At 55.8% G+C, this 57,671-nt stretch carries 53 protein-coding genes (1 of these 53 running past the window's edge); 22 read left to right on the forward strand and 31 right to left on the reverse strand.

All coding sequences use genetic code 11. The features are described from left to right. Window positions 1-503: 503 nt before the first annotated feature. The 4 genes from ACN0VL_RS10075 to ACN0VL_RS10090 all read left to right on the forward strand — a co-directional run bounded on the left by ACN0VL_RS10075 (window position 504) and on the right by ACN0VL_RS10090 (window position 5,635). Complete coding sequence (locus ACN0VL_RS10075; RefSeq protein ID WP_417616961.1) at window positions 504-1,430, forward strand: bestrophin family protein; 927 nt, start codon at window positions 504-506, stop codon at window positions 1,428-1,430. A gap of 181 nt (window positions 1,431-1,611) precedes the next feature. Next, window positions 1,612-3,171, forward strand: a complete 1,560-nt coding sequence (gshA, locus tag ACN0VL_RS10080) for a glutamate--cysteine ligase (protein WP_417616963.1) — start codon at window positions 1,612-1,614, stop codon at window positions 3,169-3,171. 229 nt (window positions 3,172-3,400) lie between these two features. Continuing rightward, window positions 3,401-4,486 (forward strand): endonuclease/exonuclease/phosphatase family protein, encoded by a 1,086-nt coding sequence (locus ACN0VL_RS10085; RefSeq protein ID WP_417616965.1) that lies wholly within the window; start codon window positions 3,401-3,403, stop codon window positions 4,484-4,486. Between the two features lie 390 nt (window positions 4,487-4,876). Next, on the forward strand, window positions 4,877-5,635 hold the full coding sequence (locus ACN0VL_RS10090; protein WP_417616967.1) for an alpha/beta fold hydrolase: 759 nt from the start codon (window positions 4,877-4,879) through the stop codon (window positions 5,633-5,635). Between the two features lie 7 nt (window positions 5,636-5,642). Here the strand turns inward: ACN0VL_RS10090 and ACN0VL_RS10095 are convergent, their stop codons facing one another. From ACN0VL_RS10095 to ACN0VL_RS10150, 12 genes are all read right to left on the reverse strand, one after another. Continuing rightward, window positions 5,643-6,944, reverse strand: coding sequence for a Ni/Fe hydrogenase subunit alpha (locus ACN0VL_RS10095; protein WP_417616968.1), 1,302 nt, complete (start codon window positions 6,942-6,944; stop codon window positions 5,643-5,645). Next, a complete protein-coding gene (locus ACN0VL_RS10100; protein WP_417616970.1) occupies window positions 6,941-7,741 on the reverse strand; it encodes a sulfhydrogenase subunit delta in 801 nt (266 codons plus the stop codon). The genes ACN0VL_RS10095 and ACN0VL_RS10100 overlap by 4 nt, the downstream gene beginning before the upstream one ends. Continuing rightward, window positions 7,741-8,559, reverse strand: coding sequence for an FAD/NAD(P)-binding protein (locus ACN0VL_RS10105; RefSeq protein ID WP_417616972.1), 819 nt, complete (start codon window positions 8,557-8,559; stop codon window positions 7,741-7,743). The genes ACN0VL_RS10100 and ACN0VL_RS10105 overlap by 1 nt, the downstream gene beginning before the upstream one ends. Continuing rightward, window positions 8,552-9,679 (reverse strand): 4Fe-4S dicluster domain-containing protein, encoded by a 1,128-nt coding sequence (locus ACN0VL_RS10110; protein WP_417616974.1) that lies wholly within the window; start codon window positions 9,677-9,679, stop codon window positions 8,552-8,554. The genes ACN0VL_RS10105 and ACN0VL_RS10110 overlap by 8 nt, the downstream gene beginning before the upstream one ends. Continuing rightward, entirely contained in the window at window positions 9,672-10,412 is a 741-nt protein-coding gene (gene hypB / locus ACN0VL_RS10115; protein ID WP_417616975.1) for a hydrogenase nickel incorporation protein HypB, read from the reverse strand. The genes ACN0VL_RS10110 and hypB overlap by 8 nt, the downstream gene beginning before the upstream one ends. Beyond that, window positions 10,412-10,738, reverse strand: coding sequence for a hydrogenase maturation nickel metallochaperone HypA (locus ACN0VL_RS10120; RefSeq protein WP_417616976.1), 327 nt, complete (start codon window positions 10,736-10,738; stop codon window positions 10,412-10,414). The genes hypB and ACN0VL_RS10120 overlap by 1 nt, the downstream gene beginning before the upstream one ends. 2 nt (window positions 10,739-10,740) lie before the next feature. Beyond that, window positions 10,741-11,775: a hydrogenase expression/formation protein HypE gene (hypE, locus tag ACN0VL_RS10125; RefSeq protein ID WP_417616978.1), complete on the reverse strand. Its 1,035-nt coding sequence runs from the start codon at window positions 11,773-11,775 to the stop codon at window positions 10,741-10,743. Further along, window positions 11,765-12,922 carry a hydrogenase formation protein HypD gene (hypD, locus tag ACN0VL_RS10130; protein WP_417616980.1) on the reverse strand — a complete coding sequence of 386 codons (1,158 nt, stop codon included), beginning with the start codon at window positions 12,920-12,922 and terminating at the stop codon, window positions 11,765-11,767. Before hypD ends, hypE begins: the two co-directional genes overlap by 11 nt. Beyond that, window positions 12,919-13,167 carry a HypC/HybG/HupF family hydrogenase formation chaperone gene (locus tag ACN0VL_RS10135; RefSeq protein WP_417616981.1) on the reverse strand — a complete coding sequence of 83 codons (249 nt, stop codon included), beginning with the start codon at window positions 13,165-13,167 and terminating at the stop codon, window positions 12,919-12,921. The genes hypD and ACN0VL_RS10135 overlap by 4 nt, the downstream gene beginning before the upstream one ends. Window positions 13,168-13,250: 83 nt before the next feature. Further along, on the reverse strand, window positions 13,251-16,148 hold the full coding sequence (gene hypF, locus ACN0VL_RS10140) for a carbamoyltransferase HypF (RefSeq protein ID WP_417616983.1): 2,898 nt from the start codon (window positions 16,146-16,148) through the stop codon (window positions 13,251-13,253). Window positions 16,149-16,398: 250 nt separating this feature from the next. Continuing rightward, window positions 16,399-17,037 carry a 3'-5' exonuclease gene (locus ACN0VL_RS10145; RefSeq protein ID WP_417616984.1) on the reverse strand — a complete coding sequence of 213 codons (639 nt, stop codon included), beginning with the start codon at window positions 17,035-17,037 and terminating at the stop codon, window positions 16,399-16,401. 89 nt (window positions 17,038-17,126) lie between these two features. Continuing rightward, on the reverse strand, window positions 17,127-17,996 hold the full coding sequence (locus ACN0VL_RS10150) for a LysR family transcriptional regulator (RefSeq protein WP_417616986.1): 870 nt from the start codon (window positions 17,994-17,996) through the stop codon (window positions 17,127-17,129). A 101-nt stretch (window positions 17,997-18,097) separates the two neighbouring features. Here ACN0VL_RS10150 and ACN0VL_RS10155 point away from each other — a divergent pair, with 101 nt between their 5' ends. Beyond that, window positions 18,098-18,598 (forward strand): lactoylglutathione lyase family protein, encoded by a 501-nt coding sequence (locus ACN0VL_RS10155; protein WP_417616988.1) that lies wholly within the window; start codon window positions 18,098-18,100, stop codon window positions 18,596-18,598. A 67-nt stretch (window positions 18,599-18,665) separates the two neighbouring features. Here ACN0VL_RS10155 and ACN0VL_RS10160 read toward each other — a convergent pair whose 3' ends face one another. From ACN0VL_RS10160 to ACN0VL_RS10210, 11 genes are all read right to left on the reverse strand, one after another. Then, window positions 18,666-19,406 carry a phosphatase PAP2 family protein gene (locus ACN0VL_RS10160; RefSeq protein ID WP_417616990.1) on the reverse strand — a complete coding sequence of 247 codons (741 nt, stop codon included), beginning with the start codon at window positions 19,404-19,406 and terminating at the stop codon, window positions 18,666-18,668. 21 nt (window positions 19,407-19,427) lie between these two features. Continuing rightward, window positions 19,428-19,859, reverse strand: a complete 432-nt coding sequence (locus tag ACN0VL_RS10165; RefSeq protein ID WP_417616992.1) for an ion channel — start codon at window positions 19,857-19,859, stop codon at window positions 19,428-19,430. Between the two features lie 424 nt (window positions 19,860-20,283). Continuing rightward, window positions 20,284-20,862, reverse strand: a complete 579-nt coding sequence (locus ACN0VL_RS10170) for a DapH/DapD/GlmU-related protein (protein WP_417616993.1) — start codon at window positions 20,860-20,862, stop codon at window positions 20,284-20,286. Window positions 20,863-21,062: 200 nt separating this feature from the next. After that, window positions 21,063-21,311, reverse strand: coding sequence for a DUF3297 family protein (locus tag ACN0VL_RS10175; protein WP_417617065.1), 249 nt, complete (start codon window positions 21,309-21,311; stop codon window positions 21,063-21,065). Window positions 21,312-21,630: 319 nt separating this feature from the next. After that, window positions 21,631-22,365, reverse strand: coding sequence for a hypothetical protein (locus tag ACN0VL_RS10180; RefSeq protein ID WP_417616995.1), 735 nt, complete (start codon window positions 22,363-22,365; stop codon window positions 21,631-21,633). Window positions 22,366-22,414: 49 nt separating this feature from the next. Then, on the reverse strand, window positions 22,415-23,047 hold the full coding sequence (gene catB, locus ACN0VL_RS10185) for a type B chloramphenicol O-acetyltransferase (RefSeq protein WP_417617067.1): 633 nt from the start codon (window positions 23,045-23,047) through the stop codon (window positions 22,415-22,417). Between the two features lie 67 nt (window positions 23,048-23,114). Then, complete coding sequence (locus tag ACN0VL_RS10190; RefSeq protein ID WP_417616997.1) at window positions 23,115-23,921, reverse strand: hypothetical protein; 807 nt, start codon at window positions 23,919-23,921, stop codon at window positions 23,115-23,117. A 116-nt stretch (window positions 23,922-24,037) separates the two neighbouring features. Continuing rightward, window positions 24,038-24,418: a hypothetical protein gene (locus ACN0VL_RS10195; protein ID WP_417616999.1), complete on the reverse strand. Its 381-nt coding sequence runs from the start codon at window positions 24,416-24,418 to the stop codon at window positions 24,038-24,040. Between the two features lie 660 nt (window positions 24,419-25,078). Next, a complete protein-coding gene (locus tag ACN0VL_RS10200; RefSeq protein WP_417617001.1) occupies window positions 25,079-25,576 on the reverse strand; it encodes a RidA family protein in 498 nt (165 codons plus the stop codon). A gap of 56 nt (window positions 25,577-25,632) precedes the next feature. Beyond that, entirely contained in the window at window positions 25,633-26,034 is a 402-nt protein-coding gene (locus ACN0VL_RS10205) for a c-type cytochrome (protein WP_417617003.1), read from the reverse strand. Between the two features lie 11 nt (window positions 26,035-26,045). Then, window positions 26,046-27,653 carry a flavin monoamine oxidase family protein gene (locus ACN0VL_RS10210; RefSeq protein ID WP_417617005.1) on the reverse strand — a complete coding sequence of 536 codons (1,608 nt, stop codon included), beginning with the start codon at window positions 27,651-27,653 and terminating at the stop codon, window positions 26,046-26,048. A gap of 423 nt (window positions 27,654-28,076) precedes the next feature. Here ACN0VL_RS10210 and ybiO point away from each other — a divergent pair, with 423 nt between their 5' ends. Continuing rightward, window positions 28,077-30,392, forward strand: coding sequence for a mechanosensitive channel protein (gene ybiO / locus ACN0VL_RS10215; protein ID WP_417617007.1), 2,316 nt, complete (start codon window positions 28,077-28,079; stop codon window positions 30,390-30,392). A gap of 100 nt (window positions 30,393-30,492) precedes the next feature. Here the strand turns inward: ybiO and ACN0VL_RS10220 are convergent, their stop codons facing one another. The 5 genes from ACN0VL_RS10220 to ACN0VL_RS10240 form a co-directional block, all read right to left on the reverse strand. Continuing rightward, the gene (locus ACN0VL_RS10220; protein WP_417617009.1) at window positions 30,493-31,362 is read right to left on the reverse strand and encodes a delta-class carbonic anhydrase; all 870 of its coding nucleotides are present in this window, start codon (window positions 31,360-31,362) and stop codon (window positions 30,493-30,495) included. Window positions 31,363-31,951: 589 nt separating this feature from the next. Next, window positions 31,952-36,388 carry a chromosome partition protein MukB gene (gene mukB / locus ACN0VL_RS10225; RefSeq protein ID WP_417617068.1) on the reverse strand — a complete coding sequence of 1,479 codons (4,437 nt, stop codon included), beginning with the start codon at window positions 36,386-36,388 and terminating at the stop codon, window positions 31,952-31,954. A gap of 50 nt (window positions 36,389-36,438) precedes the next feature. Continuing rightward, window positions 36,439-37,158, reverse strand: coding sequence for a chromosome partition protein MukE (gene mukE, locus ACN0VL_RS10230; protein WP_417617011.1), 720 nt, complete (start codon window positions 37,156-37,158; stop codon window positions 36,439-36,441). Then, complete coding sequence (gene mukF, locus ACN0VL_RS10235; protein WP_417617013.1) at window positions 37,139-38,464, reverse strand: chromosome partition protein MukF; 1,326 nt, start codon at window positions 38,462-38,464, stop codon at window positions 37,139-37,141. Before mukF ends, mukE begins: the two co-directional genes overlap by 20 nt. 391 nt (window positions 38,465-38,855) lie before the next feature. Beyond that, window positions 38,856-39,644 (reverse strand): methyltransferase domain-containing protein, encoded by a 789-nt coding sequence (locus ACN0VL_RS10240; RefSeq protein ID WP_417617015.1) that lies wholly within the window; start codon window positions 39,642-39,644, stop codon window positions 38,856-38,858. Between the two features lie 58 nt (window positions 39,645-39,702). Between ACN0VL_RS10240 and ACN0VL_RS10245 the strand changes: the two genes are divergently transcribed. The 12 genes from ACN0VL_RS10245 (at window position 39,703) to gloA (ending at window position 50,819) form a co-directional block, all read left to right on the forward strand. Continuing rightward, window positions 39,703-40,500 carry an ElyC/SanA/YdcF family protein gene (locus ACN0VL_RS10245; protein ID WP_417617017.1) on the forward strand — a complete coding sequence of 266 codons (798 nt, stop codon included), beginning with the start codon at window positions 39,703-39,705 and terminating at the stop codon, window positions 40,498-40,500. Between the two features lie 230 nt (window positions 40,501-40,730). Continuing rightward, window positions 40,731-41,495 carry a triose-phosphate isomerase gene (gene tpiA, locus ACN0VL_RS10250; protein ID WP_417617019.1) on the forward strand — a complete coding sequence of 255 codons (765 nt, stop codon included), beginning with the start codon at window positions 40,731-40,733 and terminating at the stop codon, window positions 41,493-41,495. 143 nt (window positions 41,496-41,638) lie between these two features. Then, window positions 41,639-42,601, forward strand: coding sequence for a 6-phosphofructokinase (gene pfkA / locus ACN0VL_RS10255; protein ID WP_417617021.1), 963 nt, complete (start codon window positions 41,639-41,641; stop codon window positions 42,599-42,601). Between the two features lie 137 nt (window positions 42,602-42,738). Continuing rightward, window positions 42,739-43,467 (forward strand): TSUP family transporter, encoded by a 729-nt coding sequence (locus ACN0VL_RS10260; RefSeq protein ID WP_417617023.1) that lies wholly within the window; start codon window positions 42,739-42,741, stop codon window positions 43,465-43,467. Between the two features lie 91 nt (window positions 43,468-43,558). After that, on the forward strand, window positions 43,559-44,140 hold the full coding sequence (gene rsxA / locus ACN0VL_RS10265) for an electron transport complex subunit RsxA (RefSeq protein WP_417617025.1): 582 nt from the start codon (window positions 43,559-43,561) through the stop codon (window positions 44,138-44,140). Further along, on the forward strand, window positions 44,140-44,694 hold the full coding sequence (gene rsxB, locus ACN0VL_RS10270; protein ID WP_417617027.1) for an electron transport complex subunit RsxB: 555 nt from the start codon (window positions 44,140-44,142) through the stop codon (window positions 44,692-44,694). Before rsxA ends, rsxB begins: the two co-directional genes overlap by 1 nt. 1 nt (window position 44,695) lies before the next feature. Then, a complete protein-coding gene (gene rsxC, locus ACN0VL_RS10275; RefSeq protein ID WP_417617029.1) occupies window positions 44,696-47,041 on the forward strand; it encodes an electron transport complex subunit RsxC in 2,346 nt (781 codons plus the stop codon). Beyond that, window positions 47,041-48,090, forward strand: a complete 1,050-nt coding sequence (gene rsxD / locus ACN0VL_RS10280; RefSeq protein WP_417617031.1) for an electron transport complex subunit RsxD — start codon at window positions 47,041-47,043, stop codon at window positions 48,088-48,090. The genes rsxC and rsxD overlap by 1 nt, the downstream gene beginning before the upstream one ends. Then, window positions 48,090-48,722 carry an electron transport complex subunit RsxG gene (gene rsxG, locus ACN0VL_RS10285; RefSeq protein WP_417617033.1) on the forward strand — a complete coding sequence of 211 codons (633 nt, stop codon included), beginning with the start codon at window positions 48,090-48,092 and terminating at the stop codon, window positions 48,720-48,722. The genes rsxD and rsxG overlap by 1 nt, the downstream gene beginning before the upstream one ends. Further along, entirely contained in the window at window positions 48,722-49,417 is a 696-nt protein-coding gene (locus ACN0VL_RS10290; protein WP_417617035.1) for an electron transport complex subunit E, read from the forward strand. Before rsxG ends, ACN0VL_RS10290 begins: the two co-directional genes overlap by 1 nt. Next, the gene (nth, locus tag ACN0VL_RS10295; protein WP_417617037.1) at window positions 49,414-50,049 is read left to right on the forward strand and encodes an endonuclease III; all 636 of its coding nucleotides are present in this window, start codon (window positions 49,414-49,416) and stop codon (window positions 50,047-50,049) included. Before ACN0VL_RS10290 ends, nth begins: the two co-directional genes overlap by 4 nt. 362 nt (window positions 50,050-50,411) lie before the next feature. Next, complete coding sequence (gene gloA, locus ACN0VL_RS10300) at window positions 50,412-50,819, forward strand: lactoylglutathione lyase (protein ID WP_417617039.1); 408 nt, start codon at window positions 50,412-50,414, stop codon at window positions 50,817-50,819. A gap of 350 nt (window positions 50,820-51,169) precedes the next feature. Here the strand turns inward: gloA and cysB are convergent, their stop codons facing one another. Continuing rightward, window positions 51,170-52,144, reverse strand: a complete 975-nt coding sequence (gene cysB / locus ACN0VL_RS10305) for an HTH-type transcriptional regulator CysB (RefSeq protein WP_417617041.1) — start codon at window positions 52,142-52,144, stop codon at window positions 51,170-51,172. A 224-nt stretch (window positions 52,145-52,368) separates the two neighbouring features. On the opposite strand from cysB, the gene ACN0VL_RS10310 reads away from it, so the two are divergent. After that, window positions 52,369-53,142, forward strand: a complete 774-nt coding sequence (locus ACN0VL_RS10310; protein WP_417617043.1) for a DNA repair ATPase — start codon at window positions 52,369-52,371, stop codon at window positions 53,140-53,142. 5 nt (window positions 53,143-53,147) lie between these two features. Continuing rightward, window positions 53,148-53,696 (forward strand): VOC family protein, encoded by a 549-nt coding sequence (locus ACN0VL_RS10315; RefSeq protein ID WP_417617045.1) that lies wholly within the window; start codon window positions 53,148-53,150, stop codon window positions 53,694-53,696. 11 nt (window positions 53,697-53,707) lie between these two features. Here ACN0VL_RS10315 and ACN0VL_RS10320 read toward each other — a convergent pair whose 3' ends face one another. Beyond that, window positions 53,708-54,916, reverse strand: a complete 1,209-nt coding sequence (locus ACN0VL_RS10320) for an MFS transporter (protein ID WP_417617047.1) — start codon at window positions 54,914-54,916, stop codon at window positions 53,708-53,710. Window positions 54,917-55,005: 89 nt separating this feature from the next. On the opposite strand from ACN0VL_RS10320, the gene ACN0VL_RS10325 reads away from it, so the two are divergent. Then, window positions 55,006-55,890 carry a LysR family transcriptional regulator gene (locus ACN0VL_RS10325; protein ID WP_417617049.1) on the forward strand — a complete coding sequence of 295 codons (885 nt, stop codon included), beginning with the start codon at window positions 55,006-55,008 and terminating at the stop codon, window positions 55,888-55,890. 236 nt (window positions 55,891-56,126) lie between these two features. On the opposite strand, the gene mtnK is transcribed toward ACN0VL_RS10325, so the two are convergent. Next, window positions 56,127-57,311, reverse strand: a complete 1,185-nt coding sequence (gene mtnK, locus ACN0VL_RS10330; RefSeq protein WP_417617051.1) for an S-methyl-5-thioribose kinase — start codon at window positions 57,309-57,311, stop codon at window positions 56,127-56,129. 205 nt (window positions 57,312-57,516) lie between these two features. Between mtnK and ACN0VL_RS10335 the strand changes: the two genes are divergently transcribed. Continuing rightward, a protein-coding gene (locus ACN0VL_RS10335; protein ID WP_417617053.1) for a sigma-70 family RNA polymerase sigma factor crosses the window boundary here: on the forward strand, window positions 57,517-57,671 show its 5' portion. The gene runs 439 nt beyond the window's last position; 155 of the gene's 594 nt are visible here — the first part of the coding sequence; its start codon is at window positions 57,517-57,519; its stop codon lies beyond the right edge, outside the window.

Raw genomic sequence — 57,671 nt, forward strand, 5'->3', positions numbered from 1 at the left:
TCGCGTCAAGGCAAGAGTGTTGCCAGCAATCAATCCTTCAGCGCAAGACAGCAGGGTTTTGATACGAGCCTGGTGGAAAGATGTGAGCGCAGTGTGGAAGAAATTATGGCAAACTGTGCGGACGGCAGGCATGGAAGATCCTCTTTGTTTTTTTGGCGATTAACAAAAGAGATAATCTACCATGCCTGCCTATTTTTTTGGGGATCCCTCAGCGCCTTCGCGGGAATGACGGCAGATCCACACCGGTTATGCGGCATTACTTATAGAGCGTTTTTGTAGGGTGCCGCTTTAGCTGGCACTCCCGTCTCAGCGGGATTTTAAAATACATCCTGCTAACGCAGGACCTGCAGCTAAAGCGCAGGACTACAGGGTGTATTTTGTAGGGCCAGCCCGGCATAACTGCATAAAGGTGTGTATTGTTAACCACTACCACCGGCTACACTTGAATCACTTTCTGCACTTATCATCGCATTCACCATTACCACCACTCACTCGGAGGCGGCATGATCGTTCGACAAAAAACGCATGCGTTCAGGCTGTTCTTTACCCTGCGTGGCTCCGTCATCCCGCAGATTTATCCCCAGATTTTACTGATCACCCTGCTCAGTATTGTCATCGCCGCCATTCAGCACCGCTACCCCGGCTTTTTTGCCTCTTACAGTACGGCGCCCTTTACCCTACTCGGGGTCGCCCTGTCGCTGTTCCTCGGCTTTCGCAACAACGCCAGTTACGAGCGCTGGTGGGAAGCTCGTGAACAGTGGGGCCAGTTGATGATTGATGCCCGCAGCCTGGCCCGTCAGGTGATCTCCTTTATGGATCAGGAAACCGAGACAGGACGGCATACCCAAAGGCGCATGATCCACCTGACCATTGCCTTTACCCACGCCTTGCGCCATCGGCTGCGTGACACCTCGCCCTGGCAGGACGTCGATCGTTTTGTGGAGCCTGAGCATCATGCCAGCCTGCGCCAGGCGCAAAACCTGCCCGAGTGCCTGCTGCGGCTGATGGGCAAGAAGATCGGTTACAGTCGGCGCGAGCGGTTATTGTCGGAGTTTTTGGTGCAGAGCATGGACGAGCGGCTCACCTCCATGACCGGCGTGCTGGCCGCCTGCGAGCGCATTCAAAATACGCCGTTGCCGTTTGCCTATACCCTGCTGGTGCACCGCACCACCTATCTGTATTGCTTTATGTTGCCCTTTGGCCTGGTTTCTTCCTTGGGCTGGGTCACCCCTTTGGTGTGTGCCGTGATCGCCTACACCTTTTTTGGTCTGGATGCCCTCAGTGAAGAGCTGGAAGAGCCCTTCGGGCTGGCCGCCAACGATCTGCCACTCAACGCCCTGTCGCGCACCATCGAAATCAACCTGCTGGAAGCGCTAGAAGAAACCGAGCTTCCACCCGCCATCACCCCCATAGACGGCTACCTGCAATAAACGGCTATCACTCGCCTATTGTTACTGACAGTCAAAAGTAATTTGCACTGTGGGGTCATTATCTCTGAGCTCAGAGGAAATATAATGCCAACCAACGATACCGGGGTTGCAAAACGGGTTCGTAAAAAGAGTCAGGTCGACTGGCCTGATTGATTGACTTGATACAGAGGTTCTTTTGTTGATGATGCCATCCCTTACTCCGCGCCTGTCACAGCTGGCCGACGCCGGTCTGATCCAGCCGCTGACCCATATTCGTCGCGGCATCGAAAAAGAAGCCTTGCGGGTCACCCCCAAAGGTCAGCTGGTACAAGATCTTCATCCGCAGACCCTGGGATCGGCGCTGACACACCCCCATATCACCACCGACTATTCCGAAGCGCTGCTGGAGTTTATTACCCCTGCCGGCGAGCACATTGACGAGACCCTTGGCTTTTTGGAGCAGCTGCACCGTTACACCGCCACCCAGCTGGCGGATGAGCGCCTGTGGCCCGCCAGCATGCCCTGTGCCCTGCAGGGTAACAACAGTGTGCCCATCGCCGAATACGGCACTTCCCGTGCGGGTCGGATGAAGCACACCTATCGTCGCGGGCTGGATGTACGCTATGGCCGCATTATGCAGAGCATTGCCGGCATCCACTTCAACTTCTCTTTATCCGACAGCTTCTGGGAGGGCTACCGGCAACTGCTGGGCAGCCAGGACTCGCTGACCGATTTTCGCTCGGCTCAGTATTTTGCGCTGATCCGCAACTTCCGCCGCTACGGCTGGTTGCTGCTCTATCTGTTTGGCGCCTCGCCGGCGCTCAGCCGCTCTTTTATGGACGGCCGTCCGCACCGGCTGGCCAGCCTGGGTAGCGACACCTTCTATCTGCCCCACGCCACCTCGTTGCGCATGAGCGGGCTCGGTTACCAGAGCGACGCCCAGACCAGCCTGCACATCAGCACCAACAGCCTGACGGAATACAGCCGGGATCTAACCCGGGCCCTGAATACCCCTCATGCACCTTATACCCGCATCGGGGTCGAGGTGAACGGCGATACCCGCCAGCTGAACGACAATATCCTGCAGATAGAAAACGAGTATTACAGCGATATCCGCCCCAAGCGGGTGACCCAGGCCGGAGAAACGCCGCTGCAGGCCATGAACGCCCGAGGGGTGGAATACATAGAAGTGCGCAATCTGGACATCAATCCCCTGCTGCCGCTGGGCATAGATGACACCCAGGTGCGTTTTCTGGATACCTTTTTGCTGTTCTGCCTGCTGCAGGACAGCCCGGAAATTGGCGAGCAGGAACAACTGCGCCTGGCCCGCAACCACACTCGCGTGACCGAGCAGGGTCGTCGGCCCGATCTGCTGTTGGAAACCGCCAGCGGCGAACTCGGCCGCACCGCCTGGGGCGAGCAACTCTTTGCCGAGCTGGAGGCCATCGCCCAGCTGCTGGACCAGGCCGGTAGTGGCTACCTTGATGCGGTACAGCACTACAAACCGCTACTGCAACAGCCCGGACTTACGCCCTCGGCCCGCATTCTGCAGCAACTCACCGCCACCGGGCAAGATTACACACAGTGGATGCAAGACAGGGCCACCGAGCTCACGCAGCAATGGCAACAGACTCCGCTCAGCCCAGAGCAGAATCACTACTTCAGCCAACTGGCCCACTCCTCACTGGCGGCACAACACCGTTTGGAAGAAGCAGAGGCAAAAGAAGCAGCTGAAGAAAGCCAGACCTTAATCGCGGTGTAAGCTTGTCAGAATGGGAGTCACTAGCGGCTAAGTAATCCCGTATAACAGCTGTGGTTCTGTCGTCATTCCCACGAAGGAACGTCACCCTCGCTTAGGAACGTCACCCCCGCGTTACATCCTCGTCCCCCCCGCGAAGGCGGGGGCAGCACACCCGGGTGACTTGTGTTATCAGGTCGACAATGCCATTTTACTCTTTACCAGCCAAACAGATTAAAGGGTGCCTTACGCAATGGAATTGACACTGTTTACGATCGCCACAGTCATAAGTGCCACTATCACCCTGCTGCCAGTGTGGCGCCATGAGGCCTGGTGGGTAAGAGGACTCGACTTTCCCCGCGTACAATTCATGACTTTTATCGGCCTCGTCCTGCTGCTCGCCCTGTGGCGACTCGATTTGTCACTGCCAAGCAGCCTGGGGTTACTGGCTATCAACCTCGCCTGCCTGTTTTATCATGGCTGGTGGATTTTTCCCTATACCCGCCTGCACCCGGTAGAAGTCAAATCGACCTCTGCCGACCAGGCACCAAATCCCATCAAGATTTTGTCGTCCAATGTGCTGGCACCCAACAAGCATGCTGATTGCCTCATCGATCTGGTGCGTCAGCATAACCCCGACCTGCTGGTCACTCTTGAGTCCAATCATTGGTGGGAGCAACAGCTGGCCGTGCTGGAAACCGACTACCCGCACACCATAAAGTGTCCGCTCGATAACCTGTATGGCATGCATGTGTATTCTCGCCTGCCGCTGGAAGAAAGCACCATAGAGTATCTGGTGCAAGACGACGTGCCCTCCATGCATTGCCTGGTTCGGCTGGCCTGCGGGACCCAGGTCAGAGTGCACTTCATACATCCGGCGCCCCCCAGCCCCACCGAGAATGACGAGTCCATCGAGCGCGATGCCGAGCTGCTGGCGGTGGCCAGAAGTGTGGCCGACGCGCGCATGCCGGTGATTGTGGCAGGCGATCTTAACGACGTGGCCTGGTCGACGACCACCCGCTTGTTTAGAAAATTAAGCGGTTTGCTCGACCCCCGCATCGGCCGCGGCATGTTTAACACCTTTCATGCCCAATACTGGTTTGTTCGCTGGCCGCTGGACCATCTCTTTCACAGTCATCATTTTCGCGTGGTCCAGCTGCAGCGATTAAAGCTAAAGGGATCCGATCACTTTGCGTTACTGACCTGCCTCAGTTTTAACCCGAATAAACATAACGGCCACAACGAGCTGCAAGTCGACGCCGACGACAAGCAACTGGCCAATAAAAAAATGGCCAAAAAGCACGTCAGTAAAAGCGACGTTCCCGAACCAGGCAAATAACCGCTGACGACCCATGCTGTACGCCCTAAGCGTTACGCTGTACGTAAAAACCCGACAAAACACCGCACCCTGTAGTCCGGCGCTTTAGCTGCCGGTCCTGCGTTAGCAGGATTTATTATTTATAATCCAGCCAAGGCAGGACGGTAGTGCCAGCTAAAAGGTCGAATAAATTCGACCCTACAAAACACACCTTGTTTGTCGGGTACTTGGTGCCGGGTGTTATCTTTAACTCATCACCCTTTACAGCCTTTGCTGGTTTTCTTCCGTGGGTTCCGTGCTTCTCGCTGCAAAGAGTCGTGGCAAAAATAGGTTTTAGGTCTTTCTGTAGCTTAAAGCTTACCGCCACCCAAAGGGATAAGCTGTAATGACACACCAACATCAGGAGCAAGATTGAGCACACACTGGCTTTTGCTACGGGGGCTGATGCGCGAGCAACGTCACTGGGAAGAGTTTCCTGCACACCTGCAGTCCACTTTTCCCGATCAGGGTGTCACGCTGGCGGACTTGCCTGGTTTTGGCCATGAATATCATCGGCAAAGCCCGACTCGTATTGCAGATATCACCGACGAATTAAGAGAGCGTTGCCAGGCCGAGCGAGACAAGGGGCCGCTAAAACTGCTGGCATTATCCTTGGGCGGCATGGTGGCGATAGACTGGGCCAGCCGCTACCCCGATGAGCTGAGCGCCGTGGTATTGATCAACAGCAGCCTGGTGGGCATCAGTCCCTTTTATCACCGGCTGCAACCGCGGGTGTACTGGCCACTGCTGAAATGGTGCCTGTGGCAGCGGGACCCCCTGCGGCAAGAAGCCGCCATACTGCAGCTGACCAGCCGAGTCTTTGCCGATGACCTGGAAATCATGACCCGCTGGGCCGCCTATGCACGAGAATGCCCCCCTACACGCAGCAATACCTTGCGCCAGTTGCTCGCCGCCCTTCGCTATCGCCCACCTGATGCTCACCCTCGGGTGCCCATGCTGGTATTGAACAGCCTGGGGGACCAGTTGGTTAGCCCCAGGTGCAGTCAGGCCATTGCCAAGCACTGGCAACTCCCCCTGCGCCGCCACCCCGATGCCGGCCACGACCTGCCCCTGGATGCCCCGGATTGGGTCTGTGAACAGATACGGGTCTGGCTGTCGGGTGAAGTCTGAACCAAGGCTAACCACGCTGCATCTTGAACTGCAGAAAATGGGTGGAGCAGGAAATACAGGGGTCGTAGTTGCGGATCAGTCGTTCGCAAAACAACTTGAGTTCCAGATCGCTGTGGCTCAGGCCAAAACGGGTAACCGAGATTTTCAGATCCTGCTCGATGCGGGCCTGGTTCTGGCTGGTAGGCGGGATTATGCTGCAGGACAGCAGCTTGCCCTGTTCATCCAGCCGATAATGATGATAAATCATGCCTCGTGGCGCCTCGGTGCAAAAGCAACACTCCCCCGCCCTGGGGGTAACCGGCAAGTTGGCCTCGCCAGTCGGGCAATCCTGAGCCAGCAGCCGGCTTGCCTCGAACAGCGCCCAATAGATCTCCAATGCCCGAGCCTGAATGCTGGTAAACATGTTGCGATTGGGGAAGTTGAAACCGCATTCCCGAGCCAGCGCCTGCACCTCGACGGGCAGCTGCGCGAAGCTGTTGTTCATCCGTGCCAGCGGACCCACCAGATAGTCCTTGCCGTCCAGCAGTGAATACAGGGCCGTGGAATGGGGTTCCTGATGCTCGGCAAAATGGTCGGCATAATCCTCATAACCCAGGCTCAGGCCGGTGTTGCTGGTGAGTCGGCCGCCATTGATGGCATAGGTGTCCGGCTCGGTCAGGCTGACCCAGGTAAAGTCATGGCTGTAGTCGGGCAGCGTCAGCCCTGCCGTCCAGCGCACCAGTTGTTCGGCGGCAGGTAGCGCTTTTTCTACCAATTGCCGAGCCTGATCCCAGCGTGCCATATCGGGCAGGCGACCAAAGCCCCCCACCTGCAACCCCACCGGATGCACGGAGCGGCCTCCCAACAAGGTCATCAGCGCATTGCCGGCTTCTTGCAGTTGCATACCCCGCCGCAATACTTCGGGATGCTGCTGGGCCATGGCCAGAGCGTGATCGAACCCGAGAAAGTCCGGCGCCGCCAGAAAGTGAATATGCAGGGCATGACTTTGCACCCACTCCCCCAGATTCATCAGCTTTCTGAGCTGCACCAGGGGCGTGGGCAGTACTATGCCGAACAGCTGTTCCATCGCCTGAATGGAGGTGAGCTGGTAGGCCATGGGACAAATGCCGCAGATACGGGCGTTGAGATCCGGCACCTCCTGATAGTCACGCCCTTCCAGAAACTTTTCGAACAGCCGAGGCGGCTCGAAAATAGCCAGATGCAATTTTTCGATGCGGTCGCCCCGGGCACTCAGCTCCAGCGAGCCCTCACCTTCCAGCCGGGTAACGAAGGGCACCTTGAGGGCAATGCGACGCTTGTTTTTTTTCAATCATCCAGCTCCCGCACGTCAATTCGCTGCCAACGCCGGCTTTGCTCGCGAAACGGCGCGCTGTGGCTGTGAATGGCGGCAAAACGCCGGGCAATGTCGTCGGGCATCAGACCCAGACCGGCGAAACGATTGGCCAGGCTGTCGCAGTTAGGCTGCTCGGAGGGGCCAAAGCAACCATAGCAGGCCCGACCAAAGGCCGGACAGAGGGCACCGCAGCCGGTACGCACCACGGGCCCCAGACAGGGGGCGCCCCGGGTCACCATCACGCAAACCTGCAGCCGGCGCTTGCACTCCATACACAGCTTTTCGGCCTCGGGACGGGGCTGTACGCCCAGTCGCAGCTGGCGCAGAAAATGGCGCATCTGCTCAACCGTGATGGGGCAACCCCAGAGTTCGAAGTCCACCTTGATGTGTTCGGCTACCCCGGTGGAGGTTGTCAGGGTGGCGATAAAATCCGGTCGGGCATAAATGGCCGCTTGCCAGGCCGGACCATCCGCCATGTTGCGCAGGGCCTGAATGCCACCACTGGTGGCGCAGGCACCTATGGTGACCACCAGCTTGCTGTTTTGCCGCAGGGTCTGAGCCCGCTTAAGATCTTCCGGGGTAGAGATGCTGCCTTCGACAAAGGCCACATCGACGGCTTGTTCCGGCCCTTCGATGCCGGCCTCGATAAAATGCAGAAACTCCACTTCTTCCAGCATATCCAGCAGCGCCGGCCCCTGATTGAGGAAGGCCAGCTGACAGCCCGAGCAGGAAGTCAGCTTGTGTACCGCCAGAGTCAGTTTGGGTGCGGCCATCAGACTCCCTCCTGCCCCAGCCAGGGCTTGACCTGCGGATAATGGAATACGGGGCCGTCTTTGCAGACAAAATACGGGCCCAGCTGGCAATGACCACACAAGCCCTGGCCGCACTGAAAGTTGCGCTCCAGGCTCATATAAACGGCCTCATCCCCCACCTGCTGCCGCGCCAGCTGCTTGAGGGCCGCCAGCATCATGATCTCGGGGCCGCACATCAAGACCGCGCAATTACCCGGATCGAACTCGGCCAACTCCAGCAATTCGGTGACCAGCCCCAGGCGCCAGCGGTGCCGGTGGCGGTTTTCTTCGCTGGCGGCCAGCAGCACCTGACACTTGCCCTGGGTTTGCCAACGCCGGTACTGGGCCTGCCAGAGCAAGTCTGCATGGTGCTTGAACCCCTGCAGGATCACGATGCGACCATATTGCTCCCGGTTGGCAACCGCGTGGTGAATGGCCGCCACCACGGGAGCGCAACCCAGCCCGGCGGTGATGAACACCAGATCCCGCCCCTGCAGCCTGGTCAATGGCCAGCCCTGACCAAAGGGGCCACGCAGGCCCAGCTGCTGACCGACTTCCAGTTCTACCAAAGGGCGAGTGACTCGGCCCACGGCGCGAATGGTGTGTTGTAACAGCCCCTGCCGCCATCCCATGATGGAGATGGCCACCTCACCGGCACCAAACAGATAGAGCATGTTGAACTGCCCAAAATCAAAGTCGAACGGCACCCGGGTTTCCAGTGCCAGGCTCAGGGTATACACCCCGGGCAATTCCATCTCTTTCTCCGCCAGGGTCGCGGTCATGGGCAGAAAATCAGTCATGCTTCCCCTCCGGCGGCTTGTCTTCCTGCAGTGTGTCCTCCAGCAAAGCCTGGGCCTCTTCCACCAAGTCGATGGCCACCGGACACCAGGCAATACAGCGACCGCAGCCTACACAGCCGCTGCGGCCAAACTGCTGCTGCCAGGTGGCCAGCTTGTGTACCAGCCATTGCCGGTAGCGATGGCGAATTTCGGGCCGAACTACCTTGCCGGTAATGTAGCTGTGCTGCTCGCTGAAGCAGGAATCCCACAGCCGCACCTGCTCGGCTTGCTGGTTCTGAATATCGCCCTCGGTTTCTTGCTTGGAGCAAAAACAGGTGGGGCACACCAGGGTACAGTTGCCGCAGGCCAGACAACGATCGGCCACTTGCTGCCAGCGCGGATGCTCGAGCCGGTCGACCAGTTGCACCAGCTCGGCCTCGCTCGGCATCACCCGCTGCTGCTGGCGGGCCCCCGCCAACAGGGTGTTGGCCTCGGTCACTTGCCGGCCGCTGGCTTTTGTGAGAGGCAACTGCGCCGCTATGGCCACACCGCGTTCGCTGCCGGTCTGCAACAGATAGCCATTTTCCAGTTCGTCGAGCAGCAGATCGAATCCAAAACGTGCCTCGGGGCCGTCACCGGTCGACACACAAAAACAGGTGTGGGCGCTGCGGCCGCAATTGACCGCCACAATCAGCAACTGCTCACGCTGGGCCCGATAAAAGGGATCGGCATAAGGCCCCTCAAGAAAGTGCCGGTCCTGTATTTTCAGTGCCGCCAGATCACAGCTTCGCAGCCCGATAAAGGCGAGTCGTCTGGCCTCGGGCTCCACGGCGTGAAAGCGCAATCCCTGTTCGGTATTCTCGGCTCGCCACAGGCTTTGCCTGGGTTGAAACAGCCAGGGTTTAAGGCCCTGAGGGCCGGTATTCCAGGCAAAGGCGCGCCGGCCAGCCGTGTGCTGCAAGCGGTAAGAACCGGCGTCGGCCTGTTCCTGCCAACCCCAGGGCAACTGGTCGACACTGTTCAAGGGAGCAAACAGAATGGCATCGTCTTTGACTTGAGGGCCGATCACCTCATAACCGGCCTGCACCAGCGCCTGATGCAGCCGGTGCAGATCCCGGTGGGGTAAAAAGCGTCTAGTCATGATGAGCTCGGGTCAGCATCCAGTCCTGCCAGGCGTTAAGTCCCTCGCCGGTGCTGGCCGACAGTGTCAGGATCTCGACCCGCGGATTCAACCGCCGCAACGAGGTTTTTATCTGGTTTAGATCGACATTTAGATAAGGCTGCAGATCGATTTTGTTGATAATGACCAGCTCGCAGCCGGCAAATAAATGGGGATACTTCTCCGGTTTGTCTTCGCCGTCGGTCACCGCCATCATGGCCACCCTGTGCTGCTCGCCCAGATCGAACAGCGCCGGGCACACCAGGTTGCCCACGTTCTCGACCAGCACCAGAGAGTTCGGTAGCGGCGCCAATTGCTCCAGCCCTGCCTGTATCATCTGGGCATCCAGGTGGCAGCCGGTGCCGGTGTTGATCTGCACCGCCCGGCCGCCGCAGGCCTGAATGCGACGGGCATCATTCTGGGTTTGCTGATCCCCTTCCAGCACCGTCATCGGCGGCCAGTTGGCGCCAGCCCCTTTGAAGGTGGCTTCCAGCAATTGGGTTTTGCCGGCGCCTGGGGTCCCCATCAGGTTGATGCAGGTAATGCGATTGGCGGCCAGCCAGTCTCTATTTTGCCGCGCCAGTTCATCGTTGCCGGCCAGCAAGGCTTGCTGTAATTGCAGGCTGTCACCGTTCTGGTGCAGATGACTATGGGTCTCGCTGCCCGGCTCCGACAGTCGGGCTTTTTCGCTGGCACATCCACAGTGTCCACACATCAGCCAAATCCTATTTCCGTTAGCAGCAGTTGCCGCCCCGAAGTTAGAGTATAGTCGTAGCTGCCACAGGGGCAGGCGTCACCTGGCCCGCGCGGGGAAAAAGGCTGGCCACAGCTGCGGCATTCGGCCTGAGCCGCCACCACATTGATGTTAAGTATCGCATCGCTTAGCTCGGCCTCGTCTTTCACCATGTTGAAACAAAAATGCAGCCGCTCGCTGTCAACGCAGCTCATGGTACCCACCTCGATGCAGATACGCCTTATCTCCTGCTGCTGATAGGGCTTGAGCTGAGTCAGCAAAGCTCGCACCACGGACAGCTCATGCATACTCAGCAGATCCGTGGCAGCTGCAGGCCATGGGGTACCTCCAGCAGCCGCTCGCCCCCGTAGGGGGTCATCAGACTCAACCGCCCCGGTGACGATGGGGCCAAGACTTCGCCGATGATGCGAGCATGCCGCCCCAGGGGATGATCACGCCACAGCGCCAGCGCCTGCTCGGCCTGTTCGGGGCAGATCACCATGGCAGCCATCCCCTCGTTGGCCAGAAACAGCGGCTCCAGCCCCAGCAGCTCGCACAGCGCCTGGGTTTGAGGCCGAATGGGCAGCTCGCTTTCAACCAGTTGAATACTCACTTGCGAGGCCCCAGCGATTTCGCTTAGCACACCTCCCAGCCCCCCTCGGGTGGCATCGCGCAAGCAGCGCACCCCGGCGCAGTGCGCCAGCACCGGCTGGATCAGCCCCTGCAGGGCGGCACAATCGCTGGCCAACTCCCCCACTAGCCCCAGATCTTCTCGCGCCAGCATAACGGCAGCACCGTGATCGCCCACATGGCCGTTAACCAGGATTTTGTCGCCGGGCAGGGCCGAGCCAATGGCCAGGTTGAGGCCCGCCGGGATCACGCCCACGCCTGTGGTATTGATAAACAACTTGTCGGCCATGCCCCGCTCCACCACCTTGGTATCGCCGGTGACTATGCTCACGCCGGCTAGACGGGCCGCCTCGGCCATGGAGCCGACCAGACGCTCGAGCAACGCCAGCGGTAGGCCTTCTTCAATAATAAAAGCAGCAGTCAAATACAGGGGAATAGCGCCGCCCACGGCCAGATCGTTGAGGGTGCCGCACACCGCCAGCTTGCCGATATCGCCACCGGGAAACTCCAGCGGGCTGACCACAAAGCTGTCTGTGGTCAGGGCCAGCCGATCTCCCCGAGCCAGAAAGTCTGCCAGCGGCAACCGGGCCTGATCTTCCTTTTGCAGCAAGGGGCCGTCGCCGAAGGCGGTCAGAAACAGTTCGTCAATCAGGCTATGCATGGCCCCACCCCCGGCACCATGGGCCAGGGAAATGGTTGTGTGCTCATTGGTCACCGCTCGCCTCCTTATCTTGCTCTTGTTCGGGCTGGTACTGTTCGGGCCGGTATTGATAGTAGGCGGCGCAGGCCCCCTCACTGGAGACCATAAGGGCACCCACCGGATGCGCGGGCGTGCATTGGCGGCGAAACAGCGGGCATTGATGGGGTTTGATGCGCCCGACAAGCACGGCATTACAGTAGGCGGGATCGGAGTCGGCTTTGGTTTGAGTTGTGGATGTCAGGCGTTCGGCTGCATCCAGATGTCGATATCGCTCTCGTACCCGTACCCCCGAGCCTGCCACCAGGCCAAGTCCCCGCCAGTGGCTGTTGACCCCTTGTTCGAAGGCGTCGTCCATCACCTTGAGGGCGGCCGGATTGCCGTCCGGTGCCACCACCCGTGCATAGGCGTTTTCGATAGTGCAGCGCCCTTCAGCCAACTGCAGGATCAGTTGATACAGGGCCTGCAAAAAGTCCACTGGCTCGAAACCGGCGATCACCAACGGCTTGTGATAGTGGCTGGCGATGGGCTCATAGACCCGGCTGCCGATCACCATGCTGACGTGCCCCGGCCCTACAAAGCCATCAAGCTGAACGTCGCCGGCCTCCAGCAGGCCGACCAACGTCGGCATCAGCCGGATGTGATGACACAGAAAGCTCAGGTTACCGATGCCGGCTCGGTCGGCGGCCAGCAAAGAATAAGCGGTGCTGGGCATGGTGGTATCGAAGCCGATGGCAAAAAACACCACCTGCTTATCCGGGTTGGCCTGGGCCAGCGCGAGGGCGTCGAAGGGGGAATACAGTACCTTTACCTCGGCTCCTTCGGCCTTGGCCTGCAGCAGACTCCCCTGGCTGCCGGGCACCCGCAGCGGATCGCCGAAGCTTGCCAGAATAACGTCTTGCTGCCGCGCCAGGCTGACGGCCTGATCGACCGCCTCAACCGGTAGCACGCAGACTGGGCAGCCAGGGCCGTGGATAAACTCGATGGAAGCAGGCAGCAACTGGTGCAGCCCAAAGCGAAAAATGGCATGGGTATGGCCGCCGCACACTTCCATGATCTGCAAGGGACGGCCAAGGCGTGCGGCCAGTGGATCTGCCGCGGCGGTAATGGCTGCCAGCAGGGTTTTTACTCGCCCGGCATCACGAAAATCATGGGTCAGGCTCATGACGCACCCTCTTCCATTTGCGCCAGCAGAGCCAGGGCGCGGTCGGCTTCACTCTGATCGATCACCGCCATGGCAAACCCCACATGAAGCAACACCCACTCCCCCACCAGCGTCGAAGGCTCTCGCCCCTCCAGGGCCAGCAGGCCGATATTGATCTGCCGGCTCACCCCGGCGGTGTCCGCCAGTGCCAGTCCGGCGTTTGCATCTACAATGGCAACCACCCTGGCCGGTATTCCCAAACACATCAGCTTTGCTCCCTGGCTGTTGGTGGTCCAATAAATTAGATCTACAAAACAGGCAGGCTCCGCGCCATTTTTGTAGGGTCGCCTTATTTAGATAAAAAGTATTCGACCAACGGCGTTACACCTTGGCCTAGGTGCAATTGGGCCAGGGCTATGGCGGCCTGACCCAGAGCGATGCCGCCGTCGTTGCTGGGGGCCTGGCTTTGGGTCAGTACGGTCAACCCCATGGCGTTCAGCTCGTCTATCAGGGGTGCCAGCAGCAGGCGGTTTTGCATCACGCCGCCGCTGAGTGCCACTGTACTAAAGGTCACACCCTCTTGCCGGCGCAGCCGCCGCACCGTGTGGCACAGCCCCCTCACTAAACTTAGATGAAAATTGGCTGCCAGCACCGCTTTATCTTCACCGGCCTGCAGGGCCGCTATCATCACCGGCCACAGCGGCGCCGGATCCAGCTGCCAGCACGCCCCCTCCTGGCTTAACCCCAGCTCATAACAGGCGTTTGCCGGTGTGCCTTGCGCCAGGGCTTCCAGCTTCATGGCGGCCTCGCCTTCAAAACTGAGCTCGGACGGTGCCACGCCCAGCAGCGCCGCCACCGCATCAAACAGCCGCCCTGCCGACGAGGTGAGCGGAAAACCCGCCGCCATTTTCAACAAGGCTTGAGCCTTGCCCTCCATCAGCCAGGCCAGCTCCGGACTCTCGACGGCCAACGTCGAGCTCTCGGCTTCCAGTATTGACCAGGGGGGCAAGAGCTGTGCCTGGGCCAATTGCGCCAGCAGGTTGCGCCAGGGCTGACGATTAGCCTGATCTCCCCCCAGCAGCGGGAAAGGCCGCAGCCGCGTCAACCGCCGATAACGTGCATAATCGGCCAGCAGCAACTCACCGCCCCACAGACTGCCGTCATCACCATACCCCAGGCCATCAAGCACGATGCCGAGCACAGGCACATCGGGTGGTTGCCCGTTTTCGACCAGGCAAGACACCAGATGGGCATGATGATGCTGCACCCGAACCAGCGGCAGCCCGCGCGCTTGCGCCAAACGGGCCCCTAAACGGGTAGATGCATAATCGGGATGCAGATCCACGGCAATGGCTTGCAAAGGCGGCCCCCCGGCCTCGGGCAGCGGGTCGACCTGCTGTCGCAAGGCATCGAGGCAGCTCGGCGCAGATAAATCGCCGTTATGGGCCGATAAAATGGCCTGGCCATCTGCAGTCAGGCAAAAGCTATTCTTTAGATCCGCCCCCAGCGCCAGCACGGCGCCACCAAACTCGGTCGGCAGCGCAAACGGTGCGGGCACATAGCCCCGAGCGCGGCGGATCAGCCGTGGCCGCCCCGCAAGCCAAGCCAGCACCGAATCGTCACAACGGTGCAGTATGGGTCTGTTATGCAGCAAAAAGCCGTCGGCCAGGCCGGCCAACGCCGAGCTGGCTTGCTGGTTATCCATACAAATGGGCTCGCCACTGGCATTACCCGAGGTCATCACCAAGGGGACGCCAACCTCGTTCAGCAATAACCAGTGCAGCGGCGAGCTGGCCAGCATAACGCCAATGCTGGCCATGCCAGGTGCCAGTACTTCGGGCAGGATCCCTTGCACCGGCTGGCGCAGTCGTGCCTTTGGTAACAGCACTATGGGTGCCGCCGAGCAGCTCAGCTGCTCCCGCTCGTCGTTATTCAGCGTGAAACAGGCTTCAACCTGGGCCAAGTCTCGCATCATGACGGCAAAGGGCTTGCCGGGCCTGTGTTTACGCCGGCGCAATTGCGCAATGGCCGCCACAGAGCCAGCATGGCAGGCCAGTTGAAAGCCACCAATACCCTTAAGCGCCAACACTAAATTTTGCTCCAGCCAACCGCAACATTGAGCCAGCAAGGCCGCCGTAGTGCCCTGCAGCACTTCGCCATTCGCGTCTTGCAGCCAGATATGTGGACCGCATTCGGCACAGGCAACCGGCTCGGCGTGAAAGCGCCGATTGGCGGGGTGGCGATATTCTTCGCGGCAGGCAGCACAAAGCGGAAACTCGGCCATGGCGGTGTTGGCGCGGTCGTAAGGCAAGGCGCGAATTATGGAGTAACGGGGGCCGCAGTCGGTGCAGTTGATAAAGGGATAGCCGTAGCGCCGGTTATTTGGGTCCGCCAGCTCAATCAGACACTGGGCGCAAACGGCCAGATCGGGCGGACACCGCGCTCCCTTTCCCTGAGCCTGGGTGTCCGTTACCGTAAAATCGGAAGGAGCAGCTGCAAAAGTAAAGGGCTGGGTCGTTATGTCCTCTATGCAAGCATGGACGGGGCAGTCCGCTCGCAACCGTTGGCAGAAATTCGCCACGGCGGCAGCATCGGCGGCCAGCCGGATCTCGACTCCGGCGCCGATATTGCAAACATCGCCACACAACCCAAGCTCCATCGCCAATCGATAGACAAAAGGACGAAACCCCACCCCCTGCACGCAGCCGGTTACCCGCAACAAATGGCCCGCTACGCCTTGCGGCGCGCTACTCGTTAACAGAGTGGGAGTGTCAGGCATCAGCAGCCTGGTCACATAGCGATGCAGACGCCGACACAGCGCGGGCAAAGCCTGTGCCACCTCGTCGCTCATGCTGGGGCAACAGGGGGGAAACTGGCGACCGCCAACCACAAATATATCGATAATGGGTGCCGGCGACACCAGCAACGGCACCAGCGCCAGCAGTCCCTTGATGCCACCGCCATGCTCCAGACCGTCGCTGCCCGCCAGTGAATCCGCCGTTACATTGCACAACTGGCGGATCTCGCCCTCTTGGCCAAGGCTCAACAAGGCATCCACCAGTATGATGCGCCGACAACGCTGAAACAGCGGCAGCAGGCTTACGCCTCCCGTGCCGCCGTCCACCAACTCGACCCCAAGGGGCCAACTCAGCGTCTGCGACAACGCCAGCGCCTGAATGCCGGCGGCATCATCCCCGTGCAGCGGATTACCCAGATAGACAATTCGTACGTCGGCGTCTGCTTGCATCCCTGCTCCCAGTAACTCAACCTCAAGGCCTCAACCTTTCAAATATGGTTTACATCTGGCAGTTACACCGTATCATCCGGCAAAAAACCTGATAAATCAGCGGTAAGGCCAACGACACTCAGCACAACACCGAGAGCCTGACGTTCATCAGGATGACGACAAAGCCATCACCAATCGTAGGCCGACCTATTCTAAGTAACAGTATTCGACCAATTTATTGATTAACACTTTTGTATGTTGGCATAATATATTAGATGTGATTCAACAACTGGGGTGCCATGTGCTTTAACGCCTGATACACCCGCAGGCTGGCATAGGCATCGTTGGCGGCATAGCTCCGTTGGGCCGGAGATAACGACTCTGCCGCCCAGTTAGACAAAGTAACCTTTCTCGATTTTTGCAGATACTCGCCCATCACTATGGCCACGGCGGCCTGCAGCCCCACCTGTTGCTTGTACCCCAGCCGTTTCACCGCTCCTGCCAACTCCATGGTCGCGTTGAGCTCAATGCCAAACTTGCGCAGCACGGGCCCCCGATCCGACTTGAGCCCAAAGCCTACCTTGATGATGTGCTCCGACTGCAAAATATCGCTCAACAACCGATGCGCCGCGCCCTGGCTCCCCTGCTGGCCCGCCCGAAACAGAAAGGCGTGACTCGGGGTAGCCAATTGCACCAGATGTGGGCCTGTGCTGGACTCCCCCACCATAAAAGTCGGCTTGCTCTCGGTATCAAAACCCAGGTGGGTGCAGTTGCCAAGCTGCTCTTGGGCAAAGTTGACCTCATCGGCACTCTCCACCTGGTGGATCTGCGCCTGCAACAGGCCGCTAAAGGCAGGGAGCTGACGCATGGCGTCTTTGGTAGGTCTTTCCAGGTACTGACGAGCGTCCATATCGGCCTCATGCTATTGCTTGAATTTATCTCATTCGAGACAGTTAATATCCGCTGCAGCCTCATCGGCTACTAGCTTGGCGCTTGCCTTTAAAGCCACTTTTCCACTTCGGCGAGCACCGTTTTTACCCGGTTGGGTACCGGTTTGCGCCGCTGCATACCCAGGTAAAGGGTTTCGCTAACCGGGTGAGCAAGACGATGAGTGTGAATCAGCTCGGGTTTGGCAAACGCCGCTACCGCATGGGCCGGCAACACGGTAAACCCCAGCCCCATGCTCACCGGCTCCAGGATCAGGCTGATTTGATTGGAAAACCCTTTCTGTTCAAACATCTTGCTATGGGTAAATTCAGGATAGTTGGCCCCCAGCAACAAACCGGCATGATGGGCACCATCGGGATGATCAATAAAGCCCAGCGCCATTAACTGCGCCCAGTCAGGCTCGGGTAGCGCGGCAGGCGTCACCAGTAAGAGGGGCTCTCGGGCAACCGGACGACAGCTTACCTCAGCCAGTCTGGATGCCTGAGTCATAAAGCCAATATCTACCTCGTAAGCGGCAATGGCGGCCTCGATAGTGGTGTTGGGCGCAAATCGATAATCCATCACCAGCTTGGGGTGTTGGCGTTGCAGCGCCAGCAAATGCGGATATAACTTGAGCCCCACACTGCCCGGTGACATGACTCTAACCGCCCCTTCAAAGGCAGGATCTGCCCCAATGCTCAGCTCCAGGCTCGACAAAGACTCGATAATCGAGCTTGCCTCGCGATACAGCCGCTCGCCGGCATCCGTCAGCATAAACTGCTTGCCCTGTCTGATCAGCAAGTCTCGCCCCAGCTGCTGCTCCAGCTTTCGTACGTGCTGGCTAACACCAGACTGCGTCATGTGCAGCTGTTCTGCCGTACGGGTGAAGTGACCCACTTCAACCAGGGTACAAAAACTGCGCAGCCAGTGGGTATTTATCATTACGTTTAGTACTCATTGTCATGACAAACGATAATTTTAGGTAATCAAGCAGCCTTTGTACACTGTCACCACGTCACCACGTCACCACAGGAGAGCAGACAATGAACAAGGTTTATCCCAGAAATTTTTCGCACATCGGTATTTCGGTGCCCGATCTCGACAAGGCAGTGGAATTTTACACTCAGGTAATGGGCTGGTACCTGATCATGGAGCCCACCGATATTCTTGAAGACGATAGCGCCATTGGCGAAATGTGTACCGAGGTATTCGGTGCCAACTGGGGCAGTTTTCGTATCGCCCATCTGTCCACCGGCGATCGGGTGGGCGTAGAGCTGTTTCAGTTCAAGGATCAGGTCAACCCGGAGAACAACTTTGAATACTGGAAAACCGGCATCTTCCACTTTTGCGTGCAGGATCCCAACGTAGAAGAACTGGTCGAACGCATAGTGGCCGCCGGCGGTAAAAAACGGATGGAAAAACCCCGTTATTACTACCCGGGCGAAAAGCCCTACCGCATGATGTATATGGAAGACCCCTTCGGTAATATTTTGGAAATATACAGCCACAGTTACGAATTGATTTACAGCGCAGGGGCTTACTAAAGCCTCCGAGCACGCTATGTGCCTGGGGGTGGCCTTGCTCCTTTGCAGAGCAGTTGATGGCCAAGGATCAGCTTTGGCGGTGGCGTAGCTCGAAAACAACCTTGATGACCAGCGGCAGCATAGCGCCGATGCATGCTGCCGCTAACACGTCGGTCGGCCAGTGTACGCCGAGCACCATGCGCGAACCTGCGATAAGCATGATCCAGAGCAGCGCCACCGACAGCGCAACCCCGCGCGCAGCAGGCACGATTCGGCTAATGCATAACACGACAGCGGTAGCGAAGGCCGTGACCACCAGAGTATGCCCACTCGGAAAGCTGGAACCCCAATACCATTCGGTTTGCCACAGTGTCGGTCGGGATCGGCCAACCACCGTCTTGAGCACGTAAACCACGGCAGCAGCGCTGGTTACCGACGCGATAACCAGTGACGCTTCAATCCGGCGCTTCGCCAGCAGCAAGACAATGCCCGTGATGATCGTCAGCGGAACCATTACCGTGGCCGATCCACTCAGCGAGACTGCCTCGAAGAAGCCAGTCAGCCGAGGCGAAACGTGACCGTGGATAAACACCAATATCGTCTCGTCGAACGGACCTGACTCTCCGCCCAGCACATCTTCGGTCACCTTAAGCACGGTTACCCCGAGCACCAGCACACACAGCACAACCAATCGTCGTTTTTCCAGCGGCTCGGACCAGTTCGGCTGCTTACGACGCACATATGCCCCCAGCGCCAAATAGAGACAGGCGACGATAAGCGTCAGTTTTGCCGTGTCTTCAACCAGTTCAAAAATTACCTCAACAACCATACTGTACTCGCATTAAGGTCGTTATTTTTCTGTCATCCGCCAATGCCGCTGCATTTCAAAGTACAAGAAAGAAGCGGTCCAGGTTATCAGCACCAGCCCGGTCAACGACTCTATGCCGGTTAAATATCGCAAGTCTCCACTGGGCTCAATATCGCCAAAACCCAGGGTGGTGAATACGGTGAATGAGAAATAGCCACAATCCAGCAGGCTCCCGTTAAAATTGCCGCTCAACTGTCCCCAGCCATCGGTGAGATGCATAAAGTAGTAGGCAATGGCAAAAATCCAGATTTCGCAGGCGTGCGCAATCAAGGCACCGCACACGCCAAACACAATGCGATAACGATGACTGATGGTCATGTTGGGGATATACAGGGTAATTCGGTACAGGAACTCGTAATGCAGCACCACGGATAGCGCCACAACCATGGTATTGATGACAAAAACAGCCAGCATCCCGGCTCCCCCACTCTTCGCTTCAACAACCTAGAGTGTAATACCTTGAGCACCTTGGCCGAGTGGTGGGCGAGATTATTTTCGTGTTTGAAATGGCCTGGACCTTAGGGTCTGTTGACCTTTATCGTCCCCGTCCCCGCCTTCGCGAGGATGACGTTCCTCAAGCGAGGATAACCTTCCTACGCGAGAAAGACGGCAGCACCACGGCGGTTAAATACCTGATAACTGATGTGGATTTTGGCGCTAATTTGTATATCTCGTCACCCTCGCGAAGGCAGGGTCCAGTGTCTTTGCAGGCGAACCGCAGGCTGACAGTTCTGTACCACAAGTCCTGGATTCCCGTCCCCGTCCCCACCTTCGCGAGGATGACGTTCCTATGCGAGGATGACGTTCCTTCGCGGGAATGACGGCAGATCCACAGCGGTTATGCAGGATGACTGATTTTTTTTATGAATGTGGCGGGAACGCCAGCAACCACAGTGTTTGGTGGTACGTCTTTATTGACGACTGCGCCTGCTGCCACCACGGCGTTCTCGCCTACCGTCACCCCCGGCAGTATGGTCACTCCCGCACCCAACCAGGCATTCTTCTTAATCACAATTGAGGCAAGATCGAGATCTTTTCGTTTCGAGGGGTCTAACGGGTGGTTTTCCGTAATCAGGCTGACTTTGGGCCCTATTTGAACATTATCTTCAATGGTGATCCCGCCCATATCCAGGAAGGAACAATCATGATTGATAAAGACTTCTCGGCCAAGCTTTATGTGCTGACCAAAGTTGGTATAAAAAGGCACAAATATAATGGTGCTGGCATCTATTTTATTTTTGATAATTTCACTCAGCCGCCCTTTTATCTGATTGATATCGGTCGACACATTGAGTGCTGCAGATAACTTGATGGTTCTGGCTATTTGAGACCACACCTTTTTCATCTCGGGATCGTCATTGGCAATGACTCCCCCAGAAAGCATTCTTTCGAAAATACCGATTTTATTTTCGCTCATGGCTTATCAAACCAACTCTTTTTATACTGCTCATTAAAGGTTTCGCCTGCGGAACTTTACCGACTAATGACCAAGGCCCATCTGAATATCTGACAATGAATATTTATCTATCAGACTTGATAGAGCATCAATAAAAACATAGGGCCTAAATTTATTTAGGCCCTATGGGTAGATGATAGTCAGTGGCGTTGCAAAACGACTTAACTATAAAAGGCTTCAACAGTACCCTTGAGCGTCATCAGCAACGGCTGGCCGCGACGGTCCAACGCTTTGGGCGAGGCAACTTTTACCCAACCTTCACTGATGCAGTATTCCTCAACATCGAAGCGCTCTTTGCCATTGAGCCGAATACCGATATTGTGCTCGAAAATCTCTGCCACATGGTGCGGGCTACGAGGGTTGCCCGAAAGGCGATCCGGTAAAGCGGGTAGTGATTTGCTGTCGTTCATGATAGACCTGACGTAACCAAAAAGTGCGCCATTGTAGACAAAACAGGCCCAAGGCTCAAGAACTGCAGTGCCGACGACAAGGCTCATGTGAAGCCGCACACTGCAATCGCCTAGTGCAGTTTTTTCGATGAGCACAAATCGAAGCTGGTCGCGTGATATTAAATAGATATTTATTTTTTATCAGCTTTCATATAACGCCGCGTTAAGGGGTGAACAACGCGCCCCCGCTACTTAATCTATTGTTCCATAAACACCAATACTGATTCGAACCGAATATACCAAGCGTTGAATGTCTATATTAAACGCCTTGTTAGAAATATTATTCCAACTCTAGCCACTCAATAGTTACTTCCATCAACTCCATTATTCGAAATTCCAGATCCAAGTGATAGTAATGCATTGGACTTTCTTTACTTCTCATTCTTACCAAGTGCATTTCTTCATCCGTTGCTTTTGGTTGTTCACCGTAATTATCAGATAGTAGACGAACTTTATCTGTTAACACAAGCCACTTTTCTGCATGCTCTGGAGAGATACTTGATGCTATTTGGAGTAGGTTTCTAAAATCATTTTCTCGGGTATGAGCAGTGTCTAATGTGAACTTCAACTTCAAGGCATCTGTTTTGGCTTTCTTCAATTCTGATACTTGATGCCTTAACCATTCCTGATCTAAACATTCGGTGTTTACATATGGTAACGCCGTTTCATGACCATAAACCCTGGTACGTTTGTAACTGTCTAGAATTGATGCTACACATGAGTTCAACAGTTTAAGGTTATCTTCCCTTAACTTTTTCCTTGGGAAATAACTATTTAATAGATAGAAAACATACGCTGCGAGATAGCCGATCAATATATTTTCGAAGACAGAGATATAGGTTATCGAGGTGAGAAATGACCCGAGCATAGTACCTTCTAACTCAGAGATTAGAGGTAAACGCGCACCAGAAATTATTAGTATGGCAATAGAGAAGCAACATAAAACCAAAAGCACTCTCTCATTTTTATCTTTAATGATTTCCAATTCCCCACAGTGTATTGCTAACGCCCACATTTGCGGCTTATTTGGAGCGCTGCGAAAAAAATCCAACAACATGCGTTTGTTATGTACGTATTTGATCGAGCCAGTACTTATAAAGATCTTCAATCTCTGCCGAACATAATAAGTGCATACTCTCTTTCAGTTCAATATCCGACCAGTTCCACCATTCCATTTCCAGTAGCATTTGAACTTTCTCGCTAGAGAAGCGGTACCTGATATGTGTTGCTGGATTTGAACCTACAACTTCGTATGGTGCTACATTTTTCGTTACAACAGCTCGGCTAGCAATTATTGCCCCGTGGCCTATTGTCACCCCTGACATAATCATTGCCTCTGATCCAATCCAAACGTCATTTCCTATGACTGTGTCACCTGCACGCTGAAAGCCATTTTTTGCATCGGCAAAGTGTTCATTGTCTTGATAGAAAAATGGAAAGGTACTTATCCAATCATTTCGATGACCTTGATTACCCGCCATCATGAAGACAGCCCCCGAACCAATTGAGCAGAAATTGCCTATGATTAGTTTGTCAACATCATCTCTATCTGCCGCTAAATAGCGTGCACAATCATCAAAACTATGCCCATGGTAGTAACCCGAGTAATAACTATGCCGTCCGACCACAATATTAGGATTGGTAACCTGCTCCTGCAACGAGATGCCAGAAAAAGGAGATTCAAAATAATTCATAATTGTAATTGTATCCTCAAGCTACATAACGCCGTGCTCTGCGGAAAATTTGTCCTGCAGCAGCGCCTTGTTAGCCATTTACCTCTTCCGCCTTTTCCTTAAATACTGTTTCAATCGCTTCTTTGGCTCTAGGATCAATGATATAGGTGTAGCTTCTTTGGGGTTGCGCAAAGATTATGCTGTTTGAGTAATTTGAGAATACTCGTTCATTGTCATAATATTGGCTGCCACCTCGGTGCGAATTGTATCTCTTTGTATTTATTGATTCTTTAGCGAGAAACTCTTGAAAATGCTTTGCATCTTCAGGCTGAATGCCTTCAAAAAATCTAACTAGCGCATTAAATTTAAGCTCATCAAATCTACGCCATAGCTCGTTTTCTAAAATATCCTTTGCAACTGCAGTTAAAGACGCAGACTCATACCGCTCGCCAACTGCTGGAGTATAAATAATGTTAAAGCTTTTAAGGGTGAACAGCGAAGCCCCTTTTTTCACCTGAACATGATTCTGTCTTTTTAATTCTTGTATTATGTAAAGCTGAAATATATCTAATGTTTCAAATGCGCTTCGAATTTTCTCTCGGCTTTTTAAACTATTGGATTCTGCATTCTTGGCTTCTTCCGCAGCTTTAGCCAACTTTTCTTTTTCTTCCTGCCGTTTCTGAAAGTAAGAATATATGAGTCCTATTACCCCGTAGACCAAACGAACAGAGGTAATAAAAGTCAACCCCCTAAGAACCGTTTCAGAAACTGAGTCAATTGTGACTAAGCCTTTAGACGAACAATACAATATTACTATCGCTACAGAGAATATGGCTATATTCAGCCGCATATCCTTTGCTTTAGTAAGAAGATCCAAAATCTCTTTAGAACTCTGCACTCAGATTCACTCCTAATTGATGGCTAACGCTGAGCACAGCGGCGACCTTGGAGTGGCGACGAAGGAGCCATGCAAAGGGCGGCGATCGGCCGCGTACTGCTGTGATTTATTATAAATTACACACCGAATAGCTTGGCCCAAAACCCTTTTTTCTTGGCAGGTCTCTGCTGCGATGGCCGAGACATGTCGGCTATTTGTTGTACGCTTGCTGCTTTTACTAACGGATCGTGGGCATCAATCAGCACCATCACCAACTCCGGTGTTGTCTCAAATGACTCGAGGTCAAAATCATCGACTTCTTCACCGCCGGAAAACAAGCGAGGGAAAATTTTGCTCCACGCCGTATAGTATTTTCGGCATTGTTTCTCAGTACCAAATAGCTGGCCATAGTTACCGCACACGACAGCATGGGTAATATGCTTTCTTCCGCCATTCGTATCTTTCGCCAGTGCGATTTGCTCAGCACTGAGCTTAACAAGTTTAACCTTCTCGGTCATTGGCAATTCCATTTATAATATTTTTAATACTGAGCATGCGCATTTACGCTATCCTGCTCAAGCGGCAATTCGCGCATCGGGGCCAAACAAAGAGCAACACACCACATGAATGAACCGCTTTTATGTGCTCGCACGGATGCTTCGGGCAGGCTACCTCTCCTTCTTTGCGGGAAACCAGCCTCTTCCCTTCCCTGTTACTTGTCTTAACTATCCCTGTTGTTGCAATCAAATTGCCGAAAAATACTTTGAACTCATATGAAGCTTTTGCATTATAAGCAGAGTAAAAAATAAATATAAGTCCTGCCAGGCACTTAATACCGCATAAGTAACGTCTCATAACTGATGTGGATACAGGGGCTAGCTTTTCTTTCTCGTCATCCTCGCGTAGGCGTAGGCGGGGACGGGAATCCAGGACTTGTGGCGCAGAACTGTCAGTCTGCTGGCGCCTGCAAAGGCACTGGACCCCGCCTTCGCGAGGGTGACGATAAAGGCACACCAGCGCCAAAATCCACATCAATTATAAGAGGTTACTTATGCAAAGGAGTGTTTGGGGATGTCGTGCCAGAGAGGCTAGCTTCTTCTTCCCTGAAAAAGCCATAAAACGAGGGGTATTCAAGTAGGGAACAGGATCGAGCCCAATACTCCTGGGCTCGCGGTTTATTATGGACGGATAGCAGACACTTCTATTTCGACCAGCCAGCCGGGGTTGACCAGGGCAGCCACTTCTACCGCGGAGCGGACCGGCAGGTTAGGCTGTTCGTCGGTGCCAAAGAACTGGGTGTAGCCTTTCATGAAGCCGGCAAAGTCCACTTTACCATCCTGGCCCACCAGAAATACCTGCATGCGGTAAACATCGCCCATGGTCAGGTTGAGCGACTTCAGGCTTTTTTCGATACCTTGCAATACAGAGACGGTTTGTTCTTCCATGGAGCCAAAAGCGGCAATGGTGTTGCCATCGGCGTCGGCATTTATCACGCTGGGTACCTGGCCGCTCATGTGTACTTGCGTGCTGCCGGCGGGCACTTCAACGGCCAGAGAAATAGGAAAGTCGGAATCAGGCAGTTTATGGCGAATCACCCCCTCTTCGGCGGCATAGGCCGTGGCCGTAACGCCGGTGAGCAGGATGGCGGTTGCAATACCAGATAGAAAGGCTTTCATTTATTACTCCTTAATCACTATCCCCCCGGCAATGCCGGGGGAGTCTGTTGGTTTGGTTAGCGGTTACTCATTGATTTCACTTCTTCAAGTGTCGTTTTTTCCGGGTAATCGTTCCCTAAATTAGTACGAATATAGTTAACCACTTCCACTATTTGTTCGTCACTCAGGTAGTGTTTGAAGCTGGGCATGCCACCCAGGCCGTTTAACAGAATAAAAATAGGGTAGCCCGCCGCCGACAACCTGGGGTTGTTGGCCAGGGCGGGATAGAAGCCGGCGCCGGTATTCACGCCTTTGCCCCCTTCCATGTGGCAGCCCTGACAAATGCTGTTAAAGAGATCTTCACCTGTTTTTTGTTCAAAGCTACCGCTTTCGGACACGGTTGGCGTACCCGCTACAGCAGGATATGTCACCAGCGAGCTCATGCCTAGCAGAAGTGCAGATAAGGTTAGCTTGTTCATGTTTGGCTCCTTTAGGCGTTTTGTTCTTTCGCTGCAACAGCGTGCTCATGCAGGCGCTTGATGGCGTCTAAAGAAGACAGAATGGCGCCTTCCATCCAGGCCGGAATATACGAGGCATGCTCACCCGCCAGCACCACCCGGTTATCTATTTCGCATAGATTCTTGTAGTGATCCTTGCGGCTTTCCGGCGTCCAGATCCCATAACAGCCGTTGGTCCAGGGCACCCGGTGCCAGGCCACGGAAATGCCGTTATCAAATTCATCCATGTATTGCGGGTGGATTTTGGCTCCGTATTCCAGCGCTTTTTTCACCCGCATTTCGGGTGGCATGGCGGCAAACTCGTAGGCGTTTTCATCCCACAGGTAGCCCCCCAGCAGTACCCCTTTACCCGAAGAGTGGTAGTCGGTGCTGGGATAGCTGATCATCTCTATGGGCATGTCGGTATAGGTAACGCCACCATAAATGCGATCGTCCTCTTCCCAGAAGCGGCGCTTGAACTGCAGCCCGACCTTTACGCCGGTATCGTACGGAACCGCACGAATGGCATTGCTCAGCTTGCTGCTGAAGTTGGCCGGAATTTGCCCCAGAATTGACAGCGGGATAGTACACACACACCAGTCCGCAGACTCGGTCATGGTGTCGCCCGGATTTTTGCTGTCGACATAGTTTACGGTCACGCCTTTATCATCCTGATGGATTTTGGTGACCTTGCTGCTGTAGCGGATAAGATTGCCGACTTCTTTTTCAAAGCCTTTGGCAATCATGTCCATGCCGCCAATGGGCTGAAAGATAGTGCTTTGATATTCGAACAGGTTACCCGTGGTCAGGTGCTTCCATAGGCTGGAGTTAAGCAGCTCGCTGCGATCCATGGGCTGGGAGTATTGCTGTTCCGGCATTAAACCACCACCGGGCTCTATGTCGAAACCGCGGGTCAGGCTGGCCTCTATCGACTTCACGTATTGGTTGTCACCGTTCAGTGCGCCCCACTCCCGCATCACCAGTAACAGGCGTTCGGTTTCTTCGCGGGTCATGGCTTCATCCAGACCTTTCTGGTTCACGCACTTGGAAAGCAGCTCGGCAATATGCCCCTGAAAATCGGCGTATACTTCACGGTAGCGTTTGGGCTTGCCGTCAAAGGCCTTGGTGCTGTGCACGTAGGCGTTGTGGTTGATTTGGTTAAAGACTTCCAGCTTTACGTTGAACTGTTTGCAATAGTGCAGCACCGCATAGTGATGATACGGAATGCGCCACGGGCCCGGGTTGATATAGAGCCCCTCATCGAACTTGCACTCCTGGGTTGCCCCGCCCAGCTCGGTGTATTTGTCGCCACCTCGAATGGTCCAGCAGCGGCCCCCGGCCTTCTCGTTGTACTCGAGAATTTTAACTTTATAGCCCGCCTTCTGCAGTTCAAAGGCCGCCGTCATGCCGGCCAGACCCGCCCCCAACACCAATACCGACGCTCCTTTGGGCGCACCTTCCAGCTGATAGTGGTCTTTGTCGAAGGTAGATTCGCTGGCAAACCCCAGCGTGGTCATGGCCTGGTACATGGCGGCTGCACCGGCCGTTTTACCGATCCACGACAGTACCGCTCTTCTGCTTATGCCTCGAGTTAGTTCCATATTTAGTGACCTCCTGGGCAGATATACGCTTATGGCTTAGCCGTATTTGCAGAGGACACCCCCATTAGCAGTGCAACACTTAGAAGGCAGCCTTACAACACGCCAAGTTTAGTTAACCAACAGTTAATAAACTTAGTGTCTGGTCGGCAGCGCCGCCACTAAAACCCGGAATAAATTGCTGTACGGCCCCCTGCATGACTTGTCTATATACAATCTTCTACCAAGCAAAGTGCCGGCTGTGTCTTGTTCTGGTTGGCCTATGGCCGCTTTCAGGGCGAATAATCCGGCATTAACATCAGCATTATGGGTATGTTACCCTGAGTAATTGCTTTAATTATTCATCATAAAGCTTCATACAAATAACAAGATGGAACCCCCCATATCTGTACATTCAATACACTGACCGCCTACCGGAGGCCACTGGTGAACCTATTACAAAGACTCACTTTGCTGACCCTGTTGCTGCTCTGTGCTCCCCTGGCGAGTATGGCGCATGCCCAAAATCAAGACGCTACATCAGCCCCTTCCTACAGCGCCCTCGCCGAGGTATTGGAAAACGAACAATCACGCCAACAGCTGATTGACCAGCTGCGCAGTCTGGCCGACCAGCAGACACCGGCAGCCCAGGAGGCGGCCGAGAGCAGCGAACCGGCAGAGCCTTCCATACCCAGTCAACTGGCAGAAACCACCAGCCAGATTGCCAGTGGGCTGAGCGATCAGTTCACCAACCTGGTGGACGTGACCAATGACCTGCTGGCCGGCAATGTGGCTGACGACAACGCGGGCTTTAACAGCGCGACCTTTATTAATGCGGCCATGAACCTGGGAATGGTGATCATTACCACAGTGGCGCTGTTCTGGCTGCTAAGGCGGCTGGCCGGTCCGATTTTTAGCCGCCTGAGTTACTGGTCCCGGCACGGAGATGGCAAAACTCCGGTACTGCGATTGGTGGCCTGTGTGGTGCTGGCCACGGCGGTCGACGTATTGGCGATAGCCCTTGCCTATTTTGGCGGTCATCTGGTGGCCACCTTTTTAGTGGGCGAAACCGGCGAGTTAACCACTCAGGCTTCTCTCTTTTTGAATGCCTTTATGGTGATCGAGCTACTGAAGGCCGGGTTACGAGTGCTGTTTTCTTCTCGTTACGACGGGCTGCGCCTGCTCCCGATCAGCGCATCGGAAGCCGGCTACTGGAATCGCTGGTTGGCACTGCTGATTAGCCTGGTCGGCTATGGGGTCATGGTGCTGGTGCCCCTGATCAACATCAATATATCGACCACCCTGGGCCAGAGCGTGAACACCCTCATCATGTTTATCGCTTACTTTTATGCGGTCACGGTGATCATGAAAAACCGTCTCCGTCTGCGCCATGCCATTCGCGCCAGAGCCGAACAAAGCACCATTACCGCGGCCCAGTTCAGCCTGATACTGTTATCGCGCATCTGGTACCTGATTGCGCTGGCGTATTTTACCGTGGTCTTGGTGCTCACCCTGCTCAGCCCCGCCGAAGCCCTGCCCTTTGTGCTGTTTGCCACCTTGAAAACCCTGGGGGTGGTGGTGCTGGGTATTTTACTGTCCAGCCTGCTGAGCCAGACCATAGGCCGGCACATCACGCTTTCGGACGAGTTGCGCCGCAAGTTGCCTTTGCTCGAACCTCGCCTCAACAGCTATATTCCTGCGGCCTTGCGCTTTTTGCGGGTGCTGATCGTGTCGATGGCGGTCTTGCTGGTGTCTAACGCCTGGGCCATCGTCGACTTGAACGCCTGGTACGAGTCTGAAGCCGGCGGCAAGTTGATGAGCAAAATCATCAGCGTGGCCATTATTCTCGCCGTGGCTGCCGTGGTGTGGGTGCTGCTGGCCAGCCTTATCGAGCATAAGCTGAACCCGGAAACCGGCAGCGGAGTGCCTTCTGCCCGCGCGCAAACCTTGTTGCTGCTGTTTCGCAATGCCGTGGCCATTGCCCTGGCCACGCTCACCATCATGATAGCGCTGTCTGAAATTGGCATTAATATCGGACCGCTGATCGCCGGTGCCGGTGTACTGGGTCTGGCGATAGGTTTTGGTGCGCAAAAGCTGGTGCAGGACATTATTACCGGGGTGTTTATTCAGATAGAAAACGCCATGAATACCGGCGATGTGGTCACCCTGGCCGGCATTACCGGCACCGCCGAAAAGCTCAGCATTCGTTCGGTGGGCATTCGCGACCTTAGCGGTACCTATCACATTATTCCGTTTTCGAGTGTGGATACGGTATCCAACTACATGCGCGAGTTTGCCTATCATGTGGGTGAATATGGGGTGGCGTATCGCGAAAGCATCGATGAGGCCATAGTGCAGCTGCAAAACGCCTTTGACGAGCTGGCCGCCAGCGAAGACAACAAGCACGCCATACTGGCACCACTGGAAGTGGCGGGTGTGATTGCCCTGGCCGACAGTGCCGTTGTTATTCGGGTGCGGATTAAAACCACGCCGGGCATGCAGTGGGCGGTAGGTCGTGCCTATAACCGCCTGGTTAAACTGCACTTCGACAGTGCCGGTATCGAAATCCCCTTCCCGCACAGCACGGTTTACTTTGGTGTGGGCAAAGAAGGTCAGGCCCCTTCTGCCAACCTGCGGGTGATGGAACAAGAGTTCGATATCAATGGCCATCCGGGTGGTCAGGCCAAGCCGGACGAAAAGCTCGTGCCCACTGCCAGCAAGGCCCCCGTGACCAACGATGCGCCTAATGATGACGACAAATAACAGGCGTTAGATCTGAAAAGGCCGAGCATGCGCTCGGCCTTTTTTATGACTGATGTCATCCGTCGGCACAGCGTAACGCCGTGCCCCTACAACCAGACTATTATGGCGTTATGGTAGAGATCAGATCCGGGTTGATAACCAAGTTTCTGACTCCATGGGCGTGATCTTCTTCAAACTCGTTGCCCTTGCACCACTCACCCACGGTCGCAATGTTCACCTTGGCAACCTGAGGGCGAACGCCCCAGCTCACCTGGAAAGGGGAACCTTGTTCATTGTAACTCGGGCCCGTGGTTGAACCGGTATACTGCACCGACTGGCCGGTATTGGTTGGCAGATTCACCGCCTGATACAGACCATTTTGCTGTTCAACGCGCGTTAACTGACCAAAGTCCAGGGCTTCGCTGTCGTTCACCAGTACGTACACCTGAGCTTCTACCCGCAACTGGGGATTGTTGCTCGCTTCGCTAAAGCAGGAGCCCAGAGTTGGCCCGGGCGTGACCTGTGCCGTCGAATAAACGTAATGTACTTCTATGGTATCGCCCGCAAACAGGCCGCCATTCTTGCTGGGGCATATTTCGCCAGCCACCGGTGCCAACTCGGCCTCGGTCAGCGTGCCCGAATAACGGTAGCCAGTACCGTGTCCGTGGCCATCACCATTGCCGGCATACTCGGAAAATTCACCGCCCTGATGCTCGGCGTTTTTATGAAAGTGAATGTCACACAGGTTCATTTGGCTGTAGGCCGGCGCTGCATTGAACAGCACCTGGTTTTTTCCCTCTAGGGTATCGAGACTGCGAGGAGACTGAGGACCAAAACCTTTGTTTTCCGTATTTTCTGCCAGCTTTTGTCTTTGCTCGGCAATCACCTGATCGGAGACCGGCTCGCCTGCATTAACGGGCGTGTTCTTTGCCGCCACGTTGAATGAGATAGCGGTGGTTGCCGCCAGCAGAAAAAAAGGACTAACTTTCATTATTTATCTCCTCGATGGTATAAAAATCAAAATAAGTACAGAGTTAAAGGATCAAATTGCCCGAAGCTGTAAATATCGGCTATTTTGTAGGGCTCATTTTTCGACCCCAAAATGCCTCGTATGAAAGCGGTCGAATAAATTCGACCCTACACGACATTGTGGTTTGCAGCTTGATGCTAAGCCAAGCAGTTCGGTATAACAGGTGTGGATTCTGGCGCTAGCTTTTCTTTCTCGTCACCCTCGCGGGAATGACGACAGAACCAGTATCAAATCGTGATGACTTTTGGCGTTAGTATTGCATCGGAGCAGAAGAGGCTCCTCATGCTTTACCTTTGATTGAAATAAAAAACGTTATAATGGCTGCATTATGCCGTATTTGATTTTTAATTCAATGTAACGAGATATTTAAAACACCAGTGTCGACAGTTGGGCGCTTTATGAACAATCCGGACTTATTTCTAGCTTCCTGTCGCTCATAAACTCATCAAAACCAAATAGAATTAATCAAGCCATACAACCGGCATAAAAAAACACCGAACTGATTAATTCGGTGTTTTTTACTTTTTACGGTGTAGCTTGCCGCTTTATTTTAAGCTGCGGGCTCGCCGGCGAAGCCTCTTAGTCCCACTACATGCACCTGCTCTTGTTTGCCGTGTACTTTACGGATCAGCTTGTAGGTAGTGCCTTTTTCCGGGCTGATGTTTTCTGGTGCCGCTATTAACAGCTGCATGTTTTGGCGTTCGCACAATTCAAACAGGGTAGCGATCGAGCGGGTATCGAGTCGCGCCGCTTCGTCCAGGAACAACAAACGGCACGGCAACACATCGCGACTGCGCAAATGACGGGATTCTTCTTCCCAGCTTTGCAGCACCATCAGCAAGATGGCCTGACCGGTACCAATGGCTTCACCGGTGGACAGCGCACCGCTTTCGGCACGCAACCAGCCATCGGCCCCCCGCTGTACTTCTATGTCCAGGTCCAGATAGTTACGATAATCCAGCAACGCCTGACCCAATACCTGCGGGCTGCGCTCCCCTTGTTCCAGCTGCGGGTTCAGGCGCTGGAACAACTTGCCCATGGCTTCGGAGAAGCTCATCTCTTTGCTGCTGAACAGGTCCTGGTGGCGACCCTCTTTGTCACTCAAGGCCTCCAGCAGGCGGGCATAGGTGTCGCGAATGTTCACGTTCAGCCGTACGCCGGCCACCAGACCAAAGCTGATGTTCTGCAAGCCCTGGTTAAGCTGGCGAATACGGTTTTGCTCGCGGCGAATAATGGTGTTGATCTTGGCCGCCACCTCGTGGGACGACAGCGACAGCTGCCCTTCACGCTGCTGCAGCTCATCGGCCAGTCGACCCAGCTCCACTTCCATTTCTTCCAGCGCTTCTACCGGATCGTCGGCACGAATGATGTCGTGGCGGATCCGCGCTTTCAGGTGGCTGAACACCAGTATGTAAAACTGTACCTTTTGCAGGGTATTACGCTGCCCTTCACTGATGCGCAGGGCATCGCGCAGCTCTTCATCGTGCGCTACCGCCACGCGCAAGGCGCCCAGGGCCTTGTCGGAAATAGACCGCAACTCGTCCGCATCCAGATACGCCAGTTCGGGCCGTGCCAAGCGTCGCTCTACATCATGATCGCGCGCCAGTCGCACCACCTTGGCCCAGTTGGCCTTATGATTGACCAGCGCCTTGCGCGCGGCAAAATAGCCCTGGCCGTCTTTGCTCAGCCGTTGGCTCAAGGATTCAATTTCGCGCTTGGTGACCTGACGCTGCGCCTCGGTCTGGCTGCGCTTGCTGCGGGTGTGTACCAGCTCGTTTTCCCGCTCGCGCTTGGCGGCCAACGCCTTGGCTTCCATGTCGTCGGCTAATTCAATGCCCAGTGCCGCAAACTCGTCACGAAACTCGTTCAGGGTCTGGCTGCGCGCATCGTGCCCGGTAACCAGGGCGGTGCGCGCCTGCAGGGCATCGGTCACCCGGCCGTTCAGCTGCTCGACTTTCAGTGCCGCCTTGCGCCGCGCGTCTTCGGCCTGCACCAGCTTGGCTTTCAGGCTGTCGTTCATGGCCGAGCTTTGATCCAGCAATTGTTCGGCATCGGCATACGCCAGGTGCGGCAGGCGCGCCACCAATTGCGTCAAGGCATAGGTGCGTGCCCGCGCCTCGGTCAACTCGGCTTCTGCTGCCACCACCTGCTGTTGCAGGCTGTCGAATTCGGCCGGATCCTGGCGTAATACCTGCACCTGCTCGGCCAATCGACCCAGCTTCTGGCCGTGGCTGGCCATAAAATCACGGGCCTGCGCCAGCGCCTCTTGCTCGGCGGTAGCCGCCGCCAATCGGGCGTCTGCATCCTGTTCGCTCAAGTGATCCGCCAGGGGCAACAGGCGGTGCAACAGGGTTTGCTGCTCGCGCAACTGTCCCCGTTTGGCCTGCCACTGCGACAGCGTTGCCGCCGTGCTGGCCAGTGCCGCGTCTATTTCTGTTTGTTGGGCCGCCAATTGCTCCAGCTCCGCTTCCGGATTGGGCCCAAAGGCGTGTTGCATGCCCTGACTGACAAACTCGCTCAGCTGATGATAGAGCCGACTTTGCTTTTGCTGGGTAAAGGCCGACTCGGCATACTGGCTATTGGCGGTTTCCAGCTCCAGGTTCAGCTGCTCGATTTTGGCTTCACGGGCGGCGCGACCAAACAAGGGTTCGGTGGAAAAGCGCGAATAACGCAGTTGACGCTCGCCGTTTTTCACCCAAATGGCATTATCCAGTTCGGTGGCATGCAGCATGTCTTCATCGAAGGCATCGGGGTTGCCCTGAATTAAATAGACATCGGCCGGGCACGACTCCAGTGCCTGCAATTGCACCAGCGCCGCTTGCGGATCCGCCACCACAATACCGTTACGGGCCGGGCCATACAGCGCCTCGTAATAGGGGGCGTCCTCTACGGCGATGTCGTCATACACATCGGCCAGCAAGGTACCACCCAGTTGCTCGCACAAGGCAATCAGGCGTGGGTCGGCATCACTGCCGCCGTGCAGACTGCGGATCTGCTGTTCTAACTGCTGCTTGGTCTGTAGCGCCTGTTGCTTTTGCTGTTCGGCACCGTGCTCGGCACGCAGCGCCTGCTGCATGGCGGCGGTAACTTCGCCGCTATCCCGCAAGGGCAAACCCGACAAGTCACGCAGCCGCTCCAGTTGCTGCTGCGCGGTATGCCAGGCCGGTGCCTGACTGCGTAACGCGGCTATTCTGGGGGCTATTTGCCCACGTTGTGCCTGCTGTTGGCGTTGAATGTCGGCGCAGTCGGCCAGTTGTGCTTCCAGCTCGGCCTTTTGTTCATCCAGCTCGGCCAGCTGATACTCCAGCTCGGCCTCGTCTTGTACGCTGTGGCCCAGTCGCGCCAGTTCGGCTTGCAATTCCACCGCTTTATCGCGCTTTTGTGCATTTTGTGCGGCCTGCTGATATTGCTGACGAATGCCGGCTTCCCGCGCCAGCAGGGCCTGATATTCACGCCCCTGTTCCAACAACTGATTGGCGCGCGCAAAGGCCTGGGCCCGCTCGGCCTGGCTGTCGATGCTGTGCAGTAACGACAGCGCATGATCATATTGGGCCCGCGCCGCCTCGGCCAACGACAGTTGCTGGCGATGTTCCAGCACCACGCCGGTCAATGCCTGTTCGCGCGCCTGGTGAGCCTGCTCTTCGGCTTTTGCCTGCTCGGGGGTTAACTCCGGCAAGCCGCATTTCACCTTGGCCTCGCCCAGTGCCGCCCGGGCCTGACGATATTGAATGGCACGGGTTTGCTGGGTGTCCAGCGCCTGCTGATAATCCGCCAGCTGGGTTTTCAGGCTGTCTACTTCGTCATCCGCCGCCTGTTTAATGGCGGTGGCTTCCTGGTGCTCGTCCTGCAGCTCGGCCAGGGTTTCTTGTTGAATGGCGAGCTTTTCTGCCAGCTCGTTCAGTTCATGCTGGTAACTCTCGATTTTTTCATTGAGCTTGACGCCGTTCAGCACCTTAGCCAGGTGCTCGGACGCCATGTCCAGCTCGTCGGTCAGCATGCGTTCGCGGGAGGCCAGATGCTCCAGTTCATCGGCCAGGTAGATCAGTCGCGCGCGCTCTTCGGCCAGAATTTTTCGTTCGTTCGCCAACGCCTGACGGGCAGACAGGGCCTGCTCGGACAAGCGCTTTTTTTCCGCGCTGTTGCGCACATAATCCGCGGCCACATAATGGGTGGTTTCGGTGATCAACTGGCGAAATGCATCACGCTGACGCTGGGTTTCGCGAATGGCTTCCAGGGTGCGGCGGTTTTCAAAAATCGCCGCTTCCATGTCGTTGAAGGCCTGGCGAATCCCGGCATTTTCCGGCAATAAATAGTCTTTCAGGCTGCGGCTGATGGTGCTGGAAATACCGCCATACAAAGAGGCTTCAATCAGTCGGTAGAACTTTACTCTGTCTCGCTGATCCTTGAGTTTGCGCGGCGTCACGCCCACATCAAACAAAAAGTGATGGTACTCGGAGACGGTGTTAAAACGGGTAAATTGCAGATCGGCAGCCTGGGCGGCGGCTTTCAGCTCGTTAAGCGAGCGCACCTGGCCACGACCATCTTCGAGTTGTGCCAACAGCAGCTCGGTCGGCTTGGCATTGGCATTCACGCCACGCACACTAAAGGCGGTAAGGTTGACCTTGTTGTCGCGGTTGGCCACCTGCTCCAGGTGCACGCCAAACCAGACCCGCTCGCCCTGAGAGGTATTGATTTCAATCAGCGAATAACAATGGCCCCGTTGCAGCTTGCCGTACAAGCCCTTGTCGCGGCTGCCCGACTGGCTGCCCGCTTCCGTGGTATTGCGAAAATGCAGCAGGCTTAAATCCGGGATCAAGGCGGCAATAAAGGCCGCCATAGTAGTCGACTTGCCGGCGCCGTTGCCGCCGGACAAGGTAGTGACCAGGGTGTCCAGCTCAAAGGTGCGGGCAAAAAAGCCGTTCCAGTTGACCATGGTCAGGGAGTGAAACTTGCCACGAGCAAAAGGTGCTGCCTGGCTATCGGCCATGGGCGCCGACATTAATGTAGCGCTATCTGGCTGGCTGTCGGTCATGATGTTCACTGCAGCTCCTCCTGCTCGTCTGGTTCGGGATCGTTTTCTGCCTGCTCGCCGCCTTGTGCATGGTCGGTCGGGTCTTCCTGCCCGGCCACGGCTTCACCGTCTCTGATCATGCGCAGCTGCAGCTCGCGAGGATCTTCATCGGTGCGCACATCGGCGGCAAACCGAAACACGGCTTCACTGATGCGAAACTTGTCCTGGCTGCCCACGGCACTCACCATGCCCAACCGCTTGAGTCGACGAATGGCACTTTTGAGTTTGTCTTGCAGCTTGCGGCGGTCCAAATCGCTGCCGCCGGCTCTTTGGTTGACCATGCGCAACAAGGCGGTCTCATTGGCCAGGGTCAAGACTTCTTCCTGCAGGTCGAGCAGTGAGAATACGCCCTCGTTGATCAGGCGATCCGGGCTTAAATACAAATAACACAACACTTTGCCGACCAGCATTTCCAGCTCGGATAAAATGGCGGTGTTGATCTCGCTGGTCGAGCGGGGGCGCAGGTAATAAAAACCCTCGGGGGCGCGCACCAGCTCTACCTGATAGCGCTGATAAAAAGCCTCCAGCTCGGGATAGTATTCCTGCAGTAACGAATGGGCTTCCAGCTCGTCGGCACTAATGTGGCGGCCGGTGCGCAGCTGGTTATCCAGTGCCGGAAACAACGGATTGGCGATGGCCTGGGCCAGTCGCGGGTTGAGCGCGAGTTCAGTATTGGTCGATAACATGTGCTTGTACCTTGGCCCCGTGGGCGTTGATGCGTTGCCATTCTGGCTGGGCGGCGCCCAGGCTCTCGGCGTTGGCATGGCCCAGCTTGACTGCTTCATCGATCAGCAGGCGGGCAATATCAAAGTGTTGGTAATGCGGAAAATCCTGTAAATAGGCGCGGAGCACGGCGGCCATATCCAGCGGCTCGCCCGACTCGGCAAACCCCTGCAGATGCTCGCGAATGCGCCCCGACAGTTCGGCGGACACATCGCTCATTTCCTGGTATTCCAGCGCTTCTGGCAGCTCGCCGGTCACTTCGTCGGCGTAGGCGGCCATGGTTTCGGCCCTCAGCTCCAGCAGGGGCTCGGCCTGGGCGATGCGCAGCTGCCAGTTATGTTGCTCAAACTGGCGAACAGACTCGCGCAGGCGCTGGCTGAAGGCGCGGTTTTTGTCCATGTCGATGGCGGTACGAATAAAGCGATGCACGTGCAGATCGTACCGGGACCACAGTTCGATACACTGGCTGCCCCATAAAATAATGGCGTCCAGCCGGGCCTGCAGCTGCTGACACAAAGGCGCCAGCGCGATGCCGCGAGCCTGTAGCTGCAATTGTTCTTCTATGTTGAGCAGGCTGAGCTGCAAGCCATGGCCGGCCTTGTCGAGGGTGTCTTGCAACTCCCGCAGGGTCTGGCCGGTTTCCCGTAATAGCTGCTCACAGGCGGCAATGGCGTCGTGCCAGTTTTTATTCAACAGAGCGGCAATATTGGCTTTGACCGCGTTTTGCTGCTCGTCCATGGCTCGTTGCGTGTCGTCGATACGCGCCAGCTGCTCGGCCACCGAATAAGTCAGGCGCCCTGCTACCTCTTGCTGCCACTCTTGCGCATCCGGGTTGCGGGCGATGGTGGCGGTGATCTTGTCCAGATCCTGGCTGATTTGTTCCAGCTGCAGCGACAGTTTAACCTGGCTGACGTCGCGCTGAGCGGCAAAGAATTCGACGATGGCCACTCCTAATCGGGTTAAGCGATACAGGCTGTCGCCGTCACCGGCCTCGGCCTGAAAGCGACTGAGCAACCGTTGGCGCACCAAGTCATTAATGGCATTGTTGGCCCGGCTCACCAGAGTATCGTCGGCCAGCTCGAAGCCCTTGCTGACGAAGCTAAAAGCATGTTGCAGCTCGGCTTCGGTAAGCTGCGGCTGCTCGCCGTCTCGGCTGAATATCTGTATGGCCAGCAAAAATGCCAACCGTTCTGGCGGCAGGTTTAGCTGACATTGCTCTTGTTTAACCCAGCCAATCCAGTCCGGCAGGGTGCGGGACATCTCTGTCATCTTGCTGCTCTCTTTATGGAAATGTAAGGAGTGAGACGTGAGGAGCAAGGTGAACAACACCGGGGGTGTCAGTGTTGGCTCCTCACGCTTTACGCCTCATCTCTTAAGCAATATCTTATAACTGATGTGGGTTCTAGGTTCCCGCCTTCGCGGGAATGACACTCGTTTATCGTCACCCTCGCGAAGGCGGGGGTCCAGTCTCTTTGCAGGCGCTCCGCTGGTTGACAGTTCTGCGCCACAGGTTCTGGATTCCCGTCCCCGCCTACGCGAGGATGACGTTCCTTCGCGGGAATGACGACAGAACCACACCTGTTATACGGCATTACTTACGATCATTTGGTGCTGGACTCTGGGTGTTCGGGGCTATGTTTACCCCTTCACTCTTCACCCTTTACTCTTCACTCGCACCTGGCGTTTTTTGCGCCAGCACATGAATATAACGGCCCAGGTGCATAAAGGGCTCTTGTCTGGCATGGGCCAGCTCCATGGCGATGACCTCGTCGGCCTGCTCCACCTTAATGCGCTTTTCTACCATGTAATCGTGGATCACCCGCACGCCACTGCGAGTGGTTATAACAAAGCCCAGTGCCTGCAGCCAGTCATAAACCTGCGGGGGTCGGCAAGGCCAGCCGGGTGTCAGTTTTTGACGTCGTTTTTTGACGAGATCGGCGTATACATAATCAAAATGTCCCATCACCAGGCTGTGGTACAAGAGGCCGTCGCGGTTATAAAACATCAGCGACAAATGGCCGCCGTCGCGGAGCAAGGCCTGCAGGCAGGCTAATAACTGGCTCTGATCTTCCACCCATTCCAAGACTGCATGGCACAACACCAGATCAAACTGCCCCAGATCGGCCGGGGTCAGCGACTGTATGGGGGCCTGAATAAACTCGAACTGCGGCAAAATGCCCTTTTCGCCGGCTTGCTCACGGGCCAGCGCCAGCATTTCGCCGGACAAATCGCACAGCACCACCTGATGCCCCATGGCCGCCAGGCCTTGTGACAGGGGTCCAAAGCCCCCGCCGGCATCCAGAATACGCAGCGGCCTGTCGGGCAAGCTGGCCAGCAGCTCGTCCAAATCCCGTTGCAACACGGCCAGGCGAATGCGGCCCTTGGTGGTGCCATAGATATTGCGGGCAAACACCCGGGCTTTGCTATCAAAGTTAGTATTAGACTGCACTTGGTATTTCTTAACGACTCAGGGGTCGCTATTCTGTCATAACCAGTAGGGTTAACAAATGAGTGCGTGCGTACAGATGGTTTTTTTGGCGAAAAAATGGCTGGGTAGCCTGTTATTACCGCTACCTTTACTGCTTATTGTGGCTTTTTTGGGCTTGTGGCTATTACACAGGCAGCATAAACGCAGCGGCACCAGCCTGTTACTGCTGTCACTACTGAGCCTGACCCTGTTGTCTACGCGGCCGGTGGCCAACGCGCTGATCGCCCCGCTGGAAGCACACTACCCTCCGTATTTACCCGAGCTGCAACGGCCAGATCAGGCGCCAATACAGGATATAGTGGTGCTGGGGGCGGCTCAGGTAGCCGACACCGCCTTACCGCTACTGAGCCAGTTGGGCCAGGCCGGCCTGGTGCGCATTAGCGAAGGAGTTCGCCTGGCCCATGCCTACCCCGAGGCGCGGCTGATTGTCAGCGGCTATGCCGGTGGCGAGGGTCGTTCCAGTGCCGAGTTGTATGCCGCCGTGGCCCAGGCGTTGGGTATCGACGAGCGCCGCATGGTTGCCCTGCCCTTGCCCAAAGACACGGCTGAAGAGGCCATGGCGATCGCCCCGCTGATTGATGGCCGACAGGCCTTGCTGGTGACCTCCGCCAGCCACATGCCCCGCGCCATGGCCTTGTTTCATGCCCAGGGTGCCGCGCCCACCGCCGCCCCCGTGGGCCACCATGCCAAAGAAAGCCGCGCCGGCCTGCCGCTCTACAGCTATCTGCCCAAGGGTCATTACCTCGAGCGCAGCGAAATCGCCTGGCATGAATATTTAGGCTTGGGCTGGCAGGCTCTCACTAGCGACCGTGAGTAAGCCGAATCCTTCAAGTAGCCAGTCGCTGTAGGCGATCGGCTGTAAGTTAAAGACAACTGCCAAACAATTCTGCTAACGCAGAACCGGCAGCTGAAGCGCCGGACTACAAAGCTCGGTGTTTGTCTTTGGCTGACAGCTTACGGCTTAAAACTGACCGCTACCCGCAGGGCTCTGGTTTTGCCGGATCCCTGCCCCTATAATGGCTCCATTTATCAAACCGGGAATATAAAATGACGCAGACAACACGACAAACGTTAGTGATGGGTAACTGGAAGCTCAACGGCAACAAGGCCATGGTGGCCAAGCTGATTAATGCCCTGCAAGCTCCGGCTGAAAAGCACCCAAACGTGGCGGTTGCCGTCTGCCCGCCTGTGTTATTTTTAGGTCAGGCTCAGGCGCTGTTAACGGATAGTCCTATTGCATTGGGCGCACAAGATGCCGATCTGCACGCCGAAGGCGCCTATACCGGCGAAAACTCCGCCGCCATGTATAAGGAATTTGGCGTGCAGTATGTGCTGGTAGGCCACAGCGAGCGCCGCACCCTGCATGGCGAAAGCAATGCCATGGTGGCGGCCAAGTTTGCCGCCGTACAAGGAGCAGGCTTGACACCTGTGCTCTGTATTGGTGAAACATTAGAGCAGTTTGAAGCCAAAGAAACCCAGGCCGTGGTAGAGCGTCAGCTACAGGAAGTGATTTCCCATTGCGGTATCGAGTCGTTTGCCAACGCCGTGATTGCCTACGAACCCGTGTGGGCCATTGGTACCGGTAAAACCGCCACCCCCGACATTGCCCAACAGGTGCATGCCGCCATTCGTACCTTTATCGCCGGCTTTGACACCACAGTGGCCGCCAGGGTACAAATTTTGTATGGCGGCTCGGTCAAAGGCGCCAGCGCCCCCGGCCTGTTTGCCATGGCCGATATAGACGGCGCCCTGGTGGGCGGTGCCGCCCTGCAGGCAGAAGAATTTGCCGCCATTATTCGCGCCGGCGGGTAAAAAGCCGTAAGGGGTAAGGGGGGAAGGGTAACGCGTGAAGTGTTTAACACCGGGCGATCTGCACAATGGCTGGCCTGTGTTTTCTGTATCCACCTCACCTTTCACCCTTTACGATTCATGGTCCAAAAATAATAAGGGAGCACATGATTAAACGCATTGGAGTACTGACCAGTGGTGGTGATGCCCCTGGCATGAACGCCGCCATTCGTGCCGTGGTACGAACCGGCCTGCATCATGGTCTGGAAGTGTTTGGCATTCACAGTGGTTACAAGGGTCTGCATCAAAATGACATAGTGCCACTGGAGCGTCATTCGGTATCCGATGTGATCACCCGTGGCGGCACCTTTTTAGGCTCGGCGCGCTTTCCGGAATTCAAGGACGAAGCCGTGCGCCTGCAGGCCGTGGCCAACCTTAAACAACACGCCATAGACGCCCTGGTGGTGATTGGTGGCGATGGCTCTTACATGGGTGCCATGTGTTTGACCGAACTGGGTTTTCCCTGTATCGGCATTCCCGGCACCATAGACAACGACATTGCCGGCACCGACTTTACCATAGGTTTTGACACCGCCCTTAATGTGGCCGTAGAGGCCATAGACCGGCTGCGCGATACCTGCAGTTCGCACAATCGTATTTCGGTAGTAGAAATCATGGGCCGTCATTGTGGTGACCTGACCTCGTCTGCCGCCGTGGCCGGGGGCGCCGAGTACGTTATCGTCCCCGAGGTGGCCTTCGATCAGGATGAGCTGATCCGCCAGATCCACGAAGGGGTCGCCAAGGGTAAGAAGCACGCCATTGTCGCCATTTGTGAAAACATGTGTGACGTCAATCGTCTGGCGTACGATATTCAGGCGGCGACCGGCCGTGACAGCCGCGCCACTATCTTGGGTCATGTGCAGCGTGGTGGCACCCCAACGGCACAAGACCGTATTATGGCCAGCCGCATGGGCGCTCGCGCCGTGGAGTTACTGCTGGAAGGCTACGGCGGTCGCTGCATGGGGCTGCAAAGCAACCACATAGTGCATCACGATATTATCGACTGCATCAAGCACTTGAAACGCCCCTTCAACGAAGAAATGTACCAGCTGTCGAACACGCTGTTTTAACGGCAATGAAGAGTGAAGGGTGAGGAGTAAAGAGTACTTAGATGGAGCCTGCTCGCCAGACCTGGCTCCATCTGGCTTCCACTGCCCCTCGAGATTGACCATAATGACGTTCACTTCATGTGTTAACGACGGGCCTGATGGATAATTTCGAGCTGAATGTCATGGTACTGCTGGCCGCGCTGGCCTGCTTTATCGGTGCCTATGTGCAAACCGCCATCGGTTTTGGCATGGCCATTGTGGCCGCCCCCATACTGTTCTATCTCAATCCTGCGCTGGTGCCTGGCCCACTCACTGTGGTGCTGCTGGTCATGTGCCTGGTGAATGGCTGGCGCTTTCGCAAGGGGCTGGAGTTTAATCTGCTGGCACCGGCACTGCTGGCGCGCATCCCCGGCAGCGCCCTCGGCGTCTTGCTGCTGGCCCTGGTGTCACAGCAGGTGCTGGCCATCTTTATTGCCGTTACCATCCTGCTCGGCATTCTGGTACGACTCAAGGATATCGCGCTGCCGATGACCCGCTCCAATATGGCGCTGGGCGGATTTTTGTCCGGTGTCATGGGCACCAGCACCACCATAGGCGGGCCACCCATGGTGCTGGTGATGCACGGCGCCGACATTCACCGCATTCGCGCCAATCTGGCCGGTTTCTTCGTGGTGTCTTCTCTGATGTCGGTCGGCGCCCTGAGCCTGGGGGGATTTCTTTCCCCGGAACATATCAAGCTGGCTCTGCCACTGGTACCCGCCGCCCTGCTCGGCAACTGGGTGGCGGTCCATACCCTGCACCTGGTCTCCCGGCCAATAGTGCACTACGGCTCTTTGCTGCTTTGTGCTTTTGCCGTTATTGGCATGTTAATCAACACTTTTTTCTGAAAATCGGCCTATATCCACAATATATACGCCATTGTTAAACGCGTCATAAAGTCCGATAATAGCGGCTGTCATTTTATATTGCCGAGTGATCATGTCTGAATACCTGCTGCTGTTTGTCGGCACCGTGCTGGTCAATAATTTCGTGCTGGTCAAGTTTCTGGGTCTTTGCCCCTTCATGGGCGTGTCCGGCAAACTTGAAACAGCCATTGGTATGGGGTTAGCCACCACCTTTGTTCTTACACTGGCGGCGGCTTGCTCTTATCTGGTGAACCAGTACATTCTGCTGCCACTGGAACTTACCTATCTGCGCACCTTGTCGTTTATTCTGGTCATTGCCGTTGTGGTGCAGTTCACCGAGATGGTGGTGCACAAGACCAGCCCCACGCTGTATCGGCTGCTGGGCATCTTCCTGCCGCTGATCACCACCAACTGTGCGGTGCTGGGTGTGGCGCTGCTGAACATCAACGAGCAGCATAATTTTATGCAAAGCCTGGTGTATGGCTTTGGTGCCGCCCTGGGTTTTTCATTGGTATTGGTGTTGTTTGCCGCCATGCGCGAACGCCTGGCCGGCGCCGATGTGCCTGCGCCCTTTAAAGGCGCTGCGCTGGCCATGATCACGGCCGGCTTGATGTCTTTAGCCTTTATGGGCTTTACCGGATTGGTGAAGTTGTAATGAGTAATATTTTAATCGCCATTGCCGTATTGGCGCTGCTGGCGCTTATTTTTGGTGTGATTCTGGGCTTTGCCGCGGTCAAGTTTCGCGTGGAGTCCGATCCCATAGTGGAACAGCTGGACGAACTGCTGCCACAAACGCAATGCGGCCAGTGTGGTTATCCCGGTTGCCGCCCCTATGCCGAAGCCGTGGCCAACGGTGACGACGTTAACAAATGTGTGCCCGGTGGCGATGCCACCATGCGCAAAATTGCCGACCTGATGGGCGTAGAGCCTCAAGCCATGGGCGAAGCCGCCGCCGAGCCGGAAAAAAAGGTCGCCTTTATTCACGAAGACATGTGCATTGGTTGCACCAAGTGTATTCAGGCCTGCCCCGTCGACGCCATAGTGGGTGCCACCAAGGCCATGCACACCGTGATCAGTGATGAATGCACGGGCTGTGATTTATGTGTCGACCCCTGCCCCACCGACTGCATAGAAATGATCCCGCTGTCGGTCACTCCCGATAACTGGAAATGGCAACTGACGCCCATCGCCATTAAACAGGTAGATTAAGATGACGCTGTTAGAGAGCCTTAAAGCAGGCAAGCTGCATGATTTTCATGGGGGTATTCATCCGCCCCAGCGCAAGTCTCCCGCCAACCTGACGCCCATCAGTCAGGCCGGCCTGCCCGGTGAGCTGATACTGCAGGTACGCCAGCACATAGGTCAGCCCGCGCAAATCAAGGTGGCTGTGGGTGAGCGGGTATTAAAAGGCCAGCACCTGACCGAGCCGCTTAACCCCATGATGATACCGGTGCACGCCCCGACGTCGGGCACCATCAGCGCCATTGAAGACAGGCCCCTGTGTCATCCTTCCGGGCTGAGCGGACTCTGCATAGTACTCACCCCCGACGGCCAGGAAGAATGGCGGCAGCGGTTTCCGGTCGCCGACTATCGCCTGCTGGATGCCGATGTATTATTGACGCGCCTGCATCAGGCTGGCGTGACCGGCCTGGGTGGCGCGGGTTTTCCGGCACACGTCAAGCTGACGCCCCGCAACCTCGCCATTAACACCCTGATCATCAATGGGGTGGAATGCGAGCCTTATATCAGTGCCGATGATCGGCTGATGCGCGAGCACCCGCAGGATATTCTGCAGGGCATCGATATTCTGCGCCACATAGTCAAGCCCGAGCACACCATACTGGCGGTAGAAGACAACAAGCCCGAAGCGCTGGCCGCGCTCAAGGCCGCCAACCAGGATGCCAGCCTGCTGATCGTGGCCGTGCCCACCAAGTACCCTTCAGGTGGCGAAAAACAGTTAATTGAAATACTCACCGGCCGGCAGGTGCCCAGCAAAGGGCTGCCAGCCGACCTGGGGATAGTGGTGCAAAACGTCGGCACCGCCTTTGCCGTTAAGAATGCCATTATTGATGACGAGCCTCTGATCCGGCGTGTGGTCACCCTGGCTGGCGAAGCCTTTAGCGAGCCCGGTAATGCCTGGGTACACATTGGCACACCGGTACGATATTTATTGCAACGCTATGGCCTTAAGGCAGAGCGGGAGCAGCGAGTGATCATGGGTGGCCCCATGATGGGCTTTACCCTGCACAGCGCCGCGGCCCCCATCATTAAAGGCAGCAACTGTGTTCTGGCGCCCAAGTACGCCGAATTGTCGCCACCGGCAGAAGAAATGGCCTGCATTCGCTGTAGCCAGTGTGCCGACGCCTGCCCGGCCAGCCTGCTGCCTCAGCAATTATACTGGTACGCCCGCAGCGACGATCACGACAAGCTGCACAGCCACAACCTGTTCGACTGCATAGAATGCGGCGCCTGTGCCTATGTCTGCCCCAGCAACATTCCCCTGGTGCAATATTATCGGGTCGCCAAGGCAGATATTCGTCATGCCGAACGCGAGGCCGAACTGGCCGATCAGGCCAAACAACGCTTTGAAGCCCGCCAGGAGCGGCTGGCCCGCGAAAAAGCCGAACGCCAGGTCAGACAAGCCAAAGCCGCCGCCGAGCGCCAGGCCCGCATGGCCGAGCAGAAAGCCAAAACCGGCGAAGATCCGGTTGCCGCGGCCCTTGCCCGGGTCAAGGCGCGCCAGCAGGCTGCCGCCCCCGACGACATGGCCGCGGCCCGCGCCGCACGCAAAGAAGAAGCACGTCGCAACCGTGCCCTGAAACAGGAAGCACAAGCGGCGGCACCCGGCGACAGCGCCAACGAAGATCAAACAACTGCCACCAAGGATAAACAATCGGCGGTCGCCGCCGCAGTGGCACGGGCCAAGGCCCGCAAGGCGGCCCAGCAGGCCGAGGCCGGCGAATCACCGGCTGCCTCGGCCGCAGACGATAAACAAGCCTCGGTGAAGGCCGCGGTCGCACGGGCCAAGGCCCGCAAGGCGGCGCAACAGGCAGAAGCCGGCGAGTCGCCGGCTGCCACGGCTGAAGACGATAAAACCGCCGCGGTGAAGGCCGCAGTGGCACGCGCCAAGGCCCGCAAGGCGGCCCAGCAGGCCGAGGCCGGCGAGTCGCCGGCTGCCACGGCCGAAGACGATAAACAAGCCGCGGTGAAGGCGGCGGTCGCAAGGGCCAAGGCCCGCAAGGCGGCCCAGCAGGCAGAAGCCGACGAGTCGCCGACTGCCACGGCCGAAGACGATAAAACCGCCGCGGTGAAAGCCGCGGTCGCAAGGGCCAAGGCCCGCAAGGCGGCTCAGCAGGCAGAAGCCGGCGAATCGCCGGCTGCCCCCGCAGCGCCAGTCGACGCCACACCCGCAGAGGCGGCAACTGTGGATCCGGCAGCCGCCAAAAAGGCGGCCATTAAAGCCGCGGTAGCCAAAGCCAAGGCGCGCCAGGCGCAACAAAAGCAGGCGACGAGCACCTCATCAGATAAACCATTAAACAAAGAAGACGAGTCATAATGGCGTTAACCATCAGCAGTTCACCCCACGACAGCGTGCCGCTAGACACCCCCACCCTGATGCGGCGGGTCTGTTATTGCCTGATCCCCGGTATTGCCGCACAGTGGTGGTTTTTTGGTGCGGGCAGCCTGATTCAAATTCTGCTGGCCGTGCTCACCGCCTATGGTGCCGAGGCGCTGGTATTAACACTAAGAGGACGACGCCTAAACCAGCTTAAGGATAACTCGGCGCTACTCACCGCCATCCTCATTGGTATTGCCATGCCGGCACTGGCCCCCTGGTGGCTGGTGGTGATTGGTACCGCCTTTGCCATTATTGTTGCCAAGCACCTCTATGGTGGCATAGGTCAAAACCTGTTTAACCCGGCCATGGTGGCCTATGTGCTCTTGCTGGTATCGTTTCCGCTGCACATGACCAGCTGGCTGCCGCCCCTCGAGTTACAGCTGTATCCGGTGACCCTTGCCGACAGTCTCTCCGCCATTTTCACCGGCTTTACCCTGGACGGTTTCAGCCCGCACCAGCTGCGCGAACTGGCCGATGGCACCACCATGGCCACGCCACTCGATACCTTGAAAACCGGCTTTACCCAGGGCCATACCCACAGTGAAATTATCACCAGTCCCGTTTTTGCCGGTCTGGCGGGGTTGGGCTGGCAGTGGGTGAATCTCGCCTATCTGGCCGGTGGCCTGTTGATGTTGCGGCTCAAGCTGATCAGCTGGCCCATTCCGGTGGCCATTCTCGCCAGTTTATTGCTGTTCAGCCTGACGGGCTTTTTAATGGCACCCGACAGCGCCATCAGCCCCACCCTGCATCTGTTATCCGGCGCCACCATGCTGGGGGCCTTTTTTATTGCGACCGACCCGGTGTCGGCGGCCACCACCTTTAAAGGCCGCTTGATTTACGGTGTGCTGATCGGCTTGCTGATTTATGTCATCCGTACCTTTGGCGGCTATCCGGACGCCATCGCCTTTGCGGTCTTGCTGGCCAACATGACGGTGCCCATGATTGATGCGCTCACCAAACCCACCACGTATGGAGCCGCTCGATAATGCTGGAAATGATGCGCAAGAATGCTCTGACCCTGGCGCTGTTCGCCCTGGCCTGTACCGCCCTGGTGGCCGTGACGCATCAGCTGACGCGCCACACCATTGTTGAACAAGAACAAGCGCAATTGCTGCGCGTGCTCGACGAGTTGCTGCCCGAAGACAGCCACGACGAGCCCTTGTTCGAGCATTGCGTTATGCTCGGCAATGAACAGTTTTTAGGCAGCAGCGAGCCCCTGCCGGTCTTTACCGCGGTTAAAAACGGTCAACCTCAAGGCTATGCCATAGAGGCGGTTGCACCCGACGGCTACAGTGGCGAAATCAAACTGGTGGTGGGCGTGAACACAGATGGCAGCCTGAGTGGCGTGCGGGTGTTGAATCACAACGAAACGCCCGGTCTGGGCGACAAGATAGAACTTAAAAAATCGGCCTGGGTGCTGGGCTTTAACGGCAAGTCGCTTCTCGGGGAAGACGATATGCGCTGGGCCGTGCGTGCAGACGGCGGGCAGTTTGACGCCTTTACCGGTGCCACCATTACCCCCAGAGCCGTGGTAAAAGCCGTGCGCAAGGTGTTGCTGCTTGTCAGCCAGCAACCGCACTTACTGACCCAGGCCCCGGCGTGTGGAGAAACACTCTGATGAACGAACAATATAAAGACATTATCAACCAGGGTTTATGGCGCAATAACCCGGCTCTGGTACAGGTGTTGGGCTTGTGCCCCGTGCTGGCAGTAACCAGCACAGTCACCAATGCCATGGGGCTGGGTATTGCGACCCTGCTGGTGCTGGTGGGGTCCAACGTCAGCGTCTCGCTGGTGCGCCAATGGGTGCCGAACGAGGTGCGCATTCCTATTTACGTGATGATTATTGCCAGTCTGGTGACCTGTGTGCAGCTGCTGATGAACGCCTACACCTATGGCCTGTATCAGTCTTTGGGCATTTTCATTCCCCTTATTGTAACCAACTGCGTGATCATCGGCCGCGCCGAAGCCTTTGCCTCCAAAAACAGTGCCCCTCTGGCCGCACTGGACGGTTTGATGATGGGCCTGGGCTTTACTGCCGTGTTGTTGGTGCTGGGCGGACTGCGTGAGCTCCTGGGCCAGGGCACCTTGTTTGATGGCGCCGAGCTTTTGCTGGGTGACTGGGCCAGCAGCCTGCGCCTTGATGTGTTGCACCTGGATAACGGCTTTTTGCTGGCCATTCTGCCCCCCGGTGCCTTTATTGGTCTGGGGCTGATGATAGCGGCCAAAAACTGGTTGGACGGCCGCATTGCGGCCCGTCAGGCCCCGGCCCCTAAAGTCGAGATCACCCGAGCGCGAGTCACTTCATTATGAATATGCAAAAACGGCGACAGATTCTGGAGCGGCTGCGGGCCGAAAACCCGCACCCCACTACCGAGCTGAATTTTCGTAATCCCTTTGAATTACTGATTGCGGTGCTGCTATCAGCCCAGGCGACCGACGTGAGCGTCAACAAGGCCACCATAGGCCTGTTTGCTGCCGGCCCTACCCCGGCGGCCATGCTGGCGCTTGGCGTAGACGGCGTCAAAGAGCACATCAAAACCATAGGCCTGTTTAACACCAAGGCCGAAAACGTCATTAAAACCTGCACCATGCTGATTGAGCTGCACGGCGGCGAAGTACCGGAAAACAGAGCCGCACTGGAAGCCTTGCCCGGTGTCGGCCGCAAAACCGCCAACGTCGTCCTCAACACCGCCTTTGGCTGGCCGACCATAGCCGTGGACACCCATATTTTTCGGGTCGCCAACCGCACTGCCTTTGCCAAAGGCAAGACTGTAGAAGAAGTAGAGCAACGGCTGTTAAAATGGGTACCCGCCGAGTTCAAGCTGGATGTACATCACTGGTTTATCCTGCATGGCCGTTACACCTGCATTGCCCGCAAACCCCGCTGCGGCTCCTGCATCATAGAAGATCTGTGTGAGTTTAAAGACAAACAAGAGATATAAACATACAACTCCAAACACCCAATACAGGCCGACAGTGTCTTTTGTAGCTGCCAATTTATTCGGCAGGCCAGCGTAGCTGGATGGTTTTACATACAACCTTTACAAACGTATTGTCTTTGGTAGGGTCGACTTATTTTAGGTAAGAATATTCGACCAAAAACTCTGGCTCGCCCCTAAAACGGTCGAATGAATTCGACCCTACACGCAGCTTTAACCGCACTGCTGTTGCGATATAAAATGAACAGGCTATAGGCAGCCTTACTCGGTTAATAGCCTGACTTTCTGATACAATGCAATCACTTAGCACAAGCTCCAAGGCAGGCAATGCCTGCCACTCATCCTCACTCTGGGAGATTAAATTAATGCGTATACTGCACACCATGCTACGGGTCGGTCATCTGGACAAGTCCATCGCCTTTTATACCGATGTCATGGGTATGAAACTGCTGCGCACCAGCGAAAATGAAGAGTATAAATACACGCTGGCCTTTGTGGGTTACGGCAAAGAAGAAGACGAAGCCGTGCTGGAGCTTACCTACAACTGGGATACCGACAGTTACGATCAGGGCACAGCCTATGGCCATATTGCCATTGAAGCCGACGATATCTATGCCATGTGCGAGCAAATTCGCCAAGCCGGCGGCAAGATTGTTCGTGAGCCGGGCCCGGTAAAAGGCGGCACTACTGTCATTGCCTTTGTTGAAGATCCGGACGGTTACAAAATCGAGCTGATCGCCAAAGACGACGCCGGTAAAGGCTTGGGCGAATAACACACAGCCGTACGCTTTACGCCATACGCTGTAAGCAAAGAACGGGAGCTGTACTCTCCTTTCACTTACAGCGTAAGGCGTACCACTGCCTGAAGATTGAGATACCGGAGCAAGTCCGGTAAGACGGCATGAGAACAGTGTTTACTGCAGGCAAACACTTGTTCTCGCGGTCGGCGGTTGTGGTTTAATATCTTTTTGAAGAAACCGGCGGTTTTCAACCCAGTTGTCCAAATAGCCGTGTCTAAACGGCTATTTTATTTCGTTCAAATAACCATACGCTGTAAGCAAGGAGCGGTATTCTCCTTTAACTTACGGCGTACAGCGTAAGACGTACCGCTTCCCGAAGCGGCTTATCGTGATGGCAAAATCACATCTTCAAACAGCTGGTCCCGCTCTTCTGCGGTTTTCAAGGCGGTGGCCTTGTCGACTCGCTCCCGGGTCAGGTGCGGTGCAAAGCGCTCCATAAAGTCATACATATAACTGCGCAAGAAAGTGCCTTTGCGAAAGCCGATTTTGGTGGTGCTGGAGGCAAACAAGTGACTGGCGTCAATGGCAACCAGATCCGAGTCCTGTACGGGATCAACGGCCATGTTCGCCAATACCCCTATCCCTATGCCTAATCGCACATAAGTTTTAATGACGTCGGCATCGGTGGCGGTAAAGACGACCTTGGGTTCGAAACCGGCCTTGTTAAAGGCGAGATCCAGTTCGGAACGTCCGGTAAAACCAAACACATAAGTCACCAGCGAATAGTGCGCGATATCGGCAATATCCGGCTTTTCTATTTCGGCCAGCGGATGACCCTTGGGCACCAGAATACAGCGGTTCCAGTGATAGCAGGGCAGCATGATCAAGTCTTGATACAAATGCATGGCCTCGGTGGCAATGGCAAAATCAGAAGCGCCCTTGGCGACCGACTCACTAATTTGTACCGGTGTGCCCTGGTGCATATGCAGCGACACTTTAGGGTAGCGGTTAATGAAGCCCTGGATCACCTCGGGCAAGGCATAACGCGCCTGGGTATGGGTAGTAGAAATGTTCAGCGAGCCCTGATCAGGGTGAGTATGCTGGCTGGCCACCGCCTTGATGCTCTCCACCTTACCCAGGATTTCGCTGGAGATGCGAATAATGTCTTTACCCGCCGGCGTGACACGGGTCAGGTGCTTACCACTACGCTCGAATACCTGGACGCCCAGCTCATCTTCCAGCATCCGCACCTGCTTGCTGATACCCGGTTGTGAGGTATAGAGGCTCTCGGCCGTAGCGGAAACGTTCAGGTTATTATTGGCAACTTCAACGATATAGCGTAACTGCTGCAGTTTCATGGTATCTCACACTTAGATAGGGAACGGCTTTATAACTAAATATTATCAGACCTAAAAAAATTATCCTCATTATCGGCCATTAATAACGATAGGTTATATGCCGTTTGATTACAAAAACCTGCTTTACAGCACTCATTTGGAGATGGACGTTAGCCAAACCCCGGGGACTGGGGTACATTTCTTGTTATCTTTCTTATAACTCACACTAACCGAGCCGCCACTATATGACGCTGACCCTGATCCTCATGGCTATAGGCGCCCTGCTTTTGCTGATCATCATCTACAATATTGTGCAGCAATATTGGCAAAAGCAGGAAGAAGAAAAGCGAGCCTTACTGTTGTTTCATAATAATATTATTAATGAAACAGATGACCTTTTGCATAATGCCAACCAGCTTCCCTTCAGCAACATCTTGCTGGTCACACTGTATAATCGTATGTTGCACAGCCTGCAAACCATGCAACAGCAAAACCGCAACGACGCCCGGATAAAAACACGCTGCCTGAATATCGAGCAGCAAATACGGCAAATAACGAAAAACGAGCCATCAGAGTTGCCCGAACTTGTCTCTCCCGACTCGGATCAGCAGGCCATTCACATGTTAAAAGTGGTCAAGCGGCTGCGCGCCGTGCTGGATATTGAGCATAATAAGGGCAGGATAGATAATCAGGATTTTTTTCAGGAAGACAGGCGTTTGGAGCTAATACGGCTAAAGCTCAACCTGACTAATCTTTCCCGACATACCCACACAGCTCTGGACAATGACGAGCCCCACACGGCGCGTCAGATGCTGGAAAAGGGGCTTGCCGTGCTGGAAAAAACCCCCGAAAAGGATGAACAGCTGAACAAGCTGGAAAATAATCTGCAACAGCAACTGGATGAACTCACCCTTGCCCAGGAGCAGGAACAGCAAGAGAAAAAAGCGCAGCAGGCCCGACAGGAAGAGCAGGAAAAGTCCGAGCTCGACGTACTGTTTGAACCCAAACGAAAATGGTAACGCCCATGCCCATCCTGGAAGATGTACTTGGCAATGTTCGCCACTTTTTAACCGAGCTGGAACAAGGCATGCTGGATCATGGCCTGTCCCTTGGGCTGGGTCCCATGGATCACCTCTGTTATCGCGCCAGAGATAACGCAGAATACCTGAGCATGCGCACTCGGCTGGCTGAATTTGGTGACATCCTGGTTGAAGGCATGATTGGCAACCGCCCCATTATCACCTTTAAACTGTTTCACCCGCTGGCGAGCCCTTTTGGTGCGATTCCCTGCATCGAGCTGGCGGCCCCCAAGCCGGGCAAGCAACACAGCCACGGGTTAGAGCACGGTGAAATTGTAGTCCCTCACCTGCAGCAACTGCTTGATGATTACCCCTGGGTCCCTTTTAACCGCACCGCCTTGCACAGCCGGGCGCCCGAGCTCACCCTGGCACTGGCGCCTTATCAAATTAAATTTCATTGCCACAGCCTGGCTGACACCATAGTGCGGGAAATCGCCCACCAGCAGGTGGTGCCCGTGCCTGATGATTACTTTACAAGACAGGGAGAGGAGTGAGCGGCAACTCGTCAGGTGTTGAGCCCCTCATCCGTCAGGGTTGACGCGGCCCGCTCTTTACGGAGCAGTCTCAGTGTTAACCCCGCCGTCATCAGCAACACCAGCCACATGCCCAGGGCGACACCGGGCAGGCCTGCTCGCTCCCAAAACGGATACAAATACAAACCGCCCAGGCTGGCTCCAAGATAATAAAACACCAGGTACAGTGATGATGCCAGGGCTCTGTGCTGCTGCACGCTGCGCCCTACCCAACTGCTGGCGCAGGCATGGGCCAGAAAGAAGGCGAAGCTGTCGACGAACAGCGTCAACAGGATAATCGGTAACTGCCCGCTGAGCAGACCCAGGTTGCCGATGGCCATAATGGCGATCGCCCCCAACAGGGTCTGACACAAACCGAAGCGATTGATCAGCCAGCCGCTGATCCCCGAGGCAAAGGTGCCCGTCAAATAGGTTAAAAACAATAATCCCAGGGCAGCAGGCGCCATGTGAATGGGAGGAGCGGATAAATAAAATGCCACATAGGTGTACTGGTTTAAAAACACCATGAAGTTCAGCCCGCCCACCAGATAAACGGGCCACAGCAGCGGATTTTTAATGTGGCTCAATAACGCGGCTCCCCCCTGCCCCTTGCTCGTGGGCACAAAGGATTGGGAGGCCGGCAGCCACTTCAGTAAGGGTAACCAGAGTAACAGGCTGGCGGCAGCCAATACCATGAAGCTGGTTTGCCAGCCGCCTCCCCACTCGGCCAGCAAGCCGCCCAGCACCCGCCCGGCTATGCCGCCCAGTGAGTTGGCCGCAATATACACACCGATACTGGTGACCAGGGCTTTAGGGGTAAACTCCTCGCCCATATAGGCCACCGCAGTGGCAGGCAAACCGGCCAGAAAGAAGCCCTGCAACCCACGGGCAAGCAACAAGCCGTTGAAATGGCTTAGCTGCGAGATCAGCACTCCCAACAGCAAGGCCACCAGCAAACAGCCCAGCATCACCGGCTTGCGCCCCAGCCGATCCGCGACTCGTGCCCAAAACAGCAAGCCAATGGCCAGCCCCAGGGTTGAAACAGACAACACCCAGCTTGCAGAAAGAGCCGATACCTCAAAGTCTTGCGCCAGCAGGGGTAATAGCGGCTGAGCAATATACAAGTTAATAAATACCAGCATAGAACCCAGGCCCAGTGCCAGGGTGGCGCGCCACCACAAGGTGGTTTTCAGCTCTATCATGTTTTTCTCCTCGATAAGAGCCTTGACCTTAACGCCTGCCAGCGTATAAATGAAATATATAAAATCAATTAAAATAATAAGTTGTTGTTATGCTTGAAACCAAATGGCTGCGCCAGTTTGCAGCGGTGGCGCGGGAGGGAAATATTACGCGGGCCGCAAAGCTGCTGCACCTGGCGCAGCCCGCCGTGACCATGACCATTAAAAAACTGGAACGACAGCTGGGCATTAATCTGTTTGATCGGCACAAGGGACGCCTGCACCTGACCGCCGAGGGTGAGCGACTGTATCAACATGCCGAGCGCATTCTGGATGCCCTGACGCTGGCCGAGCAAGACATGGCCGCCTTGCAGGATCTGAGCAGTGGTGAGGTGTGCATCGGCATTCCCAGCATGCTGGGCTCATTTTACTTTCCGCCCTTGCTCATGGCCTTTAAAGATGAATACCCGGGTCTGTCGATTCGGGTAGAAGAAGCCGGTACTCAAGATGTATTGGCCAAGCTGTGCCAGGGGCAATTAGGGTTGGGGATAGTCCTCACCTCTTCTTTGCCGAGCGAACTCACCGGCCTGCCGTTATTGCGCGAAGAAATGGTGGCCGTGGTGAATGCCGAGCACCCCGCACGACAACAGCCGTTTATCACCATGGAAGATTTTTTGGCCGAGGAGCTGGCCGTCTTTCGCCACGGTTTTTTTCATCGCGAATATATAGAGGACATGGCCAGACAGAGTGGCCTTGTTCCGCACATTGGCTTCGAGAGTAATCTTATTCCGTTATTGAAGGCGGTCGTTCGCCAGGGATTTGCCATTACCAGCTTTTTGCGCCTGGTTATTCAAGAGGATCCCGACTTGTTTGCCGTCTCGTTTGCCGAGCCCTACTTCCTGGATTTATGCCTGGCCTGGCCCAACAACCACCCCCTGTCCCGCGCCGAACAGGCCTTTGTCGAGTTTATGAAAAAATCAGCGCCTAAGAGCAGCTGAAAGCGGTCAGCTACCAACCAAAAACCTTTTGCCACGGACGAACACCAAAAAACCAGACAAATGTAGGGTCGAATTCATTCGACCGCTTTTGGCCCGTGCCACGGTTTGTGATCGAATATTCTTTGCATAAAATATGGACCCTACAAAAAATACCGTGCCTCTTCTGTAGTCCGGCGCTTTAGCTGCTGGTCCTGCGTTAGCAGGAAGAGGTTTGGCTGTTTCTGATCGCTGAGCGCTTACCGCTCTGTTTCGGTGCTTTGTTGCAAAAGAGTCTTTTCCAGCTGAGCCTCGTCGAGTTGGTCGGCGCTCATGATCAGCATTCGCCCCAGTGCCAGCGCCTGGCGTTGGCTGGCGGTTTTTTGCACAGGGTCGGCCATATTATCGATATCCGCCACATGAGCCACGCCTATGGTGCGGCGTATGATTTCGCAGCCCGCATAGCCCAGGGCGTCTTGCCACACCCGCTGCAAGAAGTCGTTGATATACTCGGGGGCGGCCAGGGCAGGATCCGGCGTTTCACGGGCCAGCCGTAAACATTGCGCGTGATAACTGTGCCACAAGGCGCTGATATCCTGAATGCGTTGCAGCCGCCGGGGGGCAGACGACTGGCTGCAGAAATTGAGCAACAAGTTGGCGATGATCACCCCCAGATCGAAGCCCATGGGGCCATAGCCGCCAAACTCCGCATCAATCACCTTGAGCCGGCCCGCTGCCACCATCACGGATCCGGTATGCAGATCGCCGTGCAGCAATGCCTGTCCTTTGCAACGAAAGTCGTGCTTAAGCCTGGCCACGCGGAGCTTGAGTGCCTGGTCGGCCCACAGTTGCTCGGCGTCGTCACGGATTTCGGGAGCCACATTATTGCGTTCGTGATCACAAAAGGGATCGACAAAGTACACGGCTTCGCTGATCGCCATTAACTCCGGGTTGGCAAACTGCAGCTGTGCCGTGCGTTGCCCCAGATAGTCGAGCCTGAAGTCACTGCTGTGAACATGCACCTGTGCCAGATATATCCCCAGCTGCGCGGGGGCATCGGCAAAGTGCTGGCCCTCAAGCAGCGCCTGGCGCCACACTTGAAGATCCGATAAATCCTCCAGCAATATCACCGAAAGAGCCGGGTCATGGTGCAACACCGCCACCGTATATTCCGGGCTGTACTGGCCGTGATACAGCAATATTTCGGCTTCTATGCGCGCTCGGTCCCGGGTTAAAGGCCAGGACTCGCCAATGCAGCGAATATAGGGCAGCGCCTGCTTAACAATAAAGCCCTTGGCCTTGCCTGGCTGACACACCTTGAATACCTGGTTCAGGTTACCGTCCCCGATTTCCTCCCCCTGCAGGGTCACATCCGGATCAAGCCGGGCCGTTTGGCGCACATAGCCAATGGCATCTTCATGGTTGAATATTCGATATTGGCTCATAACAGCTCCCTGTTGCCGACCCCTGGTCACAGACAAAAATAATAAAGTCGCTCGCCACTGTAATAAAACCCACCCTGACCACGACTCAGCTATAACAACACAAACGAGACAAAATTCACAACATTGGTAACATTAGAGTCCTAAACGAGTGCGCAGACGCCAGGCAACATATACTCTGGTTATCAGCTGCAATTACACAAGAGTCATGATGGATCATAACGATAATACCGGGGCCCCCTTGCTAAGCGAGGAATTACGCCGACAAATGCTGCGCTTTGCCACCCTGCAGCTTAAAGACGCTCAACTGGCAGAAGATGCCGTACAGGAAGCCCTGTTGGGCGCCTTTAAATATGCAGACAG

The organism is Oceanisphaera sp. (genome assembly GCF_048268965.1).
Lineage (GTDB): Bacteria > Pseudomonadota > Gammaproteobacteria > Enterobacterales > Aeromonadaceae > Oceanimonas.

Coding starts and splice junctions, on each gene's coding strand:
- rsxA (WP_417617025.1), top strand. CDS start 43,559: ATGTCTGAATACCTGCTGCTGTTTGTCGGCACCGTGCTGGTCAATAAT.
- ACN0VL_RS10105 (WP_417616972.1), bottom strand. CDS start 8,559: ATGACTGATTTTCTGCCCATGACCGCGACCCTGGCGGAGAAAGAGATG.
- ACN0VL_RS10310 (WP_417617043.1), top strand. CDS start 52,369: ATGACGCTGACCCTGATCCTCATGGCTATAGGCGCCCTGCTTTTGCTG.
- ACN0VL_RS10085 (WP_417616965.1), top strand. CDS start 3,401: ATGGAATTGACACTGTTTACGATCGCCACAGTCATAAGTGCCACTATC.
- ACN0VL_RS10155 (WP_417616988.1), top strand. CDS start 18,098: ATGAACAAGGTTTATCCCAGAAATTTTTCGCACATCGGTATTTCGGTG.
- rsxC (WP_417617029.1), top strand. CDS start 44,696: ATGACGCTGTTAGAGAGCCTTAAAGCAGGCAAGCTGCATGATTTTCAT.
- ACN0VL_RS10210 (WP_417617005.1), bottom strand. CDS start 27,653: ATGGAACTAACTCGAGGCATAAGCAGAAGAGCGGTACTGTCGTGGATC.
- ACN0VL_RS10315 (WP_417617045.1), top strand. CDS start 53,148: ATGCCCATCCTGGAAGATGTACTTGGCAATGTTCGCCACTTTTTAACC.
- ACN0VL_RS10200 (WP_417617001.1), bottom strand. CDS start 25,576: ATGAAAGCCTTTCTATCTGGTATTGCAACCGCCATCCTGCTCACCGGC.
- cysB (WP_417617041.1), bottom strand. CDS start 52,144: ATGAAACTGCAGCAGTTACGCTATATCGTTGAAGTTGCCAATAATAAC.
- hypD (WP_417616980.1), bottom strand. CDS start 12,922: ATGAGCCTGACCCATGATTTTCGTGATGCCGGGCGAGTAAAAACCCTG.
- ACN0VL_RS10175 (WP_417617065.1), bottom strand. CDS start 21,311: ATGAACGACAGCAAATCACTACCCGCTTTACCGGATCGCCTTTCGGGC.
- mtnK (WP_417617051.1), bottom strand. CDS start 57,311: ATGAGCCAATATCGAATATTCAACCATGAAGATGCCATTGGCTATGTG.
- ACN0VL_RS10170 (WP_417616993.1), bottom strand. CDS start 20,862: ATGAGCGAAAATAAAATCGGTATTTTCGAAAGAATGCTTTCTGGGGGA.
- hypB (WP_417616975.1), bottom strand. CDS start 10,412: ATGTGTGGACACTGTGGATGTGCCAGCGAAAAAGCCCGACTGTCGGAG.
- ACN0VL_RS10325 (WP_417617049.1), top strand. CDS start 55,006: ATGCTTGAAACCAAATGGCTGCGCCAGTTTGCAGCGGTGGCGCGGGAG.
- rsxG (WP_417617033.1), top strand. CDS start 48,090: ATGCTGGAAATGATGCGCAAGAATGCTCTGACCCTGGCGCTGTTCGCC.
- hypF (WP_417616983.1), bottom strand. CDS start 16,148: ATGCAAGCAGACGCCGACGTACGAATTGTCTATCTGGGTAATCCGCTG.
- nth (WP_417617037.1), top strand. CDS start 49,414: ATGAATATGCAAAAACGGCGACAGATTCTGGAGCGGCTGCGGGCCGAA.
- ACN0VL_RS10160 (WP_417616990.1), bottom strand. CDS start 19,406: ATGGTTGTTGAGGTAATTTTTGAACTGGTTGAAGACACGGCAAAACTG.
- ACN0VL_RS10320 (WP_417617047.1), bottom strand. CDS start 54,916: ATGATAGAGCTGAAAACCACCTTGTGGTGGCGCGCCACCCTGGCACTG.
- ACN0VL_RS10205 (WP_417617003.1), bottom strand. CDS start 26,034: ATGAACAAGCTAACCTTATCTGCACTTCTGCTAGGCATGAGCTCGCTG.
- mukB (WP_417617068.1), bottom strand. CDS start 36,388: ATGGCCGATAGCCAGGCAGCACCTTTTGCTCGTGGCAAGTTTCACTCC.
- ACN0VL_RS10120 (WP_417616976.1), bottom strand. CDS start 10,738: ATGCATGAGCTGTCCGTGGTGCGAGCTTTGCTGACTCAGCTCAAGCCC.
- ACN0VL_RS10220 (WP_417617009.1), bottom strand. CDS start 31,362: ATGAAAGTTAGTCCTTTTTTTCTGCTGGCGGCAACCACCGCTATCTCA.
- gshA (WP_417616963.1), top strand. CDS start 1,612: ATGATGCCATCCCTTACTCCGCGCCTGTCACAGCTGGCCGACGCCGGT.
- ACN0VL_RS10135 (WP_417616981.1), bottom strand. CDS start 13,167: ATGTGTTTGGGAATACCGGCCAGGGTGGTTGCCATTGTAGATGCAAAC.
- ACN0VL_RS10195 (WP_417616999.1), bottom strand. CDS start 24,418: ATGACCGAGAAGGTTAAACTTGTTAAGCTCAGTGCTGAGCAAATCGCA.
- ACN0VL_RS10260 (WP_417617023.1), top strand. CDS start 42,739: ATGGATAATTTCGAGCTGAATGTCATGGTACTGCTGGCCGCGCTGGCC.
- ACN0VL_RS10110 (WP_417616974.1), bottom strand. CDS start 9,679: ATGACTAGACGCTTTTTACCCCACCGGGATCTGCACCGGCTGCATCAG.
- ACN0VL_RS10100 (WP_417616970.1), bottom strand. CDS start 7,741: ATGGCCGCACCCAAACTGACTCTGGCGGTACACAAGCTGACTTCCTGC.
- pfkA (WP_417617021.1), top strand. CDS start 41,639: ATGATTAAACGCATTGGAGTACTGACCAGTGGTGGTGATGCCCCTGGC.
- ACN0VL_RS10165 (WP_417616992.1), bottom strand. CDS start 19,859: ATGCTGGCTGTTTTTGTCATCAATACCATGGTTGTGGCGCTATCCGTG.
- gloA (WP_417617039.1), top strand. CDS start 50,412: ATGCGTATACTGCACACCATGCTACGGGTCGGTCATCTGGACAAGTCC.
- rsxD (WP_417617031.1), top strand. CDS start 47,041: ATGGCGTTAACCATCAGCAGTTCACCCCACGACAGCGTGCCGCTAGAC.
- mukF (WP_417617013.1), bottom strand. CDS start 38,464: ATGACAGAGATGTCCCGCACCCTGCCGGACTGGATTGGCTGGGTTAAA.
- tpiA (WP_417617019.1), top strand. CDS start 40,731: ATGACGCAGACAACACGACAAACGTTAGTGATGGGTAACTGGAAGCTC.
- ACN0VL_RS10245 (WP_417617017.1), top strand. CDS start 39,703: ATGAGTGCGTGCGTACAGATGGTTTTTTTGGCGAAAAAATGGCTGGGT.
- ACN0VL_RS10290 (WP_417617035.1), top strand. CDS start 48,722: ATGAACGAACAATATAAAGACATTATCAACCAGGGTTTATGGCGCAAT.
- rsxB (WP_417617027.1), top strand. CDS start 44,140: ATGAGTAATATTTTAATCGCCATTGCCGTATTGGCGCTGCTGGCGCTT.
- mukE (WP_417617011.1), bottom strand. CDS start 37,158: ATGTTATCGACCAATACTGAACTCGCGCTCAACCCGCGACTGGCCCAG.
- ACN0VL_RS10145 (WP_417616984.1), bottom strand. CDS start 17,037: ATGGACGCTCGTCAGTACCTGGAAAGACCTACCAAAGACGCCATGCGT.
- ACN0VL_RS10150 (WP_417616986.1), bottom strand. CDS start 17,996: ATGATAAATACCCACTGGCTGCGCAGTTTTTGTACCCTGGTTGAAGTG.
- ACN0VL_RS10180 (WP_417616995.1), bottom strand. CDS start 22,365: ATGTGGGCGTTAGCAATACACTGTGGGGAATTGGAAATCATTAAAGAT.
- ACN0VL_RS10075 (WP_417616961.1), top strand. CDS start 504: ATGATCGTTCGACAAAAAACGCATGCGTTCAGGCTGTTCTTTACCCTG.